This window comes from Pseudomonas sp. P110(2024) (assembly GCF_057480795.1).
The window spans coordinates 57,672-114,027 of record NZ_JBLIYT010000015.1; the positions used below are offsets into that span (position 1 = coordinate 57,672).

The 56,356-nt window shown below is 64.5% G+C and carries 55 protein-coding genes and 1 pseudogene (2 of these 56 only partly in view); 26 read left to right on the plus strand and 30 right to left on the minus strand.

The features are described 5' to 3' along the window. A protein-coding gene (locus AC25ND_RS22070; RefSeq protein ID WP_028690846.1) for an osmoprotectant NAGGN system M42 family peptidase crosses the window boundary here: on the plus strand, positions 1-44 show its 3' portion. Its footprint begins 1,141 nt before the window's first position; only the last 44 of its 1,185 coding nucleotides appear in the window; its start codon lies beyond the left edge, outside the window; the stop codon is at positions 42-44. A 75-nt stretch (positions 45-119) separates the two neighbouring features. After that, positions 120-347: a YheU family protein gene (locus AC25ND_RS22075; RefSeq protein ID WP_028690847.1), complete on the plus strand. Its 228-nt coding sequence runs from the start codon at positions 120-122 to the stop codon at positions 345-347. Positions 348-354: 7 nt separating this feature from the next. Here the strand turns inward: AC25ND_RS22075 and csrA are convergent, their stop codons facing one another. Beyond that, positions 355-540 carry a carbon storage regulator CsrA gene (csrA, locus tag AC25ND_RS22080; RefSeq protein ID WP_028690848.1) on the minus strand — a complete coding sequence of 62 codons (186 nt, stop codon included), beginning with the start codon at positions 538-540 and terminating at the stop codon, positions 355-357. Between the two features lie 124 nt (positions 541-664). Further along, the gene (locus tag AC25ND_RS22085; RefSeq protein WP_062361488.1) at positions 665-1,480 is read right to left on the minus strand and encodes an SDR family oxidoreductase; all 816 of its coding nucleotides are present in this window, start codon (positions 1,478-1,480) and stop codon (positions 665-667) included. A 211-nt stretch (positions 1,481-1,691) separates the two neighbouring features. Between AC25ND_RS22085 and AC25ND_RS22090 the strand changes: the two genes are divergently transcribed. After that, entirely contained in the window at positions 1,692-1,844 is a 153-nt protein-coding gene (locus AC25ND_RS22090) for a DUF3309 family protein (RefSeq protein ID WP_023630061.1), read from the plus strand. Between the two features lie 19 nt (positions 1,845-1,863). On the opposite strand, the gene AC25ND_RS22095 is transcribed toward AC25ND_RS22090, so the two are convergent. The 9 genes from AC25ND_RS22095 to AC25ND_RS22135 form a co-directional block, all read right to left on the minus strand. Continuing rightward, entirely contained in the window at positions 1,864-5,064 is a 3,201-nt protein-coding gene (locus tag AC25ND_RS22095) for an ATP-binding protein (RefSeq protein WP_486976591.1), read from the minus strand. Positions 5,065-5,077: 13 nt separating this feature from the next. Then, on the minus strand, positions 5,078-5,704 hold the full coding sequence (locus AC25ND_RS22100) for a response regulator transcription factor (RefSeq protein ID WP_028690850.1): 627 nt from the start codon (positions 5,702-5,704) through the stop codon (positions 5,078-5,080). A 30-nt stretch (positions 5,705-5,734) separates the two neighbouring features. Further along, positions 5,735-6,727, minus strand: a complete 993-nt coding sequence (locus tag AC25ND_RS22105; RefSeq protein WP_178080953.1) for a hypothetical protein — start codon at positions 6,725-6,727, stop codon at positions 5,735-5,737. Between the two features lie 212 nt (positions 6,728-6,939). Continuing rightward, positions 6,940-7,674 carry a fimbrial biogenesis chaperone gene (locus tag AC25ND_RS22110; RefSeq protein ID WP_028690852.1) on the minus strand — a complete coding sequence of 245 codons (735 nt, stop codon included), beginning with the start codon at positions 7,672-7,674 and terminating at the stop codon, positions 6,940-6,942. A 166-nt stretch (positions 7,675-7,840) separates the two neighbouring features. After that, complete coding sequence (locus AC25ND_RS22115) at positions 7,841-10,348, minus strand: TcfC E-set like domain-containing protein (protein WP_486976592.1); 2,508 nt, start codon at positions 10,346-10,348, stop codon at positions 7,841-7,843. A gap of 86 nt (positions 10,349-10,434) precedes the next feature. Next, positions 10,435-10,914, minus strand: a complete 480-nt coding sequence (locus AC25ND_RS22120; protein ID WP_028690854.1) for a CS1 type fimbrial major subunit — start codon at positions 10,912-10,914, stop codon at positions 10,435-10,437. A gap of 199 nt (positions 10,915-11,113) precedes the next feature. After that, positions 11,114-12,778: a cation acetate symporter gene (locus tag AC25ND_RS22125; protein WP_028690855.1), complete on the minus strand. Its 1,665-nt coding sequence runs from the start codon at positions 12,776-12,778 to the stop codon at positions 11,114-11,116. Continuing rightward, positions 12,775-13,086, minus strand: coding sequence for a DUF485 domain-containing protein (locus tag AC25ND_RS22130; RefSeq protein ID WP_028690856.1), 312 nt, complete (start codon positions 13,084-13,086; stop codon positions 12,775-12,777). The genes AC25ND_RS22125 and AC25ND_RS22130 overlap by 4 nt, the downstream gene beginning before the upstream one ends. Before the next feature lie 239 nt (positions 13,087-13,325). Next, positions 13,326-14,186 carry a glycine betaine ABC transporter substrate-binding protein gene (locus AC25ND_RS22135; protein ID WP_028690858.1) on the minus strand — a complete coding sequence of 287 codons (861 nt, stop codon included), beginning with the start codon at positions 14,184-14,186 and terminating at the stop codon, positions 13,326-13,328. Positions 14,187-14,402: 216 nt separating this feature from the next. On the opposite strand from AC25ND_RS22135, the gene AC25ND_RS22140 reads away from it, so the two are divergent. Next, the gene (locus AC25ND_RS22140) at positions 14,403-15,956 is read left to right on the plus strand and encodes a glycoside hydrolase family 17 protein (protein ID WP_069017453.1); all 1,554 of its coding nucleotides are present in this window, start codon (positions 14,403-14,405) and stop codon (positions 15,954-15,956) included. A 59-nt stretch (positions 15,957-16,015) separates the two neighbouring features. On the opposite strand, the gene AC25ND_RS22145 is transcribed toward AC25ND_RS22140, so the two are convergent. Further along, positions 16,016-16,390, minus strand: coding sequence for a hypothetical protein (locus tag AC25ND_RS22145; protein WP_028690860.1), 375 nt, complete (start codon positions 16,388-16,390; stop codon positions 16,016-16,018). Positions 16,391-16,606: 216 nt separating this feature from the next. On the opposite strand from AC25ND_RS22145, the gene AC25ND_RS22150 reads away from it, so the two are divergent. Together AC25ND_RS22150 and AC25ND_RS22155 are read left to right on the plus strand one after the other, a co-directional pair. Continuing rightward, a complete protein-coding gene (locus tag AC25ND_RS22150) occupies positions 16,607-17,905 on the plus strand; it encodes an alpha/beta fold hydrolase family protein (RefSeq protein WP_028690861.1) in 1,299 nt (432 codons plus the stop codon). Then, positions 17,898-18,713, plus strand: coding sequence for an MlaA family lipoprotein (locus tag AC25ND_RS22155; RefSeq protein ID WP_028690862.1), 816 nt, complete (start codon positions 17,898-17,900; stop codon positions 18,711-18,713). The genes AC25ND_RS22150 and AC25ND_RS22155 overlap by 8 nt, the downstream gene beginning before the upstream one ends. A gap of 140 nt (positions 18,714-18,853) precedes the next feature. Here the strand turns inward: AC25ND_RS22155 and AC25ND_RS22160 are convergent, their stop codons facing one another. Then, entirely contained in the window at positions 18,854-20,002 is a 1,149-nt protein-coding gene (locus AC25ND_RS22160; protein ID WP_028690863.1) for a patatin-like phospholipase family protein, read from the minus strand. Between the two features lie 75 nt (positions 20,003-20,077). After that, complete coding sequence (locus tag AC25ND_RS22165) at positions 20,078-21,013, minus strand: lipid A biosynthesis lauroyl acyltransferase (RefSeq protein WP_062573171.1); 936 nt, start codon at positions 21,011-21,013, stop codon at positions 20,078-20,080. A 100-nt stretch (positions 21,014-21,113) separates the two neighbouring features. Here AC25ND_RS22165 and minC point away from each other — a divergent pair, with 100 nt between their 5' ends. The 7 genes from minC (at position 21,114) to AC25ND_RS22200 (ending at position 27,682) form a co-directional block, all read left to right on the plus strand. Then, a complete protein-coding gene (minC, locus tag AC25ND_RS22170) occupies positions 21,114-21,875 on the plus strand; it encodes a septum site-determining protein MinC (RefSeq protein ID WP_028690865.1) in 762 nt (253 codons plus the stop codon). A gap of 96 nt (positions 21,876-21,971) precedes the next feature. Then, a complete protein-coding gene (gene minD / locus AC25ND_RS22175; RefSeq protein WP_028690866.1) occupies positions 21,972-22,784 on the plus strand; it encodes a septum site-determining protein MinD in 813 nt (270 codons plus the stop codon). A gap of 3 nt (positions 22,785-22,787) precedes the next feature. Further along, complete coding sequence (minE, locus tag AC25ND_RS22180) at positions 22,788-23,042, plus strand: cell division topological specificity factor MinE (RefSeq protein WP_011532731.1); 255 nt, start codon at positions 22,788-22,790, stop codon at positions 23,040-23,042. Positions 23,043-23,154: 112 nt separating this feature from the next. Then, positions 23,155-23,790 (plus strand): RluA family pseudouridine synthase, encoded by a 636-nt coding sequence (locus AC25ND_RS22185; protein WP_028690867.1) that lies wholly within the window; start codon positions 23,155-23,157, stop codon positions 23,788-23,790. A 90-nt stretch (positions 23,791-23,880) separates the two neighbouring features. Beyond that, positions 23,881-25,170: a M18 family aminopeptidase gene (locus tag AC25ND_RS22190; protein WP_028690868.1), complete on the plus strand. Its 1,290-nt coding sequence runs from the start codon at positions 23,881-23,883 to the stop codon at positions 25,168-25,170. Positions 25,171-25,310: 140 nt separating this feature from the next. Continuing rightward, a complete protein-coding gene (locus tag AC25ND_RS22195) occupies positions 25,311-25,481 on the plus strand; it encodes a hypothetical protein (RefSeq protein ID WP_167388396.1) in 171 nt (56 codons plus the stop codon). A 44-nt stretch (positions 25,482-25,525) separates the two neighbouring features. Next, a complete protein-coding gene (locus AC25ND_RS22200; RefSeq protein WP_186596694.1) occupies positions 25,526-27,682 on the plus strand; it encodes a mechanosensitive ion channel family protein in 2,157 nt (718 codons plus the stop codon). Positions 27,683-27,697: 15 nt separating this feature from the next. On the opposite strand, the gene AC25ND_RS22205 is transcribed toward AC25ND_RS22200, so the two are convergent. Further along, positions 27,698-28,411: a UTRA domain-containing protein gene (locus AC25ND_RS22205; RefSeq protein WP_069017451.1), complete on the minus strand. Its 714-nt coding sequence runs from the start codon at positions 28,409-28,411 to the stop codon at positions 27,698-27,700. Between the two features lie 327 nt (positions 28,412-28,738). On the opposite strand from AC25ND_RS22205, the gene AC25ND_RS22210 reads away from it, so the two are divergent. From AC25ND_RS22210 to sugE, 7 genes are all read left to right on the plus strand, one after another. After that, on the plus strand, positions 28,739-29,797 hold the full coding sequence (locus tag AC25ND_RS22210; protein WP_062361452.1) for an ABC transporter substrate-binding protein: 1,059 nt from the start codon (positions 28,739-28,741) through the stop codon (positions 29,795-29,797). 154 nt (positions 29,798-29,951) lie between these two features. After that, a complete protein-coding gene (locus tag AC25ND_RS22215) occupies positions 29,952-30,758 on the plus strand; it encodes an alkaline phosphatase family protein (protein ID WP_028690873.1) in 807 nt (268 codons plus the stop codon). Further along, positions 30,755-31,594 (plus strand): ABC transporter permease, encoded by an 840-nt coding sequence (locus AC25ND_RS22220; RefSeq protein ID WP_062573165.1) that lies wholly within the window; start codon positions 30,755-30,757, stop codon positions 31,592-31,594. Before AC25ND_RS22215 ends, AC25ND_RS22220 begins: the two co-directional genes overlap by 4 nt. Next, positions 31,584-32,378 (plus strand): ABC transporter permease, encoded by a 795-nt coding sequence (locus AC25ND_RS22225; protein WP_062361447.1) that lies wholly within the window; start codon positions 31,584-31,586, stop codon positions 32,376-32,378. Before AC25ND_RS22220 ends, AC25ND_RS22225 begins: the two co-directional genes overlap by 11 nt. A 1-nt stretch (position 32,379) precedes the next feature. Then, positions 32,380-33,369: an ABC transporter ATP-binding protein gene (locus AC25ND_RS22230; protein WP_186596696.1), complete on the plus strand. Its 990-nt coding sequence runs from the start codon at positions 32,380-32,382 to the stop codon at positions 33,367-33,369. 13 nt (positions 33,370-33,382) lie between these two features. Next, on the plus strand, positions 33,383-34,036 hold the full coding sequence (locus AC25ND_RS22235; RefSeq protein WP_028690877.1) for an HAD family hydrolase: 654 nt from the start codon (positions 33,383-33,385) through the stop codon (positions 34,034-34,036). Between the two features lie 181 nt (positions 34,037-34,217). Next, complete coding sequence (gene sugE, locus AC25ND_RS22240) at positions 34,218-34,535, plus strand: quaternary ammonium compound efflux SMR transporter SugE (protein WP_028690878.1); 318 nt, start codon at positions 34,218-34,220, stop codon at positions 34,533-34,535. A 16-nt stretch (positions 34,536-34,551) separates the two neighbouring features. Here the strand turns inward: sugE and AC25ND_RS22245 are convergent, their stop codons facing one another. After that, entirely contained in the window at positions 34,552-36,426 is a 1,875-nt protein-coding gene (locus AC25ND_RS22245) for an MFS transporter (protein WP_186596700.1), read from the minus strand. A gap of 129 nt (positions 36,427-36,555) precedes the next feature. Then, a complete protein-coding gene (locus AC25ND_RS22250) occupies positions 36,556-37,695 on the minus strand; it encodes a TDT family transporter (RefSeq protein ID WP_186596702.1) in 1,140 nt (379 codons plus the stop codon). 159 nt (positions 37,696-37,854) lie between these two features. Between AC25ND_RS22250 and AC25ND_RS22255 the strand changes: the two genes are divergently transcribed. Continuing rightward, the gene (locus AC25ND_RS22255; RefSeq protein ID WP_186596704.1) at positions 37,855-39,045 is read left to right on the plus strand and encodes an MFS transporter; all 1,191 of its coding nucleotides are present in this window, start codon (positions 37,855-37,857) and stop codon (positions 39,043-39,045) included. 131 nt (positions 39,046-39,176) lie between these two features. After that, the gene (locus AC25ND_RS22260; RefSeq protein ID WP_186596706.1) at positions 39,177-42,653 is read left to right on the plus strand and encodes a hybrid sensor histidine kinase/response regulator; all 3,477 of its coding nucleotides are present in this window, start codon (positions 39,177-39,179) and stop codon (positions 42,651-42,653) included. Here AC25ND_RS22260 and AC25ND_RS22265 read toward each other — a convergent pair. Both AC25ND_RS22265 and AC25ND_RS22270 read right to left on the minus strand, forming a co-directional pair. After that, a complete protein-coding gene (locus tag AC25ND_RS22265) occupies positions 42,625-43,983 on the minus strand; it encodes a DNA recombination protein RmuC (RefSeq protein ID WP_175406197.1) in 1,359 nt (452 codons plus the stop codon). The genes AC25ND_RS22260 and AC25ND_RS22265 overlap by 29 nt on opposite strands. A gap of 247 nt (positions 43,984-44,230) precedes the next feature. Beyond that, positions 44,231-44,650 carry a tetratricopeptide repeat protein gene (locus AC25ND_RS22270; RefSeq protein ID WP_069017446.1) on the minus strand — a complete coding sequence of 140 codons (420 nt, stop codon included), beginning with the start codon at positions 44,648-44,650 and terminating at the stop codon, positions 44,231-44,233. 942 nt (positions 44,651-45,592) lie between these two features. Here AC25ND_RS22270 and AC25ND_RS22275 point away from each other — a divergent pair. The 3 genes from AC25ND_RS22275 (at position 45,593) to AC25ND_RS22285 (ending at position 47,950) form a co-directional block, all read left to right on the plus strand. Beyond that, positions 45,593-45,817, plus strand: coding sequence for a hypothetical protein (locus tag AC25ND_RS22275; protein WP_028690885.1), 225 nt, complete (start codon positions 45,593-45,595; stop codon positions 45,815-45,817). 244 nt (positions 45,818-46,061) lie between these two features. Further along, positions 46,062-46,544, plus strand: a complete 483-nt coding sequence (locus tag AC25ND_RS22280; protein WP_186596709.1) for a hypothetical protein — start codon at positions 46,062-46,064, stop codon at positions 46,542-46,544. Between the two features lie 143 nt (positions 46,545-46,687). Then, positions 46,688-47,950 (plus strand): OmpP1/FadL family transporter, encoded by a 1,263-nt coding sequence (locus AC25ND_RS22285; protein WP_028690887.1) that lies wholly within the window; start codon positions 46,688-46,690, stop codon positions 47,948-47,950. Positions 47,951-47,992: 42 nt separating this feature from the next. Here AC25ND_RS22285 and AC25ND_RS22290 read toward each other — a convergent pair whose 3' ends face one another. Further along, on the minus strand, positions 47,993-48,922 hold the full coding sequence (locus AC25ND_RS22290) for a LysR family transcriptional regulator (protein ID WP_062361425.1): 930 nt from the start codon (positions 48,920-48,922) through the stop codon (positions 47,993-47,995). A gap of 116 nt (positions 48,923-49,038) precedes the next feature. On the opposite strand from AC25ND_RS22290, the gene AC25ND_RS22295 reads away from it, so the two are divergent. Beyond that, complete coding sequence (locus AC25ND_RS22295; RefSeq protein WP_186596711.1) at positions 49,039-49,299, plus strand: DUF2798 domain-containing protein; 261 nt, start codon at positions 49,039-49,041, stop codon at positions 49,297-49,299. Positions 49,300-49,479: 180 nt separating this feature from the next. Here AC25ND_RS22295 and AC25ND_RS22300 read toward each other — a convergent pair whose 3' ends face one another. From AC25ND_RS22300 to AC25ND_RS22345, 10 genes and pseudogenes are all read right to left on the minus strand, one after another. Then, positions 49,480-50,031, minus strand: coding sequence for a glutathione peroxidase (locus AC25ND_RS22300; RefSeq protein ID WP_028690890.1), 552 nt, complete (start codon positions 50,029-50,031; stop codon positions 49,480-49,482). A 46-nt stretch (positions 50,032-50,077) separates the two neighbouring features. Next, positions 50,078-50,200, minus strand: coding sequence for a hypothetical protein (locus tag AC25ND_RS22305; protein WP_256582037.1), 123 nt, complete (start codon positions 50,198-50,200; stop codon positions 50,078-50,080). After that, a complete protein-coding gene (locus AC25ND_RS22310) occupies positions 50,197-51,399 on the minus strand; it encodes an MFS transporter (RefSeq protein WP_028690891.1) in 1,203 nt (400 codons plus the stop codon). Before AC25ND_RS22310 ends, AC25ND_RS22305 begins: the two co-directional genes overlap by 4 nt. 64 nt (positions 51,400-51,463) lie before the next feature. Next, positions 51,464-51,868 carry a MarR family winged helix-turn-helix transcriptional regulator gene (locus AC25ND_RS22315; RefSeq protein ID WP_186596713.1) on the minus strand — a complete coding sequence of 135 codons (405 nt, stop codon included), beginning with the start codon at positions 51,866-51,868 and terminating at the stop codon, positions 51,464-51,466. A 42-nt stretch (positions 51,869-51,910) separates the two neighbouring features. After that, positions 51,911-52,102 (minus strand): annotated as a pseudogene (locus AC25ND_RS22320) (glycosyl hydrolase); the annotation flags it as partial. 160 nt (positions 52,103-52,262) lie between these two features. Further along, positions 52,263-52,997 (minus strand): adenosylcobinamide-GDP ribazoletransferase, encoded by a 735-nt coding sequence (locus tag AC25ND_RS22325; RefSeq protein WP_186596715.1) that lies wholly within the window; start codon positions 52,995-52,997, stop codon positions 52,263-52,265. A gap of 1 nt (position 52,998) precedes the next feature. Continuing rightward, complete coding sequence (cobC, locus tag AC25ND_RS22330; protein WP_028690895.1) at positions 52,999-53,568, minus strand: alpha-ribazole phosphatase family protein; 570 nt, start codon at positions 53,566-53,568, stop codon at positions 52,999-53,001. Beyond that, entirely contained in the window at positions 53,565-54,620 is a 1,056-nt protein-coding gene (gene cobT / locus AC25ND_RS22335; protein ID WP_028690896.1) for a nicotinate-nucleotide--dimethylbenzimidazole phosphoribosyltransferase, read from the minus strand. Before cobT ends, cobC begins: the two co-directional genes overlap by 4 nt. Next, entirely contained in the window at positions 54,617-55,138 is a 522-nt protein-coding gene (gene cobU / locus AC25ND_RS22340) for a bifunctional adenosylcobinamide kinase/adenosylcobinamide-phosphate guanylyltransferase (protein WP_028690897.1), read from the minus strand. The genes cobT and cobU overlap by 4 nt, the downstream gene beginning before the upstream one ends. Position 55,139: 1 nt before the next feature. After that, positions 55,140-56,356, minus strand: partial view of a cobyric acid synthase gene (locus AC25ND_RS22345; RefSeq protein ID WP_186596717.1) — the 3' portion only. Its footprint extends 238 nt past the window's final position; the window shows 1,217 of its 1,455 coding nt (coding positions 239-1,455); its start codon lies beyond the right edge, outside the window; the stop codon is at positions 55,140-55,142.

Consider the following 56,356-nt stretch of genomic DNA (forward strand, 5'->3'; position numbering starts at 1 on the left):
CCCGGGTGCCGGCGGTGGACAGTCTGGTGGGCAACAAAGGGTGATCGAGCGGGAATGGGGCGCACCAGGCCCCCAAATTCACGTAGCATGCCTCCATTCCCACAACCACCGCCCAGACCATGCTGATCCCCTACGAGCAACTTGAAGCCGAAACACTGACCCGCCTGATCGAGGACTTCGTCACCCGCGACGGTACCGACAACGGCGACGACACGCCGCTGGAAACCCGCGTGTTGCGGGTACGCCAGGCCTTGGCCAAAGGTCAGGCCTTCATCCTGTTCGACATGGACAGCCAGCAGTGCCAGTTGCTGGCCAAGCATGAAGTTGCGCGTGAGCTGTTCGAGTAGCGGGCCCTCAAGCCTGCTGCTTCTCGAGCTCAAGTGCCTTGATGCGCTTGTACACCTCGGTCCTGTGCACCTCCACGTCCCGCGGCGCGCAGATACCGAAGCGGACCTGGCCGTTCTCGACGGACATCACCTGGATCTTGATGTTTTCGGAAATGACGATGACTTCGCCCACTTCTCGTCCAATTACCAGCATGTTCCGATCCTCCAGCTCAAGGGAAAATCGGAGACTGCCCCGCCAGCTTTGGCCTACTCAATCCTTCTCAGGACAAATAGACGCAACCTACTGGCAAAGGTAAAAAAACCTACAGAAATCTCTCTCAATGCGCGGTTTTGCGCGCCTTCGCCCGCATTTTTACCGCCATGTCCGCCATTTCGTCGTAAAGCCGCTGAGGCGCCTGGCACTTGAGCTGCCAGGCGTGGCGCCCGGCCTCATGGGGCAGGATCAGGAACTCGCCAGCGGCGACCCGCTGGTGGATATGTTCGGCGATATCCGCAGCATTGATCGACGAACCTTCCAGCAGTTTGCCCACCTGCGCCTTCATCGCCGGATCTGGTCCGCGGAACGAGTCGAGCAGGTTGGTCTGGAAGAACGACGGGCACACCACATGCACCGCCACCTCGACCTGGCGCAACTCCACCAGCAGGCTCTCGGACAAGGCCAGCACCCCAGCCTTGGCCACGTTGTAGTTGCTCATGCCCGGCCCCTGCATCAGGGCGGCCATGGAGGCAATGTTGATGATCCGCCCACGGCTGCGCTCGAGCAGCGGCAGGAACGCCTTGCAGCCCTTGACCACGCCCATCAGGTTGACCGCGATCTGCCAGTCCCAGTCCTCCAGGGACAAATCGGCGAAGAATCCACCCGACGCAACCCCGGCATTGTTGACGATCACGTCGATGCCGCCGAGCTTTTCCTCGCAGGCCTGGGCCAGGGCGGTGAGCTGGCTGTAATCGCGCACGTCGCAGCGCTGGGAGAAGCCGTCACCACCGGCTTGGCGCACCAAGGCCAGGGTTTCGCGCAAGCCCGCCTCATTGACGTCTGCCAGAGCCAGCTGCCAGCCCTCGCGAGCCCAGCGCAGGGCAATCTCGCGGCCAAGGCCGGAGCCGGCGCCAGTGATCATCATTCGGTTGTGCATGGTGGAGCGCCTTGAACAGTGGGAATGGCTGGAGTCTAGCCACAACACCACGGCTGCCGGTACGGCATCAAACTGCTGAATACGGCGCCATTGGGCGGCAGGCCATTCAATCGTCAGGCAGGTGGATTGAATTTTTATACAAGGGCACCAGTCGGAAACATTAAGCGGCTACCGCTATGCCCCAGCCCTTCCATAACGCAAGGACTTCGCCATGACCACCATCCTCATTATCATCCTGATCTTACTGCTGATCGGCGGCTTACCGGTCTTCCCTCACTCCCGCGCATGGGGTTACGGCCCGTCCGGCATAATCGGGGTGGTACTGGTGGTCTTGTTGATCCTCTTGTTGCTGGGCAGGATATGAACCTGGCCTGGCATGACGCTCAGCCTTGAGTCCGGCTGCCCAGATAGTGCTCCAGGTCTTGCATCACCGCATGCAAGGCCTGAGCATCACGGCGAAGTCGTTCAAGATCCAAGGGGGCGCTGGCGCAACTGCCCTCCAGGCGCTCGCAGGCATTGATCAGATCGCCAGCGCGCAAGATGCGTGCGCCGCCCTTGACCCGGTGCGCCAAGGCAGCCAGAGCCTTTGGATCGTCTCCTGAATCTGCCAGGCGGGTGAGATCATCACGATTGCTGCGACGCAGATCGGCAAGCAACGCTTCCAGTGCGCCCTGATCATTGTCCGCCAACTGTCGTAGATGATCGAAATCGAATATCGACGTGCGCGCGCCCTCATCCCCCAGACATTTGCCCTGCTGCGCAACACTGCCGCCCAGGGCACCGATCAGCGCCTGCAAACCGAGGGGTTTGAATAGGCAATCATCCATGACTGCCGCTAGGCAGCGTCGGCGTTCGTCCGCCAGCGCGCTGGCGGTGAGCCCGACTAGTCGACACGCCGTCCCTCCATTGCGACGCTCATGCAGACGAATCGCCCTGGCCAGACCATAGCCGTCGAGGCGCGGCATGCTGCAATCGCTGATGACGACATCGAAGTGCTCGTTCAACCACAGCCGTAGGGCCTGCGCTCCATCCTCGGCAACCCGGGCGTGATGCCCCAGGTAATCAAGTTGCTGAGCCAACAGCAATCGATTGGCCGGATAGTCGTCCGCCACCAGCACGCGCAGCGGTACTGCGTCCGACGGGACATCACTGCGTGGTGCCACCACGGGCTCTGACGGAAACTGCGGATGAATTGGCAGCTCCAGGTAGATTTGCGCCTGGGTGCCCTTGCCCAGCTCGCTGCTCAACTGCAAGTTGCCGCCCATCATCTGGCACAAGCTGCGGCAGATGCCCAATCCAAGCCCCGTGCTGCTGCGCGGCGACTGGGACTGATTGCTGGCTTGGCGAAAGGGCTGGCCCAGCTCGGCCAATTCGGCCTTGGCAATGCCGATACCGGTGTCCTCGACGATCAGGCGTACCACCAGGCAATCGCCGCGGGACTGAGCACAGACGCTCACCTGTACCCGCCCCTGCTGGGTGAACTTGATCGCATTGCTCAACAGATTTGCCAATACCTGCCGCAAGCGCACCGGGTCAAGCAATACCGGGCGGTCAACTTCGCCCTCAACGGTGAGATCGAGCCGCAATCCCTTGACACGAGCCTGATGGTCGAACAACTGGATAACCTGCGACACCTGTTCGCGCAGGCATGCCACCGCTGGCGTCAACTGTAACTCGCCCGCCTCGATACGGGTGACATCGAGGATATCGCCGATCAGTTCCTGCAGTCCCCGGGCAGCGTCAGCGGCCACCTCGATGGCCAAGTGATCGAGCACGCCCCATCCGGCCTTGCGTTGGGCGAGCTCCAGCATGCCCAAAAGGGCATGCAACGGCGTGCGGATCTCATGGCTCATGGCTGCCAGGAAATGAGTCTTGGCATGGCTTGCTGCCTCGGCCCCTTGCTTGGCCCGCCGCAGCTGCACCTGCAGACGGCGTAGGTAGCGGATCCACAGCAGCGCTACCAGCAGTGCGGCAAAAGCAGCGAGAAATCCCAGCAGCAGGGGAGTCCGGTACCGCTGCCAGGTACTGGCGGCAACGATCAGCGGACTGCGCCAGCGCCGGACCAGCACATCGATTTCGCGTGGTGCCAGATCGAGCAATGCCTTGTCGAGGATGCTCTGGAGATGAACCGCACCCGGACTGCTGGCGAACGCGAAATGCTCCGCTGGCAAGGCCAGGCTGCTGATCCGCAGCCGCCCCGGGTACCAGCGCGCAACCAGTAACCGGGCCTGGACGAGTGGCAGCACGGCTGCCGCGACTCTCCCGGCGGCCACCGCGTGCACCGCCTCCAACGCACCATTGACCGGTGACTGCACGACCCTCGGATATGCCTGGGCCAGCAACGCCTGTGCCACGCTGCCTTCCTCCAGTGCCAGCCGCCGCCCGTTCAGCTGGGCGAGATCACCTGGTCGCTCGGCGTGCCCCTGCATCACCAGCACATACGCAGAACTCAGAAAGCCACGAGTGAATCGCAGGCGCTCTCCACGCGCCGGGCTGTAGGGCAGGCCCGCGATCAATTGTGCCTTTCCCATGCGTACCTGCTCGACCATCTGTGCCGTAGTGCCACCCGCCTCGATGTCAAACTCCAAGCCCGTTCGCCGGCCAAGCAATTGCAACAGATCGAAGCTCAACCCTTGCAGTTGGCCTTTACCATCGCGATAGCTCAGCGGCATTGCCTGTTCATTCACCAGCACCATGATGCGTGGGTTTTCGGCCAGCCAGTGCCGCTCGACATCGCTCAGCGGGATGCCTGGCGACCTGTGCACGGCAGCAGGTCGGGCATGCCAACGCTCGTGAATATCCGCATGCTGATCGCCAAGGCCGTCCAATACTCGATCAACCAGGCCGATCAACGCCTTGTTGTCGCGGGCCATGGCAAAACCGACAGCTTGGCTGGTCAGGGCCGCATGGCCAATTTCCTCGGCACCGTTCCATTGGTTGCGGCCCAGGAGATAACGGCTTCCGAGCGTGCTGCCCAGATAAAGGTCGGCGTCACCCAGCGCGAGTGCCGCCAAGGCGCTGAACGGCGAGGGATGAAGCTGGATTTCGGCCAAGGGGTATAACGCCTGTACCTGTTGGCGCGGACGATATCCGTCGACCAGCGCCAACCTGAAGCTGGCGCCGCTGCGGGCCCGTTCCCGCGCATGCTCCTGCGGGGCGATCAGCAAGGGACGATCCTGGGCATAGGGCGCAGACAGATGCAGACCTGCCTCGAGCGCCTGCTGCGGGCTGACGGACCCGAGCAGGTCGATACGGCCTTGGCGCAGGGCAGCTGCCGTCTCGGCGAACGATGCAAACACCTGCAACTGCACTTCGAGGCGCAGTTGACTCGCCAGCAGCCCGACGTAATCGGCGGTGATGCCCTCGTAGGCCTGCCCCGTGGTAAGCATGTCGAACGGTGGGTTGTCACGGGCGATCACGCCCAGGCGTAACACGCGGTGCTCCCACAGCCAACGCAGTTCCTCGTTATCCAGAACCGGCGGCGGTGTCTGCGGGGCGGGGCGTGCATGCAATTGCACGGCCGCGCAAGTTGGCAGGTAGCCAAGCCCCCCCAGTATCCCTATCAGCAAGGCACGCAGGAACACGGGACTACAGCGCTCAGATGAGCGCGTTGCGACGGGCGAAATCCGCCAGGTCGATCAACGAGCTGAGTCGCAGCTTTTCCAGTAGGCGAATCTTGTAGGTACTGATGGTCTTGTTGCTCAACAACATGGCCTCGCCGATGGCTTTGTTACTATAGCCACGCGCCAAGTGCTGGAGGACCATCAACTCGCGATCGGTCAAACTGGCGATGCACTGTGCCTCGGTTGCCTGCAGGTCACGGCGGTTGACCGAGCTGAGCGCCACTTCGGGAAAGTAGCTATAGCCAGACAGCACAGCGCGCACCGCTTTGCCGAGTTCATCGAGATCATCGGTTTTAGACACATACCCAACGGCCCCAGCCTGCATGCAGCGCAATGAGTAGGACTCGGCCAGTTGCGAGGTCAGCACCACTATACGCGTGGGCGTCCCCAGGGCCTTGATCCGGGCGATCACTTCCAGCCCATCCAGGCCCGGCATGGCGATATCGAGAATTACCAGGTCCGGCGCATGCTCACGGGCCAGGCGCACCGCGTCGATGCCATTGTCGGCCTGGCCGATTATCTCCAGGCGTTGCTGGCGCAGCAGCATACAGACGGTGCTGCGGATGAAAGGGTGGTCGTCAACCACAAGTGCTCTGTGCATAGCGTTTACCTCGTGCGCTACCTCAGCCGGTTAAAGCTCGGCGTCGAAGACCACGGTGACCTGGCCGGCATAAGTACTGCCAGGGTGCTTGAGCATCGCTTGGACATCACTGCGTCCCACCTCAAAATGCAACTGGCCTGGTCGATTCAACGTTGGCATGGCCGCCTCGAACTGAAGCGCCGCGAAGCGGCCAGTAGGCAACTGCAGGCGTTCCACCGCCTGGCCCCGGTGCTGGATACCCGCAGGCAGACTCATGGCGACCTCCACAGCCACCTGTTCCCCTTCGTCACTGCGGATCGCGCAGTGCGCGCCCATGTCGTGCTGGCAAAGCTTATAGACCTTGAACGGGCCGGTGGACCACACCCTGAACGGCAGGTCGCGATAGATGCGCTGCGGCGCCTTGCCACCGGCCAACCAGGCCTGCCAGCCGTTCCTGGGCTCCAGCACAGCCCGGTCGGAACCAGGCGGAAACTCGAACATGAAGGCGTGCTGCACATCGAGTTCGAAATTGATGGTGAGGCTGTCACCACTCAGGTTGCTGACATCGTTGCCAAAGTCGAAATCACCACCCGGGCCGATGCGAAAGGTGGTCGAGCCCCGGTACTTGCCGGCCTTGAGCCGGTAAGGTGGCGGTATGTTCAGGTTGAAACCCACACTGAGTTCTTCAACGTCAGCCTGCATCACGGTGCCTGCGGGAGCATAGATGCTACGCGACCAGCAAGCGCCAGGCGTGAGCGAATCACTTAGACGCCAAAGCACCCGCGCCCTGCCGTCTCCCCAACTGCCGGACGATCCACCACCGGAAACACATCCTCCGAGTATCCGGTTATAAGTTGGATTGCGATCGAGCCTTGCGCTCTTCGCAACCACGCTGAACAACGTCCACTCGAAGGCCATTCGCCGTGGCTCACCGGTTTCATCGTGGTAGACGTCCACCTCACGCCGCCCGGGAAGCTGCAGGAAGAACTCGTCGCGCGGATCCGCCGCCTCCTGTACCGCTTTTTTCGTGAAGGTAATCGGCAAGTCGACCGTCGTGGCCCCTCGGCACGTGGCGGGCCAGTACCTGCACACCCCACCCGGAGGCGTTGTGTTTTCGAAGCGACCTGATCCGCCACCCCGGTACTCTGCGCTGATAGTCACGTCCAATGCGCTGGCCACTGGCATGACCCCGCACAGTACTATCGCGCAGCCCCAGCGTGCCCACCCTCGCTGTCTGGTGGATGAAAAAAACACGATCATCCCTCCACCACCATTGCCTTGGTATTACCGCCCTCAATTAACTCGAGCTGATGCACCTTGCCGGTCTCCCCGTCGAACTGCCGGGTGCGACCCGGCAGGACGTGGTGTTTGGTGGCGGGCGCACATCCCTGCCCTGCGGCTTGGCACAGGCGAAAATGATCGAGCACAACCGTGGCGTTACCCTGGTTCACGACAGTCAGTTGCCCGCCTGCGCGCCGTACGTGGGTCTGGTAGCGTGTCTCGGCAGGCCGGACGAACAACAGCGAGCCATATCCGGCCAGCAGATTGACCCCGGCCTTGAGGCTGTCACGGTACTTTTCCGCCTCCTGGTCATCCACCATGAAACCATCGCCCGACTCCGGAAGCACCGGTACGAAGCGCAGACGGAAATAGCGCTCCTGCTCCCGTGAGCCACGATAAAGCAGGCGTACCGCCTGCATGCCTTGGGCGGGGATGATCAGCCGCGCCGGGCTGGCGATCAAGCCGCGCTGTTCCAGTGGCAGCCCATCGGTGGCAATTTCACGGGCAACACCAGTTGCGTCATACACCAGTTCAGCGACGCTGACCTTGACGAACGCAGTGGTGTCGCCGCTGTTGCGTACCCGCTTGAGCAAGGTGCTCTTGTCACCGTCGACGTAGTCATAAAGCGCGCCGACATTGAGCTCGGGAGCGGCACTGGCGACCAGAGGCAGCGCCAGCAGTGTCGAGGCCAGCAGGCGGAAAATATTCATGATGCGAACTCCGTGCGTCATTGACGGGAAAGTATTGATGGGGAGTGGCTGCGTGGCCATGGCCGAACCTGCGGGAACCTTCCCGCATGGCAATCTGAAACGCCCTAAACGGCTGTAGGCCTTTGCCCTGAGCAGGGATCATCCGAGCTGCACCTTACTGAACGGCTTAACCCTGCCCGTTGCGTGCAACCGCCTCGACCTGCGCCACCCCAGGCACACAGCGTTGGTCGCCAGCCAGCAGCACATCGTCCTCCCGCGCCAACGTGCTCACGTCCAGACTCAGCAGGCATACCGCCTGCCCCTGCTGGCGAATCTCCAAGGTAGGGTTCAACTCGCTCATCTCGACCGCAAAGAAGCCATCGGTTTCGGTGACACTGCGGCTGGCGTGGTTGATCAACTGGGCGCCGCGCATCGGCTTGCCATGCTCGTCAAACAGGCGCCCAAGCACGGTAACAGTGCGAAACACCCGCAGTTCACGGTATTCGATGCCGCCACGGTTGAGGTGATAGTCCAGGCTCGCGGGCTGGATAACGGCTGCGGTGACCGCGCTGCCCTCAAAATCGAACTGCACATGCCCGGCCTTGTAGGCTGCAACCGGGATCAGGTTGCGCCCAGGCTGCAGGTTGGCGGAACCGCCATGGCGGTCGTCGGCGCGCAGCTTCAACCCCTCGATATCGGTCTCGACATCAACGATCAGCCCGGCCTGGTGCGGCAGGTACTGACCACTCATGGCCGCCTTGCCTGCTCCCACGGCCAACATGCTCTGCAGATTCAGGCCACCGGTGAAGTCGCCGCTGTAGGACGAACGCTGGACATAGGCATCGCCGTGCACGACCTGACTCTCGAACTGGGTATCGCCGCCAAGCCCTGCGCCGTAGCGGTCCGCACTGAGCGTTGCGCCGACGCTGCGCAGCGGGCCGATATCGACATCTTGCTGGTAGGCCAGCGAGGCGTTGAGATCGCGCCCGCCGTCGCGCGAGGTGCGGCTACCGACACTGGCGGACACACGCCGACCACTGCCGCCACCCAGACTCATGCTCAGGCTCAAGTTGACGCCGCGGCTGCGAGATTCGCCGGTGGCTGCCGTTCCTGGACGATCGAACAGCGACAACCGCCAGTTGGCATCGGAGCCCAGCAGCCGACCATAGTAAGCCCACCCCAGGTCGAGACCGGTGCCGGCATTGACGTCTTCAGACTGCGAAAGCCGCATGCTGACGGTATTGCGCGGGTCGAGGCGATGGTTCAGCGACAGGGACGACTGTGTCTGGCGCGCCTGGAATGGCCGCCGCGCTCTATCATCGAGGCGGCGCCAGTCAGGGCGCGCCAGCCAGGTTCGGCTGTGGCTGGCAACCAACGAACCGCTGTCATAGGCATGGATCAGCTGGATGTCGTAGCCGTTGCCCTGCCCTTGCGTCTGGAACAGGTTGGCGTACAGCTTGAAACGCTCACGCATATCCCAGTCCAGCGAGGTGCCATACTGCATGGCGTCATCAACCCGTTGCGCCGACATACCCAGGATCGCCCGCGGATGCAACATGTAGTTGGCCAGCACGCCAGCGGCGAGGCTGTCGTCGGTATCACGCTCCCAGTTGCTCAGTAATGTGCTCTGGCGCCCCAGGTAAAGGTTGTAGCGCCAGGGCGCATCGGTGCTGCGCCAGTTACTGGGTTTGTAGATGAACTCCTGACTGCGCGAGGTTTCCTGGCCGTCTTCGACCAGCCGTACCTCGACTTCGTAGATGCCCCCGGGCAGGACCTTGGTGTCGAGGGTCTGCAAACCAGGCTGCACCGGTTGACTGTTGATCAGCACGCCATTGCGATAGACCTCGGCGACGGCGGGACGATTAGGGGTAACGTAGATCGGCGTGGTGCTGGGTGCGCCAGTATCGATGGCCAGGCTGTCGCTGCTCCCCAGCATCAAGCCGAAGGTGGTATCGGCCGTGCTTCCCATCAACCGCGGCTGGCGGGTCAACCCCTGGGCGCTTGGGGTGAAGTAGCCCAGCCGATAAAACTGGTTTTCTACCAGGCGCTCGGCATACAGCTGGTCGACCCGGTGGCGCGTGCCCTGGCGGCTGTCGCTACCCCGGTCAAGCTGGCCATCGGCCAAGGTGGTCCAATTGCCGACGCTGCCCTGGCCCTGCAATGCATAACGACCACTGGTGGCATGGCCGTCATTGACCAGGTTGAGCTGGTTGCGTAGTAGCAGCCCATAGCTGCCCTGCTCCGGCTGGCGGTGAAAACGTTCACTGACCTCAGCGATCTCGGCCTGGTCGGTCAATAGTGACAGCTGCGAGTTCACTAGGCTGTAGTGCACCGCGCGCAGGCCGTCGGGGCAATCACCGCGGCAGTCCCCCAAAGGACGGCCGTCAAACAGGCGCTCGTGCCAGCGGCGGCGCAGGCTTTCCGGTTCACGGCTGTCGAGGGTATCGGTGAACTCCAGCAGCTGCACGCGCTGATCGCGACTGAGCACCACCATGGCATCACCCAGGTAGCGCCCATCAAGGTCGACCCGGACCGCCAGCGGCACATCAAAAAAATGCGCTTCGAACTCGCGCGGCAGGCCATCGACGGCACCAAGTGCATTGCCGGCGGCCTGGCTAGCGGGCGCGTGGACGGCCAGCCAGGCCGGCAACAGCAAGCAGCGGCCCATGGCCGCCAGGATGGAATGATTGGTCATGAGGTGTCGCTTGCAGGCAATACCCACCCGTCCCTCGGCGGGAGCCGAGGGTCAGGGGGAACAACGGATGAACGAAGAGAGAAGGCTCAGGGTGCGGCGGTTTCGAAGATCATGCTCACCAGGCCCTGGTAATTGCCAGGCACATAACCGCTCGCCGGCGCGGGCTGGGCCGCCACCTCGAAGCCGATGATCGCGCCCGGTGCCGCCTGGGTGGCGCTGACGACTTCGGCCGGGGTGGTCTGCAGCACGGTGTCGCCGACCTTGACGTCGAGGCCGATGTTTTCGGTGCCGCTGGCGATGACCGCCGGCGAAACCAGATAGGCGGTGATCGGGCCCACAGTGCTCTTGACCTGCAATTGTTTGCGGATCGGATCGAGCTTGGCCTGATACGAGTTCCAGGCCATTTCCTGCGGGTCGTTCATCCAGTTGCCGCCTACCGGCTCGACGAAGAAAGCGTCGGTCGGCACCTGGGCGGTCACCTGTACCTGCTTCTCGATCGGGTCCACCGCAAAAGCGGAGCCTGCGAAGAACATGGCCAGGGGAAGGGCGAGTAACGTGCGGTTCACGAATCTGATCTCCTTAAATTGGTCAATGCCTGCCGGCGCGCGGCCAGCGGGTGAGGAGAAGTATTGGCGAACACGTCGCGGCGATGACTAAGACCGTTCCGAGCGGGCCTAAGAAATTTCCTAGCGGCAGGTAATGCGACAACTCTGAAAGCACAATGCCCCGGCATAGGCCGGGGCATTGTGTGTTCAGCTCAAGGTATCAGTGCGATACCGCGCCACTGGCTCCCAGGCCGGTCTGCGAGCGGACGAACTGTGGGAAGAACAGCGCGCGCTCGTTCTCGGCAGCCTTGGACTTGTCGGTAACCGAGAAGAACCAGATGCCGGCGAAAGCGATGATCATCGAGAACAGCGCCGGGTACTCGTACGGGTAGATGGCTTTCTCGTGACCGAGGATCTGCACCCAGATGGTCGGGCCGAGAATCATCAGGCCCACCGCGCTGATCAGGCCCATCCAGCCACCGATCATGGCGCCGCGGGTGGTCAGCTTCTTCCAATACATCGAGAGCAGCAGCACCGGGAAGTTGCAGCTGGCGGCGATGGAGAAGGCCAGGCCGACCATGAAGGCGATGTTCTGCTTCTCGAACAGGATGCCCAGACCAATCGCCAGCACGCCCAGGGCGATGGTGGTGATCTTCGACACGCGGATCTCGTCTTTGTCGTTGGCCTTGCCCTTGCGCCAGACACTGGCGTACAGGTCATGGGACACCGCCGAGGCACCGGCCAGGGTCAGGCCGGCGACCACCGCCAGGATGGTGGCGAAGGCCACTGCCGAGATGAAGCCGAGGAACACGCTGCCACCCACGGCATCGGCCAAGTGCACCGCCGCCATGTTGTTGCCGCCGATCAGGGCGCCGGCGGCGTCCTTGAAGTCGGGATTGGTGCTGACGAGCAGGATCGCGCCGAAGCCGATGATGAAGGTCAGGATGTAGAAGTAGCCGATGAAACCGGTGGCGTAGAGCACCGACTTGCGCGCTTCCTTGGCGTCGCTGACGGTGAAGAAGCGCATCAGGATGTGCGGCAGGCCCGCGGTGCCGAACATCAGCGCCAAGCCCAGCGAGAACGCCGAGATCGGATCCTTGACCAGGCCGCCCGGGCTCATGATCGCCTCGCCCTTGGCATGCACCTTGATCGCTTCGGAGAACAGGGTGTTGAAGTCGAAGCCCACGTGTTTCATCACCATCAGCGCCATGAAGCTGGCACCGGACAGCAGCAGCACCGCCTTGATGATCTGCACCCAGGTGGTGGCGAGCATGCCGCCGAACAGCACGTACAGGCACATCAGGATGCCCACCAGGATCACCGCCACGTGGTAGTCCAGGCCGAACAGCAGCTCGATGAGCTTGCCGGCACCGACCATCTGCGCGATCAGGTAGAACGCCACCACCACCAGCGAGCCCGAGGCCGACAGGGTGCGGATTTCCTTCTGCCCGAGACGATACGAGGCCACGTCGGCAAAGGTGTACTTGCCCAGGTTGCGCAGGCGCTCGGCGATCAGGAACAGGATGATCGGCCAGCCGACGAGGAAGCCGATGGAGTAGATCAGACCGTCGTAGCCCGAGGTGAACACCAGCGCGGAAATACCCAGGAACGAGGCCGCCGACATATAGTCGCCGGCGATCGCCAGGCCGTTCTGGAAGCCAGTGATCTTGCCGCCGGCGGCGTAATAGTCGGCCGCCGACTTGTTGCGTTTGGAGGCCCAGTAGGTAATGCCCAGGGTGAAGGCGACGAAAGCCACGAACATGGCGATCGCCGAGACGTTCAGCGGCTGTTTCTGCACCTCGCCGGTCAGGGCATCGGCGGCCCACACGGCGGGTGCGAAGGCACCGCAGGCCAGGACGGCCAGGGCTTTGGCGTGACGGATCATTGCTTGGCCTCCTCGAGAATGGCCTTGTTCAGTTCATCGAACTCGCCGTTGGCGCGACGCACGTAGAGCGCGGTGAGCACGAAGGCCGAGACAATCAGGCCGACGCCCAGGGGAATGCCCCAGGTGATGGACGAATCGGGGCTGAGCTTGGCGCCCAGCACGTGCGGGCCATAGGCGATGAGGAGGATGAAGGCGCAGTACAGGCCGAGCATGATCGCCGAGAGAATCCAGGCGAAGCGCTCACGCTTGGTGACCAGTTCCTTGAAGCGCGGACTGTTCTGTATCGATTGGTAAATGCTGTCGTTCATTGTTTTTGTCCTAGCAGCACAGAGTAGGGAGAACCCGACTCCAACTTTATGCTGCCGCTGGACGCCAACCAGACGACCTTAGTCTTAGATGCAACGGTGTTTTGCAAGATCGGTAACAAATCCTGGGGACGCTGCGCGCCCTTTTCGCCGGCAAGCCGGCTCCGACAGGGGATCTGCGCCGACACTGCGGGAGCCGGCTTGCCGGCGAAAGGGCTGCACGGCAGCCCCATCTCAAGCCATCACTTGCCGGTCCACTCCTTGACCCGCTCCGGATGCTTGGCCAGCCAGTCCTTGGCGGCGGCCTCCGGCTTGGCGCCTTCCTGAATCGCCAACATCACTTCGCCGATCTCGTCCTTGGACTGCCACTGGAACCTTTTCAGGAACTCGGCCACTTCCGGCGCCTTGCTCGCCAGCTCCTTGCTGCCGATGCTGTTGACCGTCTCGGCGGCGCCGTACACGCCCTTGGGATCCTCGAGGAACTTGAGCTTCCACTTGGCGAACATCCAGTGCGGCACCCAGCCGGTCACGGCGATGGACTGCTGCTTGGCGTAGGAGCGGCCCAGCTCGGCGGTCATCGCCGCGCCGGAACTGGCCGTCAGTTTGTAGCCGGTCAGGTCGTAGTCCTTGATGGCCTGCTCGGTCTTGAGCATGACCCCGGAGCCGGCATCGATGCCGACGATCTTGTTCTTGAAGCTGGCATCGGTCTTGAGGTCGGCGATGCTGTTGGCCTTGACGTACTCGGGGACGATCAGGCCGATCTTGGCATCCTTGAAGTTCGGTCCGTAGTCGACGACGTTGTCCTTGTTCTTGGCCCAGTACTCGCCATGGGTCACCGGCAGCCAGGCCGAAAGCATGGCATCGAGCTTGCCGGTGGCCACGCCCTGCCACATGATCCCGGTGGCCACGGCCTGCAGCTTCACGTCATAGCCGAGTTTCTGCCTGATCACTTCGGCGGCCACGTTGGTCGTGGCCACGCTGTCCGACCAGCCATCCACGTAACCGATGCTCACTTCCTTGGCCATGGCCTGCGCAGTGCTCATGGTCAATACCAGGGCGGCGCCCACACTCAGGAAACGTCGTACTCTTGTAAAAGTCGCCATCAAAGCATCCCTCGTCAGGTCTTGGAGAGAGCATCATCGACCTGCCCCCGCGCACGACCTGCTCTGTCAGCGACCTCCAGCGAACGATCAGCGACAGCACTGTGCCATTAACGCCATGACACTCGATCGACCTGCGCGATCCTTGCATGCCAAAGGCTTGGCGCCGGTCATTTGCGGCTATCATCTAGCCCTTTGTGCTTGACGACGGACTGCCCGATGCCCAGTAACACCCGACTGCTCCTGCCTGCGTACCTGCTCGCCTGCCTGCTCGCCCTTGGCGGCCTGTGGGCGCTCTGGTACGGCCTCGGCAAGCCGGTGCACCTGCCTGATGCGGCGAGCCCGACGCACAAGCTGCAGTGCGCGTCCTACACCCCCTTCGACAAGGACCAGTCGCCGTTCGACCAGCCGTTTCGCCTACGCCCGGCGCGCATGGACGCCGACCTGGCGTTGCTGAGCGAGCGATTCCAGTGCATCCGCACCTATTCGATGACCGGCCTTGAGGCAATCCCGGCGCTGGCCCGCAAGCATGGCCTGAAGGTGATGCTCGGCGCCTGGGTCAACGCCAACCCGGTGGACACCGACAAGGAAGTCGAACGGCTTATCGCCGCGGCCAATGCCAACCCCGACGTGGTCAGCGCGGTGATCGTCGGCAACGAGGCGCTGCTGCGCAAGGAAGTCACCGGCGAGCGCCTGGCCGGGCTGATCGAGAAAGTGAAAAGCCAGGTCAAGGTGCCGGTGACCTACGCCGACGTCTGGGAATTCTGGCTGCAACACCCGCAGATCGCACCGGCGGTGGACTTCCTCACCATCCACCTGTTGCCCTACTGGGAAGACGACCCGCGTGGCATCGATGCGGCGCTGGCCCATGTGGCCGAGGTGCGCCAGGTATTCGGCAACCGCTTCGCGCCCAAGGACGTCCTGATCGGCGAGACCGGCTGGCCCAGCGAAGGACGCCAGCGCGAAACCGCCGAGCCGAGCCGGGTCAACGAGGCGCGTTTCATCCGCGGCTTCGTCGCCTTGGCCGAAGCCAACGGCTGGCGCTACAACCTGATCGAGGCATTCGACCAGCCCTGGAAACGTGCCAGCGAAGGCGCCGTGGGCGGCTACTGGGGGCTATACGATGCCGACCGCCAGGACAAGGGCGTGCTCGAAGGGCCGGTGAGCAACCTGGCGTTGTGGCCGCAGTGGTTGCTGGCCAGCGTGTTGCTGATGCTGGCGACCCTAACCCTGGCCGGGCGCCCGGCAAGCCGCCGTGCCGCCCTGCTGCTGCCGTTGCTGGCGGCCCTGGGTGCCGGCAGCCTGGGGCTGTGGGGGGAACTGATGCGCACCAATGCCCGCTTTGTCGGGGAGTGGCTGTGGGCGGGTGCCCTGGCTGGCTTGAACCTGTTGGTGCTGGCCCACGGCGCACTGGCCCTGGCTCGTCCAGACGGCTGGCGCCAGCGGCTGTTCACCTGGCTCGAGGCGCACGCGGGCACCTGGTTGCTGGCGGCGGGATTCGCCGCGGCAGTGAGCATGCTGGCGATGGTGTTCGACCCGCGTTATCGCAGCTTTCCCAGCGCGGCGTTGCTGTTGCCGGCGGTGGTCTATCTGCTGCGACCGGTGCCGGCGCGGCGGGCGGAGGTGGCGTTGCTGGCCTTTATCGTGGGCGCTGGAGTGGCACCGCAGTTGTTCCAGGAAGGGTTGGCGAATCGACAGGCATGGGGCTGGGCGGTGGTCAGCGTGTTGATGGCTGGCGCGTTATGGCGAAGCCTCAAACTGCGCTTGGCGTGAACCGATTGCGAGGACTTCGTCCTCGATTCGCCGGCATGCCGGCTCCCACAGGCCAGGCGTCATGCTCTGTGAGAGCCGGCTTGCCGGACCAGCCGCAATCCCGCCAATACCACGGCAAACACCGCGATGCTCGCGGTATAGAGCACCAGTGCCGGAATCCCGAACAGCAGCGCCAGCGCCGCCAGCCACCACCCGCCTCGGCCAGGCGTCAGTTGGCTGAGCAACGCCAACCCCAATGCCCCCCAGGCAATGGCCTGGAAATGTATCCCCAAGCCCAGCAGCGAACGCGCCTGGCATTGCCAGACCTCTCCCGGCACGCTGCACAGCCCGACCCACCGGGCATCCTCCATCAGCCCATAACGCACGCCATAACTGGCGGCCAGCCACAAGGGCAGGAACAGCAACAGGGCAACGACTGGCCACCAACGCGCCATGCGGATCTCCAATAGCGGTAATCTAAGCATTGCATGATCGCCCACGGGCCGCGACAAGGCAAAATCATGGCCCTGCAGCTATGTTGCACAAGACAAATGTTGTCCGGCGCGGCAACATCTTGTGCGACGAACGACAGGGCAACGGGCAACTTTGTCCAACACGCCGTGGTCCTAGCCTGCGTAATGCACGACCTTGCGTTTTCCTTGGGGGACTACATGCTTCGATCTTTGCGCCTCGCCGCCCTGCTCGGCGGCCTGCTCCTGGCTGCGGCCGCATCGGCGCGGGATATCGACGCGGCGAGCTACGGCTATCCGTTGACCAACCCGTTCGAGGCGACCATCGCCACCACGCCGCCTGAACAGCGCCCGACGCTGCCCAGCGACGACGATATCGACCAGGCCGACTACAGCCTTACCCTGCGCCCGGAGCGCGAGTTCACCCTGCCCGACAACTTCTGGTCGGTGAAGAAACTGCGCTACCGCCTGGCCAAGCAAGACCACGAGGCGCCGTTGATCTTCTTGATCGCCGGTACCGGCGCGCCCTACTCCAGCAGCATCAACGAGTACCTGAAGAAACTGTTCTACCAGGCCGGCTACCACGTGGTGCAGCTGTCATCGCCGACCAGCTGGGACTTCATGAGCGCCGCTTCGCGCTTCGCCACTCCCGGGGTAACCAGCGAGGACGCCAAGGACCTGTACCGGGTCATGCAGGCGGTGCGCGCCCAGCAGGCACGCCTGCCGGTCAGCGAGTACTACCTCACCGGCTACAGCCTCGGGGCGCTGGACGCGGCGTTCGTCAGCAAGCTCGACGAAACCCGCCAGAGCTTCAACTTCAAGCGCGTGCTGCTGCTCAACCCGCCGGTCAACCTGTACACCTCGATCACCAACCTGGACAAGCTGGTGCAGACCCGGGTCAAGGGCATCGACCGTAGCACCACCTTCTATGAGTTGATGCTGGAGAAACTGACCCGTTACTTCCAGGACAAGGGCTACATCGACCTCAACGAAGCGCTGCTGTATGACTTCCAGAAGTCGCGCCAACACCTGTCCAATGAACAGATGGCCATGCTCATCGGCACTTCGTTCCGCTTCTCGGCCGCCGACATTGCCTTCACCTCCGACCTGATCAACCGCCGTGGCCTGATCATTCCGCCTAAGTTCCCGATTACCGAGGGCAGCAGCCTGGAGCCGTTCTTCAAACGGGCGCTGCAATGCGACTTCGACTGCTATCTGACCGAGCAGGTGATCCCCATGTGGCGGGCGCGCACCGACGGCAACAGCCTGCTGCAACTGGTCGACCAGGTAAGCCTGTACGCGCTGGAGGACTACCTGCGCGCCAGCCCCAAGATCGCCGTGATGCATAACGCCGACGACGTGATCCTCGGCCCCGGCGACATCGGTTTCCTGCGCCGGGTGTTCGGCGAACGGCTGACGCTCTACCCCCATGGCGGCCATTGCGGCAACCTCAACTACCGCGTCAACAGCGACGCCATGCTGGAGTTCTTCCGTGGTTAACAGACTGCTGCTCGTCACCGCCCTGCTCGCCAGCGGCTGCGCCCTGGCCGAGGAAGTCGCGCCGCGTGCCAGCGTGGTCGAGGCCGACAAGACCGAAACCCTGACCGTGGAGGCCGACGGTTTCGTCGATCCGCTGCGCGAACTCAAGTTCAACCCCGGCCTGGACCAGCGCGAGTTCGAACGCTCGACCCTGGCCGCGCTGAACATCTACGACCCGCTGGAGTCGCTGAACCGGCGCATCTACCACTTCAACTACCGCTTCGACCAGTGGGTGTTCCTGCCGGTGGTCGATGGCTACCGCTACGTCACCCCCAGCTTCGTGCGCACCGGGGTGAGCAACTTCTTCAACAACCTGGGCGACGTGCCCAACCTGTTCAACAGCGTGCTGCAGCTCAAGCCCAAGCGTTCAGCGGAAATCACCGCGCGGCTGATGTTCAACACCATCATCGGTGTCGGCGGCCTGTGGGACCCGGCGACCAAGATGGGGCTGCCCCGGCAGAGCGAGGACTTCGGCCAAACCCTGGGCTTCTACGGGGTACCGGACGGGCCATACCTGATGCTGCCGATCCTCGGGCCATCGAACCTGCGCGATACCACCGGACTGGTGGTCGACTACGTGGGGGAGAAGGAGATCAACTACCTGAACGTGCCCGACACCGCCAGCGACCACCCGGAGCTCACCGTGCTGCGGGCGGTGGACAAGCGCTACAGCACCAACTTCCGCTACGGGCAGACCAACTCGCCGTTCGAATACGAGAAGCTACGGTATGTGTATACCCAGGCGCGCAAGTTGCAGATCGCCGAATAAGCGCTGTGGGAGCGGCCTTGCCGAGGCGTCGGACCGGTCGGAAAGGGCCGCAAAGCGGCCCCGGCAATCTTGAACCGGGCACACATCCTGGGGCTGCTTCGCAGCCCTATCGCGACGCAAGGCCGCTCCCACATGAGTGTTCAGCCAGGCAGTCCGAGGAACTGACACAGCTCCCGTTTCTTGGCCAACGCATCCTTGCGCCCCAACTCGATCAGTTCGCTGCAATAGCTCGCCTCGAACAGCAGGTAGCTCAGCACCCCCGCACCGCTGGTCTTGGTAGCGCCAGGCCCACGCAGGAAAAGCCTCAGCGCCGCTGGCAGCTCGCGCCGATGACGGGCGGCGATCTCGTCCAGCGGCTGGCTGGGCGCCACCACCAGCACCTCGATCGGCGCCAGCCCCAGGCGCCGGGCGTCCAGGTGCGCCGGCATCAGGTGGCTGAGATGGTTGAGCCGCTGCAGCAACTCGATATCGTCCTCGAGACTGTCGATGAACGTGCTGTTGAGCATATGCCCGCCGATCTGCGCCAGGCTCGGCTGCTGGCCGCTGAACACGCGCTGGGTGGGCAAGGGCGGCGCCGGGCGCTGGGGGTTGCCACTGACGCCGACCACCAGCACGCGGCTGGCGCCCAGGTGCAGCGCCGGGCTGATCGGCGCCGACTGGCGCACCGCGCCATCTCCGAAGAACTCATCGCCCAGGCGCACCGGCGCAAACAACAGCGGAATCGCCGAGCTGGCCAGCAGGTGGTCGATGGTCAACGGCGTGGGCATGCCGATGCGCCGGTGGCGGAGCCAGGGCTCGATGGTGTCGCGCCCCTGGTAGAAGGTCACCGCCTGGCCGGACTCGTAGCCAAAGGCGGTCACGGCAATGGCGCGCAACTGATTGGCCGCCAGGGAGTGGGCGATGCCGTCCAGGTCCAGGTGCTCATGCAGCAGGCGGCGCAGCGGGCGACTGTCGAGCAGCGCCACCGGCACCTGGCCGCCGAGCCCCAGCAGGCTGTGGCCGACGAAGCGGCTGGCCTGGCGGATCACCCCGGGCCAGTCGCTGCGCAGCACCAGGTGGCTGCGAAAGTTCTGCCAGAAGGCGGTCAGGTGCTGCACCGATTCGGCGAAGCGGGTAGCCCCGCTGGCCAGCTTGACGGCATTGATCGCGCCAGCGGAGGTGCCGACGATCACCGGGAAGGGATTGGCCGCCCCAGGGGGCAGCAGCTCGGCGATACCGGCCAGCACGCCGACCTGGTAGGCCGCGCGGGCACCGCCGCCGGAGAGGATCAGGCCGGTGGTTGAGGTCATTGCTCCTCCCTGGAATCAGTGCTTGCCAGTGACCGCCCTATCGCGGGGCCAGCCCGCTACCACGCGGCCCCAGTGTCATTTTTTCTTCTTGTCGTACAGCCGTGGCTCGCCCTCGGGCCGCGACTTGAAGCGCCGGTGCGCCCACAGGTACTGCTCCGGGCACTCGCGCAGCACGCCCTCTACCCACTGGTTGATGCGCAGGCAGTCGGCCTCCTCGGTTTCGCCGGGGAAGTCAGCGAGCGGCGGATGCACCACCAGACGATAGCCGCTGCCGTCCTCCAGGCGCCGCTGGGTGAACGGAATCACCCGGGCCTTGCCCAGCCGGGCGAACTTGGTGGTGGCGGTGACGGTGGCCGCGGGAATGCCGAACAGCGGCACGAAGATACTCTGCTTGATGCCATAGTCCTGGTCCGGCGCGTACCAGATCGCCCGGCCCTTGCGCAGCAGCTTGAGCATCCCGCGCACGTCGTCGCGCTCCACGGCCAGTGAATCGAGGTTGTGGCGCTCGCGACCGCGGCGCTGGACGAAGTCGAACACCGGGTTGCCGTGCTCGCGGTACATGCCGTCGATGGTGTGGGCCTGCCCCAGCAGCGCGGCGCCGATCTCCAGGGTGGTAAAGTGCACGGCCATGAGGATGGCGCCCTCGCCTTCGCGCTGGGCGGCCTGCAGGTGCTCGATGCCCTCGATGTGGGCCAGGCGCGCCAGCCGGGCCTTTGGCCACCACCAGCTCATGGCCATCTCGAAGAAGGCGATGCCGGTGGAGGCGAAGTTTTCCTTGAGCAGATATTGCCGTTCGTCGCCGGACAGTTCGGGGAAACACAGCTCGAGGTTGCGCGCGGCAATGCGCCGGCGCTCGCCGGCTACCCGGTACATCACCGCGCCCAGGGCGCGGCCCAGGCCCAGCAGGGCACGGTACGGCAGTTGGGCGACCAGCCACAGCAGGCCCAGGCCCAGCCACAGCCCCCAGAATCGCGGGTGGAGGAAAGAGGATCGAAAACGCGGGCGTTCCATTGAAGCTTCCGGCAAGACATGAGCCCGGCATTCTACATCGGTTGCGGGCAATCGGTCTTATCGCTATAAGTCAGGGCACTTTTTTCGCAACAAGCCGTCTATGCAGACCATGAGCCCCAACCAGACACCCGACAACGCCCCCGTGTTCCAGCTCAAGGGCAGCATGCTTGCCATCACCGTGCTGGAACTGGCGCGCAACGACCTCGAATCCCTCGACCGCCAGCTGGCGGCGAAGGTGGCGCAGGCGCCGAATTTCTTCAGCAACACCCCGCTGGTGCTGGCCCTGGACAAGCTGCCCCATGACTCGGGCGCCATCGACCTGCCCGGGCTGATGCGCGTGTGCCGTCACCATGGCCTGCGCACCCTGGCGATCCGCGCCAGCCGCATCGAGGACATCGCCGCGGCGATCGCCATCGACCTGCCGGTGCTGCCGCCGTCGGGTGCCCGTGAACGCCCGCTCGAGCCCGAACCGGAAGCGAAGAAGCCCGAACCCGCGCCAGCTCCGCCACCGGCGCCGGCCGAACCCGAGGTCCGCCCGACCCGCATCATCACCTCGCCGGTGCGCGGCGGCCAGCAGATCTACGCCCAGGGCGGCGACCTGGTGGTGACAGGCTCGGTCAGCCCCGGCGCGGAACTTCTCGCCGATGGCAACATCCATGTGTACGGCGCCATGCGCGGCCGCGCCCTGGCCGGTATCAAGGGCAACACCAAGGCGCGCATCTTCTGCCAGCAGATGACCGCGGAAATGGTCTCCATCGCCGGCCAGTACAAAGTGTGCGAAGACCTGCGCCGCGACCCGCTGTGGGGCTCGGGCGTGCAGGTCAGCCTGTCCGGCGACGTGTTGAACATCACCCGTCTTTAACGGATACTTGCCGGCATTTTTAGCGCAACTTTTTTCCCGTTGCCGTTTTTTGTATTTGCAGGGACACGCGTCCCGTTTATTTAGGGGTGAAACACCTTGGCCAAGATTCTCGTCGTCACTTCCGGCAAGGGGGGTGTGGGCAAGACCACCACCAGCGCCGCCATCGGTACCGGCCTCGCACTGCGCGGCTACAAGACTGTCATCGTCGACTTCGACGTCGGCCTGCGTAACCTCGACCTGATCATGGGCTGCGAGCGCCGCGTGGTGTACGACTTCGTCAACGTGGTCAACGGCGAGGCCAACCTGCAGCAGGCCCTGATCAAGGACAAGCGCCTGGAGAACCTGTTCGTGCTGGCCGCCAGCCAGACCCGCGACAAGGACGCCCTGACCCAGGAAGGCGTGGAAAAGGTCCTGATGGAGCTGAAGGAAACCTTCGACTACGTCATCTGCGACTCGCCGGCCGGTATCGAGAAAGGCGCGCACCTGGCAATGTACTTCGCCGACGAAGCCATCGTCGTGACCAACCCTGAGGTGTCCTCGGTACGCGACTCCGACCGCATGCTGGGCATCCTGTCGAGCAAGTCGCGCCGCTCCGAGAACGGCGAGGAGCCGATCAAGGAACACCTGCTGATCACCCGTTACCACCCTGAGCGCGTCGAGAAGGGCGAAATGCTCAGCATCGCCGACGTCGAAGAGATCCTGGCGATCAAGCTCAAGGGTGTGATTCCCGAGTCGCAAGCCGTTCTCAAGGCCTCCAACCAGGGCATCCCGGTCATCCTTGACGACCAGAGCGATGCCGGCCAGGCGTACAGTGACACCGTCGACCGTCTGCTGGGCAAAGAGAAGCCCCTGCGGTTCATCGACGTGCAGAAGCAAGGATTCTTCGCGCGTCTGTTTGGAGGCAAGTAAACCATGAACCTTTTTGACTTCTTTCGTGGCAGACAGAAACAGACCAGCGCGTCGGTAGCGAAAGAGCGTCTACAGATCATCGTGGCGCACGAGCGCGGCCAGCGCAGCACCCCGGACTACCTGCCCGCCCTGCAGAAGGAGCTGGTCGAGGTGATCCGCAAGTACGTCAACATCGGCAACGACGATGTGCAGGTGGCGCTGGAGAACCAGGGCAGCTGCTCGATCCTGGAGCTGAACATCACCCTGCCCGAGCGCTGATCTTTCAGTAGCTCAGGGTTACCTTGTGGGAGCGGGCTTGCCCCGCGATTGCCTCCAATGGCCGTCGCGGTGCAAGCCCGCTCCCACAATGCTTTGCAGAGAACACCTGAACATGCCGCTGTCGAACATCCAGATCCTTCACGAAGACGCCGCCATCCTGGTGATCAACAAGCCGACCCTGCTGTTGTCGGTGCCGGGCCGCGCCGAGGACAACAAGGACTGCCTGATCACCCGCCTGCAGGAAAACGGCTACCCGGATGCCCTGATCGTCCACCGCCTGGACTGGGAAACCTCGGGGATCATCCTGCTCGCCCGCGACGCCGACAGCCACCGCGAGCTGTCGCGCCAGTTCCACGACCGCGAGACCGAAAAGGCCTATACCGCGCTGTGCTGGGGCCAACCGACCCTGGACAGCGGCAGCATCGACCTGCCGCTGCGCTATGACCCGCCGACCAAGCCGCGCCATGTGGTCGACCATGAACAGGGCAAGCACGCCCTGACCTTCTGGCGCATCGTCGAACGCTGCGCCGATCATTGCCGGGTCGAGCTGACACCGATCACCGGGCGCTCGCACCAGTTGCGCGTGCACATGCTGTCGATCGGCCACCCGCTGCTGGGCGACCGGTTGTACGCCAACCCCGAGGCGCTGGCGGCCCATGAGCGGCTGTGCCTGCATGCGTCGATGCTGAGCTTCACCCACCCGGTATCTGGCGAACGCCTGAAGTTCGAGTGTCCGGCGCCGTTCTGATTACTCAAGCCGTATAGTGCCAGCAACAGGGCCGGCACAAATTTTCGAGCAATTACGCTAAACTCGCGCCACTGCTGTCTGGAGTGACTTATGCGCGATGCCCTGAATGCCGGCCTGATCGAATTCCTCAAGGCCTCCCCGACGCCGTTCCATGCCACCGCCAGCCTCGCGCAGCGCCTCGAGGCCGCCGGCTACCAGCGTCTGGACGAACGCGACAGCTGGGCCACCGTGCCCGGTGGTCGCTACTACGTGACCCGCAACGATTCCTCGATCATCGCCATCAAGCTCGGCAAGCTCTCGCCGCTGCTGGGCGGCATCCGCATGGTCGGCGCCCACACCGACAGCCCATGCCTGCGGGTCAAGCCGCAGCCCGAGCTGCAACGCCAGGGCTTCCTGCAACTGGGCGTGGAAGTGTACGGCGGCGCCCTGCTTGCCCCTTGGTTCGACCGCGACCTGTCGCTGGCCGGCCGGGTCACCTTCCGCCGTGATGGCAAGGTGGAAAGCCAGCTGATCGACTTCAAGCTGCCGATCGCCGTAATCCCCAACCTGGCGATCCACCTCAATCGCACCGCCAACGAAGGCTGGCAGATCAACCCGCAGACCGAGCTGCCACCGATCCTGGCCCAGGTGGCCGGCGACGAGCGCGTCGACTTCCGCGCCCTGCTCACCGAGCAACTGGCCCGCGAGCACGACCTCAACGCCGACGTGGTGCTCGACTACGAGCTGAGCTTCTACGACACCCAGGACGCCGCGTTGATCGGCCTGAACGGCGACTTCATCGCCGCCGCCCGCCTGGACAACCTGCTGTCGTGCTATGCCGGCCTGCAGGCCTTGCTGGGTGCCGACAGCGACGAGACCTGCGTGCTGGTGTGCAACGACCACGAGGAAGTCGGCTCCTGCTCGGCCTGCGGCGCCGACGGCCCCATGCTCGAGCAGACCCTGCAACGCCTGCTGCCCGAAGGCGACGACTACGTGCGCACCATCCAGCGCTCGCTGATGGTCTCGGCCGACAACGCCCACGGCGTGCACCCCAACTACGCCGACAAGCACGACGGCAACCACGGGCCCAAGCTCAACGCCGGCCCGGTGATCAAGGTCAACAACAACCAGCGCTACGCCACCAACAGCGAAACCGCTGGGTTCTTCCGCCACCTGTGCATGGCCGAGGAAGTGCCGGTGCAGAGCTTCGTGGTGCGCAGTGACATGGGCTGCGGCTCGACCATCGGCCCGATCACCGCCAGCCACCTGGGCGTGCGCACGGTCGACATCGGCCTGCCGACCTTCGCCATGCACTCGATTCGCGAACTGTGCGGCAGCCATGACCTGGCGCACCTGGTGAAGGTGCTCAGCGCCTTCTACCGCAGCCGCGAACTACCCTGACGGCCAACCCGCTCCCACGCGGACCTGTGGGAGCGGCGGTGTGCCGATGCGACTTGCCCACCGCCTGCCCCCGGTCAATCCGCCTCGCTTGCAAAGCGCTATGCTTGATACATGGCCCCCAAAACAGAAGGATGCTGTTCATGTCATCGCCGTTCCTGTCCCTGTTCGTGCCGGTGTTCCTGTTCCTGATGCTGCTGACCATCGGCTTCAGCCTGCGCGAGCGCAATGTCGGCGTGTTGATGATGTGGATCGGCACCCTCGGCATTTTCGGCCTCACCTGCTGGAAGATCCTCGAGAAACTGCCGTCGTAAACCACTACACTCGGGCAAACGTTTGACCTGAGGTAGAGTTTCCGGTGCCAGCCCTCCTGCGTTGCATCACGCTGCTATTCCTGCTGTTCATCACCCCGGTGCACGCCGCCGGCCTGCCGGGCCTGCTCGGTTCCAGCACACCCGCCCAGCCCGAAGCCAGCGAACCGCTGGGCAAGTCGCTGGACGAGGTGATCAACAGCCTGGAGAACGACCAGCAACGGGCCAAGCTGCTGGCCGATCTGAAGAAGCTGCGCGACGCCAGCAAACAAGCGCAACCCACGGTCGAACAGGGCGTGCTCGGCCTGATCGGTGGCGCCCTGCACGATTTCGAGCAGCAGTTCAGCGGCGATGCCAGTCCGTTCAAGCGCTGGTCGCTGGAAATCGACCAGGCGCAGGATGAGTTGGCCGCGCTGGTGGTGCCGGTGCACCAGTGGCCGGCGATCCTGTTCGGCTTTGCCGGGGTGATCCTGGTCTGGAGCCTGCTGGCCTACACCTTCAACTGGATCGGCCACCGCGTGCGCCTGCGCTTCGGCCTGACCGAGGAACTGCCCCAGCACCCGCGTACCTGGGACCTGGTGCGCTTCGCCCTGCGCAAGCTGGGACCGTGGCTGGTGGCGCTGGTGTTCACCGTGTACCTGAGCTTCGCCCTGCCCTCCTCGCTGGGCAAGTCGATGGCCATGGTGCTGGCCTACGCACTGGTGGTCGGCACACTGTTCTCGGCGATCTGCGTGATCGCTTTCTCGCTGCTCGACGGCCCGCATCGCCACCGCGCCCTGCATATCCTGCGGCACCAGGCGTTCCGCCCGCTGTGGCTGATCGGCAGCTTCGCCGCGTTCGGCGAGGCGATGAGCGACCCACGCCTGACCACTGCCCTGGGCAGCCACCTGGCCCACGCCCTGGCCACCCTGGCCAATGTCGTCGCGGCGCTGTGCACTGGGCTGTTCATCCTGCGCTTTCGCCGCCCGATCGCCCACCTGATCCGCAACCAGCCCCTGTCCCGACGCCTGACCCGGCGCACCCTGAGCGACACCATCGAGCTGCTCGGCAGTTTCTGGTACCTCCCGGCGCTGATCCTGGTGGCGATCTCGCTGTTCGCCACCTTCGTTTCCGCCGGCGACACCAGCACTGCCCTGCGCCAGTCGCTGATGTGCACGGTGCTGGTAGTGGTGTGCATGGTGCTCAACGGTCTGGTGCGGCGCCACGCCGCCAAACCCCGGCGCGCCAACAAGCGCCAGGCGGTCTACACCGAACGCCTGCGCAACTTCGGCTACGTGCTGGTGCACCTGTTCATCTGGCTGGTGTTCATCGAGCTGGGCCTGCGCGTCTGGGGCCGCTCGATGATCAGCTTCGCCGAGGGCGACGGCCATGAAGTGAGCCTGCGCCTGCTGGGCCTGGCCGGCACGCTGATCGTCGCCTGGCTGGTGTGGATCCTCGCCGACACCGCCGTGCACCATGCCCTGGTGCGCTCGCGCCGCGGACTGGCCAACGCCCGGGCACAGACCATGATGCCCTTGATCCGCAACGTGATGTTCGTGGTGATCTTCATCATCGCGGTGATCGTCGCCCTGGCCAACATGGGCATGAACGTCACCCCGCTGCTGGCCGGTGCCGGCGTCATCGGCCTGGCCATCGGTTTCGGCGCCCAGTCGCTGGTGGCCGACCTGATCACCGGGCTGTTCATCATCATCGAGGACTCGCTGGCCATCGACGACTACGTCGACGTCGGCGGCCACCTGGGCACGGTCGAAGGCCTGACCATCCGTACCGTGCGCCTGCGGGACATCGACGGCATCGTGCACACCATCCCGTTCAGCGAGATCAAGAGCATCAAGAACTACTCGCGGGAGTTCGGCTACGCGATCTTCCGCGTGGCCATCCCGCACAGCATGAACATCGACCAGGCCATCACGCTGATCCGCGAAGTGGGCCAGAAGCTGCGCAACGACCCGCTGATGCGCCGCAACATCTGGTCGCCGCTGGAATTGCAGGGGGTGGAGAGCTTCGAGTCGGGCTCGGCGATCCTGCGGGCGCGGTTCAAGACCGCGCCGATCAAGCAGTGGGAGGTGTCGCGGGCGTTCAACCTGGCCTTGAAGCGGCAGCTCGATGAAGCCGGTCTGGACCTGGCGACGCCACGGCTGTCAGTGCAGGTGGTGACGGCTGGCGGTGGCGGCATGGCTGAGACCGGAGGCGCTAGCAGTTAGGGCCGCTTCGCGCCCCTAACCCGCCTCGGCGCGGATGCGGATCGCATCGTGCCGCCAGTATTCCAGGTCACAGTCGATCAGATGCCCATGCTGGTCGCTGTTGACCCGGGTGATGTGCAAGCCCGGGCTGCCCGTCGAGACCTTCAGCGCCCCTGCCGCCGCCACTGGCAACGCGGTCGGCAGGATCTCGAAGCACACCTGCCCATAGTGAATGGCGTACTCCCGCGCATAGATCTCGGTCAGCGACCGGGCCAGGTCCAGCTCGAGGATCCCCGGGAAGTAGCGCGGGTTGAGATAGTGCTCGGCGTACAGCACCGCCCGCCCATCGATGCGCCGCAAACGGCAGATCCGCACCACGCTGGACAACGCCGGCAGGCGCAGGCGCGCGCAGATCGCCGCCGAGGCCGGTTGCAGGCGTGCCGACAGCAACTCGGTGCTCGGCACCCGCCCCTGGTCGCGCACCATCGCATGGAAGTGGCTGCGCTCGATCAGGTCGTAGGTCAGACGCTCGGGCGCGACGAACCAGCCACGGCGCTCCTCGCGGTAGATCAGCCCTTGGGCCTCCAGCTGCACCAGTGCCTCGCGCAGGGTGATGCGCGTGGTGTCGAACACTTCGCTGAGCCGACGCTCGGCCGGCAGCTTGCCGCCGGGGGCCAGCAGGCCGTGTTCGATCTGCTCCTGCAGGGCATGGCAGATGGCTGTTACCGCGCGCGGTGGCGTCGCTTGCATCAAAGGTTACCTATCTGGACTAGTCCAGCCCCATAAAGGGGCATGTGGCGATGGCTACAAGCCTAGGCAAGGCTGATGAACATCCTGTGACAAAGCCTCGCCCAGGGACTTGCCAGATCCGGGCCAGGCCACGCGATTCAAGGCTTTCGATGTGGTCTACGCTGTATCCCGAGAGCCATCGGCCTGCCACCCACTCCTTCTTCTTACATCAAACTGTCACGCAACAGGCCTACCTTGGCTCAAGGTTTGCTGACCTAGACCAGGGGTTCGCAAGCACCGCTTCTGTTCATAACAACGAATGCAAGGCACCCACCAAAGGAGCTTCGGATGAAAAAGTTGTTCATGGCGTCACTGCTCGGTTCGGCCATCGCTTTTTGCACCTCGGCCATGGCCCAGGACCTCAAGGCCCTTGAAGACGCCGCCCGCAAGGAAGGCACCGTCAACAGCGTGGGCATGCCCGATGCCTGGGCCAACTGGAAAGGCACCTGGGACGACCTGGCGAAAAAATACGGCCTCAAGCACAGCGACACCGACATGAGCTCAGCCCAGGAGATCGCCAAGTTCGACGCCGAGAAGGACAACGCCAGCGCCGACATCGGCGACGTCGGCGCCGCCTTCGGTCCGATCGCGGTCGCCAAGGGCGTCACCCAGCCCTACAAGCCGAGCACCTGGGACCAGGTGCCGGCGTGGGCCAAGGATCAGGACGGCCACTGGGCGCTGGCCTACACCGGCACCATCGCCTTCATCATCAACAAGGACCTGGTCAAGGAAGGCGAACGCCCGACCACCTGGCACGACCTGGAAAAGGGCAAGTACAAGGTCGCCATCGGTGACGTCGGCACCGCCGCCCAGGCCGCCAACGGCGTGCTCGCCGCCGCCATCGCCTACAAGGGCGACGAGAGCAACATCGAGCCGGGCCTGCAGCTGTTCACCAAGCTGGCCCAGCAGAAGCGCCTGTCGCTGGCCAACCCGACCATCCAGACCCTCGAGAAGGGCGAGGTGGAAGTCGGCGTGGTATGGGACTTCAACGGCCTGAGCTACCGCGACCAGATCGACCCGAAACGCTTCGAGGTGCTGATCCCATCGGACGGCTCGATCACCTCCGGCTACACCACCATCATCAACAAATACGCCAAGCACCCGAACGCGGCCAAGCTTGCCCGTGAGTACATCTTCAGCGATGCCGGGCAGACCAACCTGGCCATCGGTCACGCCCGGCCAATCCGCGCCGAGCACCTGAAGCTGCCAGCGGACGTGCAGGCCAAGCTGCTGCCCAACGAGCAGTACAAGGCCGCCCAGCCGATCAAGAACGCCGAAGCCTGGGAAGCGACCTCCAAGGCCCTGCCGCAGAAGTGGCAGGAGCAGGTGATCATCGAGATGGAGTAAGGCTGGGCCAACCCGGGGCAGCTGCGCAGCCCATCGCGACGCAAGGCCGCTCCCACAGGGCCCACGTCGCCCCAGAGGTTTGCACTACCTCTGTGGGAGCGGCCTTGCGTCGCGAAAGGAGGGCAAAGCCCTCCCCGCTTTTTCGGAGTCATAAATGAACCACAACGTCATCCTGGTCCTGCTCGACGGCCTCAACCACCAGGTCGCGCACCATGCCATGGGCCACCTGCACGCCTACGTCGAGGCCGACCGCGCCGCGCTGTACCGGGTGGAGTGCGAGCTGCCGTCACTGTCGCGACCGCTGTACGAATGCATCCTCACCGGCGTGCCGCCGATCGACAGCGGCATCGTCCATAACAACGTCAACCGCCTGTCCAACCAGCGCAGCGTGTTCCACTACGCCCGCGAGGCCGGCCTGGGCACTGCCGCCGCGGCCTATCACTGGATGAGCGAGCTGTACAACCGCTCACCCTTCGACCCCCTGCGCGACCGCCATACCCACGCGCCGAAGCTGCCGATCCAGCACGGCCTGTTCTACTACGCAGACCACTACCCCGACTCGCACCTGCTGGCCGACGCCGAATACCTGCGCCGCCGCCATGCGCCGAACTTCCTGCTGGTGCACCCGATGAACATCGACGACGCCGGCCACCGCCACGGCCTGGACAGCAGCCAGTACCGCAACGCCGCCCGCAGCGCCGACATCCTGCTGGCCGACTACCTGCCGCGCTGGCTCGAAGAGGGCTACCAGGTGCTGGTCACCGCCGACCACGGCATGAACAACGACCGCTCGCACAACGGCCTGCTGGCCGAGGAACGCGAAGTGCCGCTGTTCGTGTTCGGCGAGGCGTTCAGCCTCGATCCCGCGGCCAAGCCGTTGCAGACCGAGCTGTGCGGCACGATCTGCGAGCTGCTCGGCGCCGCCCACGACAAACCGGTCTGCCGGGAGCTGCTCAAGTGAATGCAAGCCATCGCGGCCGCTACCTGGCCCTGCTCTGCCTGCTGCCGTTCGCCGTGTTCTTCATCATCTTCCAGGTCGCGCCGCTGGCCTGGGTCGCCCTAAACAGTCTGCAGGGCGAAAGCGGCTGGGGCCTGGCCAACTTCAGCAAGGTCTTCGCCTCGAAGTTCTACCTGCAGGCGTTGCAACGCAGCCTGGAGATCAGCTTCTGGTCGAGCCTGTTCGGCATCGTCATCGCCACCCTGGGCGCCTATTCACTGCGCCAGGTCGACTCGAAACTGCGCGACTTCGTCAGCGCCTTCGCCAACATGACCAGCAATTTCGCCGGCGTGCCCCTGGCGTTCGCCTTCATCATCCTGCTCGGTTTCAATGGCGCACTGACGCTGCTGCTCAAGCAGATGGGCCTGCTCGGCGACTTCAGCATCTACTCCAAGACCGGCCTGATCCTGGTGTACACCTACTTCCAGATCCCCCTGGGCGTGCTGCTGCTCTACCCGGCCTTCGACGCCCTGCGCGAGGACTGGCGCGAGTCCGCCGCACTGCTCGGCGCCAGCCACTGGCAGTTCTGGCGGCATATCGGCCTGCCGGTGCTGACCCCGGCGCTGCTCGGCACCTTCGTCATCCTGCTGGCCAACGCCCTCGGCGCCTACGCCACTGTCTACGCCCTGACCACCGGCAACTTCAACGTGCTGCCGATCCGCATCGCGGGCCTGGTGGCCGGCGACATCAGCCTCGACCCGAACCTGGCCAGCGCCCTGGCGATGGTGCTGGTGGGCCTGATGACCGTGGTCACGGTGGTCCATCAATGGCTGCTCAAGAGGAGCTACCATGCGCGCTGAAAACAACGCTGGCGGGCTCTACCACCGCGTGGTGGTGTACCTGCTGTTCCTGATCCTGCTGCTGCCGCTGGCCGGCACCCTGCTCTACTCGTTGGCCACCAGTTGGTCGGCGACCCTGCTGCCCAGCGGGCTGACCTTCAAGTGGTACGTCGCACTGTGGAGCGAGCCGCGCTTTCTCGCCGCCTTCGGCCAGTCGCTGCTGGTATGCGTCGGCGCGCTGCTGCTGTCGGTGCTGCTGATCCTGCCGTTGCTGTTCGTGGTGCACTACCACTTCCCCAAGCTCGACGCGCTGATGAACGTCCTCATCCTGCTGCCGTTCGCCGTGCCGCCGGTGGTGTCGTCGGTGGGCCTGCTGCAGCTGTACGGCAGCGGGCCGATGGCCATGGTCGGCACGCCATGGATCCTGATCGGCTGCTACTTCACCATCGCCCTGCCGTTCATGTATCGAGCCATCACCAACAACCTGCAGGCCATCAACCTGCGCGACCTGATGGACGCTGCCCAGCTGCTCGGCGCCAGCACCTGGCAGGCGGCGTTCCTGGTGGTGCTGCCCAACCTGCGCAAGGGCCTGATGGTGGCGCTGCTGCTGTCGTTCTCGTTCCTGTTCGGCGAGTTCGTGTTCGCCAACCTGCTGGTGGGCACCCGCTACGAGACCCTGCAGGTGTACCTGAACAACATGCGCAACAGCAGCGGCCACTTCAACAGCGCGCTGGTCATCTCCTACTTCGCCTTCGTGCTGGTGCTGACCTGGGTCGCCAACCGCCTGAACAAGGACAAGACCTGACATGAGCTTCGTCAGCGTACAGAAACTGCAAAAGAGCTACGCCGGCAGCCCGGTGTTCGAGAACATCGACTGCCAGATCGAGCGCGGCGAGTTCGTCACCCTGCTCGGCCCCTCCGGCTGCGGCAAGTCCACGCTGCTGCGCTGCATCGCCGGGCTGACCCCGGTGGACAGCGGGCGGATCCTGCTCGACGGCCAGGACATCGTGCCGTTGAGCCCGCAGAAGCGTGGCATCGGCATGGTGTTCCAGAGCTACGCGCTGTTCCCCAACATGACCGTGGAACAGAACGTCGCCTTCGGCCTGCGCATGCAGAAGGTCAAGGCCGACGAGAGCCAGGCGCGGGTGCGCGAAGTACTCGACCTGGTGGAGCTGGGCAGCTTCGCCGGGCGCTACCCGCACCAGCTGTCCGGCGGCCAGTGCCAACGCGTGGCCCTGGCCCGCTCGCTGGTCACCCGCCCGCGCCTGCTGCTGCTCGACGAGCCGCTGTCGGCGCTGGATGCGCGCATCCGCAAGCACCTGCGCGAGCAGATCCGCGCCATCCAGCGCGAGCTGGGGCTGACCACCATCTTCGTCACCCACGACCAGGAAGAGGCGCTGACCATGTCGGACCGCATCGTCCTGATGAACCAGGGCCGCATCGTCCAGAGCGGCGATGCCGAGACCCTCTACACCGCGCCCGTGGACCTGTTCGCCGCGGGCTTCATCGGCAACTACAACCTGCTCGACGCCGACAGCGCCAGCCGCCTGCTGCAACGCCCGGTCAGCGGACGCCTGGCAATCCGCCCGGAATCCATCACCCTGGGCCTGAACGGCGAACTGGACGGCGAGATCCTCAGCCACAGCCTGCTGGGCAACGTCATCCGTTATCGGGTGCGGGTGCGCGACGTCGAGCTGGTGGTCGACGTGCTCAACCGCTGCGCGGCCGACCTGCACGCGGACGGGCAGCGGGTATCCTTGTCGATCGACCCCACGGCGCTACGGGAAGTGGCCTAAGGAGCATCAACGCATGGCACTGGCAATCTTCGATCTGGACGAAACCCTGATCCACGGCGACTGCGCGTCGCTTTGGAGCGAGCAGATGGCCCGGCTGGGCTGGGTGGACGGCAAGGCTTTCCTCAAGCGCGACCATGAGCTGATGGAAGCCTACGGCAAGGGCCACCTGGCGATGGAGGACTACATGGCCTTCAGCCTGGAGCCCATCGCCGGGCGTACCCTGGAAGAGGTCGAGCACCTGGTCGAGCCCTGGGTGGAAGATGTGATCGAGCCGATCATCTACGGCGACGCCTGCCGTTGCATCGCCGAACACCGCAAGCGCGGCGACCGGATCCTGATCATTTCGGCCAGCGGCACCCACCTGGTCGGACCGATCGCGGCGCGCCTGGGCGTCGACGAGTACCTGGCCATCGAGCTGGAGGCGGTCAACGGCGTGTTCACCGGCAAGACCCACGGCGTGCTCACCTACCGCGAAGGCAAGATCACCCGCCTGCTGGAGTGGCTGGACCAGGAACAGGAAAACCTGGAGGGCGCGAGTTTCTACTCGGATTCACGCAACGACCTGCCGCTGCTGCTGAAGGTCGATCACCCGCACGTGGTGAACCCGGACCCGGTGCTGCGCGAGCATGCGCAGACCAATGGCTGGCCCATCCTGAGCTGGTCTTGACGTAGGTGTACATGCGTACCGGCCAGCCAGTGACGATGGCCGGTACAAGCACCATTGATCCGTCACGCTTGCCTCGCCCGCGGCAAATGTGCAGTATAGTGCGCACTGTGAGGACGGCCTCACGACGCTGTGCGTGAACATACCGGGGACGGCCCCATCATTGAATCGATGGAGACTTACCATGTCCTGGATCATCCTGTTCTTCGCCGGCCTGTTCGAAGTCGGCTGGGCTGTCGGCCTCAAGTACACCGACGGCTTCACCCGCCCCCTGCCGACCATTCTCACCGTCGGCGCCATGGTCATCAGCCTCGGCCTGCTGGGCCTGGCCATGAAGGAACTGCCGCTGGGCACCGCCTATGCCATCTGGACCGGTGTCGGCGCGGTCGGCACGGTGATCGCCGGGATCATCCTGTTCGGCGAATCCATGGCGCTCATCCGCCTGGCCAGTGTCGCCCTGATCATCACCGGCCTGGTCGGCCTGAAGGTCAGCGCCAGCTGACCTCCCTCCGTTTCCATTAGCGAACGTCGCCGCGCAGCAGGCTCACCTGCTCGCGCAGCGCCTCGGGCTGCGCCGCCTCCACCGGGATGGCGGCGCCGGCCACCAGGGTCACCCGCGACCACAGGCGCTTGAAGAAACCCTTGTTCGGGTCACGACTGAAGAAACTGCCCCACAGCCCCTGCAACGCCAGCGGAATCACCGGCACCGGCGTCTCCTGCAGGATGCGGTTCACCCCGCCCTTGAACACATCGATCTCACCGTCCGAACTCAGCTTGCCTTCGGGGAAGATACACACCAGCTCGCCGTCGGCCAGGTACTGGGCGATACGGGCGAAGGCACGCTCGTAGGTGGCCTCGTCCTCGCCACGCCCGGCGATGGGGATGGCGCCAGCGGTGCGGAACACGAAATTGAGCACCGGCAAATTGTAGATCTTGTAGTACATGACGAAACGGATCGGCCGACGGATCGCCCCACCGATCAACAGCGCATCGACGAACGACACATGGTTGCACACCAGCAGCGCCGCGCCCTCATCGGGAATGCGCTGCAGCTCGCGGTGCTCGACCCGGTACATCGAGTGGCTGAGCAGCCAGATCAGGAAGCGCATGGTGAATTCCGGCACGATGCGGAAGATGTAGGCGTTGACCGCGATATTGAGCAAAGACACCACCAGGAACAGCTGCGGGATGCTCAGCTTGGCCAGGCTCAGCAGGACGATGGTGATGATCGCCGACACCACCATGAACAGCGCGTTGAGGATGTTGTTGGCGGCAATCACCCGGGCCCGCTGGTCTTCCGGCGTGCGTGCCTGGATCAGCGCGTACAGTGGCACGATGTAGAAGCCGCCGAAGATGCCCAGGCCAACGATCGACAGCATGATCCACCAGGCCTGGCCCATGCCCAGCAACGCCAGCCAGTCATGGGGCACGACGCCGACCGGCACATCCCCCGAATGCCACCACCAGAGCAGGCCGAACAGGGTCAGGCCGAACGAGCCGAACGGCACCAGGCCGATCTCCACCTTGCGTCCGCTCAGGCGCTCGCACAGCAGCGAACCGACGGCGATGCCCACCGAGAACAGGGTCAGCACCAGAGTCACCACGGTCTCGTCGCCGTGCAGCCAGTCCTTGGCGTAGGCCGGGATCTGCGTGAGGTAGATGGCACCGACGAACCAGAACCACGAGTTGCCGACAATCGAGCGCGACACCGCCGGGGTCTGGCCAAGGCCCAGGCGCAGGGTCAGCCAGGACTGCTTGAAGAGGTTCCAGTCCAGCTTCATCTGCGGCGCGGCGGCGGCGGCGCGGGGGATCCAGCGACTGGCCAGGTAGCCCAGCACTGCAGTGCCCACCACCCCGGCGGCGGCCAGCACCGCGTACTGGCTGGAGGACATCAGCATCCCGGCGCCGATGGTCCCGGCCAGGATCGCCAGGAAAGTGCCCATCTCCACCAGGCCGTTGCCGCCCACCAGTTCCTCCTCGCGCAGGGCCTGGGGCAGGATCGAGTACTTCACCGGGCCGAACAGCGCCGAGTGGGTGCCCATGGCGAACAGCGCCACCAGCATCAACTCCAGATGATGGGTGACGAAACCGGTCGCGCCGATGGCCATGATGACGATCTCGGCCAGCTTGATCGCGCGGATCAACCGGTCCTTGGCGAACTTCTCGCCGAACTGCCCGGCCAGCGCGGAGAACAGGAAGAACGGCAGGATGAACAGCAAGGCGCAGAGGTTGACCCAGATCGAGCGGTCGCCTTCCAGGCTCAGCTTGTAGAGGATCGCCAGGATCAGCGACTGCTTGAACAGGTTGTCGTTGAAGGCGCCCAGCGACTGGGTGATGAAGAACGGCAGGAAGCGCCGCTTGCCGAGCAGGGTGAATTGCGAGGGGTGACTCATCGTCCTTGTACCTGGTTGGGCTTTGTCATTGGAGGCACGTTCAGCGTGATAAGCCACAAATCTGCACGGGAATGTCCATAGGCACAAGGAACTTGTAGGAGCGGGCAAGCCGCCCCTACTGGATCACCCTCAAGACTGCGCGATGCATGGCGACACAAACAGCTCGCCGCGCCAGGCCCCGCGCAGGGTCCGGCTGGCCACCAGCAGCCAGAGCAGCGCCAGCGCCACCACCAGCACCTGGCCGAACACAGTGAAGAAGCCCAACTCCAGCCAGGCAGCCAGTTTCAACGTGGCCAGGCAGTACACCCCCAGCGGGAAGGTGAACCCCCACCAGCCCAGGTTGAACGGCATGCCCTGGCGCATGTAGCGCAAGGTGATCAGCACCGCTGTCAGCAACCACCACAACCCCGCGCCCCACAGCACGATGCCGGCCACCAGGCCCAACCCGTGTGCCACCTCGCCGAGGCCGCCAAGGCCATTGGCGGCGAACACTGCAGGGGCATCGCCGCCGAGCACCAGCATGCCCAGCGCGCCGGTACCGATCGGGCCTAGCGCCAGCCAACTGGAAGCGGCCATGTTCGCCGGCGGCAGTTTGTGCAGGGCCATGCGCAACATGAGGATGGTGAGGATGCTGAACGCCACCGGCAGCGACACCGCCCACATCACATAGCTGGTGATGACCACCAGGAACTGCTGGTGGGCGTCGGCCAGGTGCGGAGCCAGCAGACCACCGCTGGCCGCCGCGACCTCCGCCGCCACCACCGGCAGCAGCCAGACTGCGGTCATCTGGTCGATGCTGTGCTCCTGGCGGGTGAACATCAGGTAGGGAATTGCCACGCCGCATAGCAGCGCCAGGCCCACGTCCAGCCACCAAAGCATTTCAACCCACGGCACCACGGCCTCACCCCAGCGCGCCATGCCGAACACCAGGGCGCCGTTGAGGATGGTGGCCAGCCCCATGGGGATGGTGCCGAAGAACATCGACACGGTGGAGTGCGCGAAAATCCGCCGCGCCTCATCGAAGAACATTACCCAACGGGCGCCGTACAGGACGCAGAACAGGGTAAACAGGCCGATGGTCAGCCACCAAAGGCCCTCGGCCACGCTGTCCAACCCCGGCACCTGGACTTGATGAAAGGCCAGGGCCAGCACGCCGGTACCCATGGTCGCGGCGAACCAGTTGGGGGTGAACTGGCGGATCACTTCGCGGGGGTGGGCCAATTGGCTGAACGGGCGCCAGGAAGGCGCGCGGGTCTGGGTGCATGGCATAAGGTATCTCCTGGCCTTGTGTAAGGTAGAGATATCTTATGCCTGCAAAGAATATCTATATAACGGGTAATTTCTCTATCTGTTATCGATTTTAAAGATATAGCAGCCAGGCCGGCACCTGGCATATGCTTGACCGCTGACAATGACAAGGATCTGTCGATGCTCCGCGCCCTTAAAGGCTACCCCGCTGCGGTTCGCCTGCTGTTGTTCACCACCTTCACCTTGACCATGGCCCGGGCGATCACCCTGCCCTATCTGGTGGTGTACCTGTCAACGCACCTGGGCCTGTCGGTCGGCCAGACCGGCCTGCTGGTCGGCGGCGCGATGCTCCTGGCATCAATGCTCAGCCTCTATGGCGGACACCTGGTCGACACCCTGCGCAGTCATACGCTGATCGTCGCCTGCACCTCGGTGTTCGCCCTGGCCTTCGTCGGCATCGTGGCCAGCACTTCGGCTGCGCTGTTCTTCTGCTTCCTGGTGGTGGCCTACCTGGCCCAGACCGTGGTCGACATTGCCGCCAAGGCCGGGTTCTGCGCCTTGCTGGCAGAGAACCGACGCGGCGAAGTATTCGCCATCAAGTACACCTTCAACAACATCGCCTGGGCCGCGGGGCCGATGCTTGGGGTGCTGCTGATCGAGGCGGACGACCACCTGCCGTTCGTGGTTTCGGCCCTGATCGGCCTCGGCCTGAGCCTGGTCTATTACCGCCTTGGCGAACGCAGCTTGCTGAGCCTGCGCGATGACCGGCCGGCAGCGGGCTTCGCCCAGGTCGCCCTGGGCATGCTGCGCGACCGGCGCCTGGTGTGCTTCACCCTGGGCGGCGTGCTCAGTGCCGTGGTGTTCGGCCAGTTCACCGCCTACCTTTCGCAGTACCTGGTGGTGACCCTGAACGATCCCGCCGAGGTGGCGCGCCTGGCCGGCTACCTGGTAACCACCAATGCCCTGGGAGTGATCGGCCTGCAATACCTGATCGGCCGACGCATCACCCGTCAGCACCTGATGCCCTGGCTGATGGCTGGCATGGCCATGTTCGCTGCCGGGTTGCTGGGGTTCTCCGTGGCTGCTTCGGCGCCGGCGTGGTGCCTGGCCATGCTGGTGTTCACCCTGGGCGAGATCATCGTGATTCCGGCCGAGTTCATGTTCATCGACCTGATTGCGCCGGAGCATCTGCGCGGGGTTTATTATGGCGCGCAGAACCTCTCCAACCTGGGCGCTGGGCTCGGGCCGATCCTGGTAGGCCTGGCACTGGGGCATGTGGTGCCGGTGACGGTGTTCTATCTGTTGATCGGGTCGGTGATGCTGGCGGCGGTGTTCTACTGGCTGGGAACACGCACCGCCCGCCAGCCTTAGTTGGCAATACCGGCCGATCGCGGGCCCTGCGACGTCCTGCCACTGCGACCATCGTCGGCGCTGACGAACCGCGCCCTGCGTGCCAGACTGATTGATCGGGACCGCGTTTTCTTTTTTGCTCCGGAGTTTGCATGTCGTTGTCCAGCGGGCTGATCGCCGTGGTCGCCCTGGCCTACATGGCCATCATGTTCGCCATCGCCTTCTATGGCGACCGCCGCAGCACGCCGTTGCCGCCGCGCCTGCGCGCCTGGGTGTACAGCCTGTCGCTGGCGGTGTACTGCACCAGTTGGACCTTCTTCGGCGCGGTCGGCCAGGCCGCCGAGCAGCTCTGGGCGTTCCTGCCCATCTACCTGGGGCCGGTGCTGTTGCTGATCTTCGCCCCCTGGGTACTGCAGAAGATGGTGCTGATCAGCAAGCAGCAGAACATCACCTCGATCGCCGACTTCATCGCCGCCCGCTATGGCAAGTCGCAGACCCTGGCGGTGGTGGTGGCACTGATCTGCCTGGTCGGGGTGCTGCCGTACATCGCCCTGCAGCTCAAGGGCATCGTGCTGGGGGTGAACCTGTTGATCGGCGCCAACGCCGATGCCACCGGCAGCCGGGTGCAGGACACCGCGCTGGTGGTATCGCTGGTGCTGGCGCTGTTCGCCATTGTCTTCGGCACCCGTAGCCTGGACGTCACCGAACACCACCGCGGCATGGTCCTGGCGATTGCCTTCGAATCGCTCGTCAAGCTGCTGGCCTTCCTTGCCGTGGGCGTCTTCGTGGTGTTCAACCTGTATGACGGCTTCGACGACCTGTTCACCCAGGCGCGGCAGTCGGTGCACCTGAGCGACTACTGGGAAGAGACCATCAACTGGCCGTCGATGGTGGTGCAGACCGCCGTGGCGATGATGGCGATCATCTGCCTGCCCCGGCAGTTCCACGTCACCGTGGTGGAAAACATCGAGCCCCAGGACATGCGCCTGGCCCGCTGGGTGTTCCCGCTGTACCTGGCCCTGGCCGCGCTGTTCGTGGTGCCCATCGCCCTGGCCGGGCAGATGCTGCTGCCGGGCACGGTGATTTCCGATTCGTTCGTGATCAGCCTGCCGCTGGCCGAGGCCCACCCGAGCCTGGCTCTGCTGGCGTTCATCGGCGGCGCCTCGGCGGCCACCGGCATGGTCATCGTCGAGGCCGTGGCGCTGTCGACCATGGTCTCCAACGACATGCTGCTGCCCTGGCTGCTGCGGCGCAACAACGCCGAGCGGCCGTTCGAGGTGTTCCGCCACTGGATGCTCTCGGTGCGCCGGGTGACCATCGTCGTCATCCTGCTGCTGGCCTACGTCAGCTACCGGCTGCTTGGCTCCACCGCGAGCCTGGCGACCATCGGCCAGATCGCCTTCGCCGCGGTGACCCAGCTGACCCCGGCGATGCTCGGCGCGCTGTACTGGAAGCAGGCCAACCGCCGCGGCGTGTTCGCGGGCCTGGCCGCCGGCATCTTCCTGTGGTTCTACACCCTGGTGCTGCCGATCGCCGCCCACAGCCTGGGCTGGTCGCTGCAGCTGTTCCCGGGGCTGGCCTGGCTGCACGGCAACCCGCTCAACCTGCCGATCACCCCGCTCACCCAGGGCGTGGTGCTGTCGCTGGCGGGCAACTTCACCCTGTTCGCCTGGGTTTCGATCCTGTCCCGCACACGGGTTTCCGAGCACTGGCAGGCTGGGCGCTTCATCGGCCAGCAGACCAGCGCCCGCCCCTCCAGCAAACCCCTGCTGGCGGTGCAGATCGACGACCTGCTCAAGCTCGCCGCGCGCTTCGTCGGCGAGGAGCGCGCCCGGCAAAGCTTCATCCGCTTCGCCTACCGCCAGGGCAAGGGCTTCAACCCCAATCAGAACGCCGATGGTGACTGGATCGAGCACACCGAACGGCTGCTGGCCGGCGTGCTCGGCACCTCCTCGACCCGCGCCGTGGTCAAGGCCGCCATCGAAGGCCGCGACATGCAGCTTGAGGATGTGGTGCGCATCGCCGACGAAGCCAGCGAGGTGCTGCAGTTCAACCGCGCGCTGCTGCAGGGCGCCATCGAGAACATCAATCAGGGTATCAGCGTGGTCGACCAGAACCTGCGCCTGGTGGCCTGGAACCGCCGCTACCTGGAGCTGTTCAACTACCCCGACGGGTTGATCAGCGTCGGCCGGCCGATCGCCGACATCATCCGCTACAACGCCGAGCGCGGTCTGTGCGGGCCGGGCGAGGCCCAGGTGCATGTGGCGCGGCGCCTGCACTGGATGCGCCAGGGCCGGGCCCACTCCTCCGAGCGGCTGTTCCCCAATGGCCGGGTGATCGAGCTGATCGGCAACCCGATGCCTGGCGGCGGCTTCGTCATGAGCTTTACCGACATCACCCCGTTCCGCGAGGCCGAACAGGCCCTGCGCGACTCCAACGAGGGCCTGGAGCAACGCGTCGCCGAGCGCACCCACGAGCTGTCGCAGCTCAACCAGGCGTTGACCGAGGCCAAGAGCCGCGCCGAGGCGGTCAGCCAGTCCAAGACCCGCTTCCTCGCCGCCGTCAGCCACGACCTGATGCAGCCGCTCAACGCTGCCCGGCTGTTCTCCGCCGCTCTGTCGCAGCAAGCCGAGGCCATGAACGACGAGGCCCGGCAACTGGTGCAGCACATGGACAGCTCGCTGCGCTCGGCCGAGGAACTGATCAGCGACCTGCTCGATATCTCGCGACTGGAGAACGGCAAGGTCACCCCCGACATCAAGCCCTTCGCCCTCAACGAGCTGTTTGACACCCTCGGCGCCGAGTTCAAGGTGCTGGCCGCCGAGAAGGGCCTGGAGTTCCGCCTGCGCGGCAGCCGCCTGCGGGTGGACAGCGACATGAAACTGCTGCGCCGGGTGCTGCAGAACTTCCTCACCAACGCCCTGCGCTACGGCAAGAGCCCGCTGCTGCTGGGTGCGCGGCGACAAAGTGGACGCCTGTGGCTGGAGGTGTGGGACCGTGGCCCGGGCATCGCCGACGACAAGCTGCAGGTGATCTTCCAGGAGTTCAAGCGCCTGGACAGCCACCAGACCCGCGCCGAGAAAGGCCTGGGCCTGGGCCTGGCGATCGCCGACGGCCTGTGCCGGGTGCTCGGGCATCCGCTGGAGGTACGCTCCTGGCCGGGCAAGGGCAGCGTGTTCCGCGTCAGCGTGCCCATCGCCCACAGCCCAGCGCCCGCGACGCCCGCCCCCGTGGAGCAGGCCGGGCAGCCGCTGGCCGGGCTGCAGGTATTGTGCGTGGACAACGAGGACAGCATCCTGATCGGCATGAACAGCCTGCTCAGCCGTTGGGGTTGTCAGGTGTGGACCGCGCGCAACCAGGCCGAATGCGAGGCCCTGCTCGGCAAGGGCCTGCGCCCGCACCTGGCGCTGGTGGACTACCACCTGGATGACGGCGAGACCGGTACCGGGCTGATGGGCTGGCTACGAACACGCCTGGGCGAGCCGGTGCCCGGGGTGGTGATCAGCGCCGACGGGCGCAACGAGACCATCGCCATGGTGCATGCCGCAGGCCTCGACTACCTGGCCAAGCCGGTCAAGCCGGCAGCCCTGCGCGCCCTGCTCAATCGGCATCTGAGCCTGGTTCAGTAAGCGCCTCATCGTTTAGGGCGCGCTCAATCAACTCAGCCGGCAGGCTCTTGCTGGCCCGGGCGCCGAGCAGCTTGAGCTGCTCGCTGCGGCTGACCAGGTTGCCGCGCCCCTCGCACAGCTTGTTGCGTGCCGCGGCGTAGGCCTTGTCCACCTGGGCAAGGCGTGCGCCGAGCTCGTCCAGGTCCTGAATGAAGAGCACAAACTTGTCGTACAGCCAGCCGGCGCGCTCGGCGATCTCGCGGGCGTTCTGCCCCTGGCGTTCCTGCTTCCACAGGCTGTCGATCACCCGCAGGGTGGCGAGCAAGGTGGTCGGGCTGACGATCACGATCTGTCGGTCAAAGGCCTCCTGGAACAGGTTGGGCTCGGCCTGCAGCGCCGCCGAGAAAGCCGCCTCGATGGGCACGAACAGCAGCACGAAGTCGAGGCTGTGCAAGCCCTCAAGGCGGCTGTAATCCTTGCTGGACAAGCCCTTGACGTGATTGCGCAGCGACTGTACGTGCTGTTTGAGCGCGGCTTCGTCGTTGTTGCCGACGAACTGCTGGTAGGCCGTCAGGCTGACCTTGGCATCCACCACCACCTGCTTGTCGCCCGGCAGCATGATCAGCACATCGGGCTGGAAGCGCTCGCCATCGGCGCTGCGCAGGCTGACCTGGGTCTGGTATTCGCGGCCCTTTTCGAGGCCCGCGTGCTCCAGCACCCGCTCCAGGATCAGTTCGCCCCAGTTGCCCTGGGTCTTCTGGCCCTTGAGCGCCTGGGTAAGGTTGGTGGCCTCGTCGGACAGGCGCAGGTTGAGCTGCTGCAGGCGCTCGAGTTCCTTGCCCAGGGAGAAGCGCTCGCGGGCCTCCTGCTGGTAGCTTTCCTCGACGCGCTTCTCGAACGCCTGGATACGCTCCTTGAGCGGGTCGAGCAACTGGCCCAGGTGCTGCTGGCTGGTCTGGGCGAAGCGTTGCTCGCGCTCGTCGAAGATCTTGGTGGCAAGGTCGGCGAACTGCGCGCGCAGGGTGTCGCGGGCTTCCTGCAGGTCTTCGAGGCGTTGCTGGTGGCTCTCCTGCTGTTCACGCAGCTCGGCTTCCAGGCGTGCAGCCTGGGCCTCGAGACGGCGCAGCTCGGCCTCGCGGTTGGCGCGCTCCAGGTGCCAGGCATGGGCGGCATCACGGGCGTTGTCGCGGTCGATCTGCAGCAGCTCCAGTTCCCTGCCCTGGGCGGCCAGCTGGGTCTGCTTGATGGTGTTGGCCTCGCTGAGGTCGCTGATCTCGTCGCGACTGGCCTCCAGCTGGGCCAGCAGGCCGGCCTGGGTCAACTGGGCGGCATTCAGGCGCTCTTCGAGCAAGGCCTGCTCGGCCTTGCGCGCCCCCTGTCCGCGCTGAACCTGCATGACCCAGCCCAGGCAGGGCACGGCGCCCGCCACCAAGCCCAGCAAAATGCTGGTCAGATCCACTGTCATGCCTACCCCGATCGAACATTGACGAATGCTGCGCAGCTTATCAGCCTGGTGACAGGGTTGGGTGGTCAGTACCCAGCAAGAGAGCACCTCAGCCATGCGCCCCCCAACAAATGGTTTTACACAGCTGCTCCGGTTAACTACCGAACCACTGGCGCAACAACCGCCGCGCCTCCTGCGAGCCCTGCCCCGCCGCCAGCTCCAGCCAATAGCGGGACTGCTCCGGCTCCTGGGCCTGGCACAACCGGCCATACTCCAGTTGGGCCCGGCGATCACCGGCGCGGGCCGCCTGGCGCAGCAGTTCATGACCGATGCGCCGGTCGCGGGCATTGCCGCAGTCGCGGCAGAGCATCTGCCCCAGGCGGCTCTGGGCCACCACCACGCCCTGACGCGCCGGCTGCTTGAGCATGCGCCCGGCCAGGTGCTTGACGCTGGGCTTATCCCCCAGGCGCGGACTGTCGAGCAGCCACAGGGCCACTTTCAGGGAAAAACGCTTGGAGGAGGGCAGCGATGGCGAGGCATCAGGACTGGCGAGGTGTTTACCGCGAAGCTTCATGACCTACAGCAAGGGTGATTCGAGAGGCGCGCCACTCTACTCCTTTTTTTGTGGACTGACCTGGGCGACTTTCGGCTGATCGCCATTTTTTTCCACGATTTTTTCTTGACGTTTTCCCAAGGAAAATGCCGATGCCACCACTACCCACCGATTGTCGGACAATGGATGAAACAGCTGGCACGCCCGTCCTAGAGCAAGCGCCCGGGACAATCCACAGAACCTGTGGATAACTCGGTGGACAACCCCTTGAGGTAGCTCGCAAACCCCTGTGAAATGGGGCTTTCAGTCAAACTGACGATTTTTTCACCAGCAAAAATTAGTGTTTTTTTTCATTGACTTAAGCCCCCAGTCAAGTCATTGGCGAGCCGTCCACAGGACGTTGCAAGAGGGTTACAACTGTTCAACCGAGTGTGTACAACCGCACCAACAAATGGCATCGCGGTGCACGGAATCAGTACAGGAGGGTGGTTGGCTGAACATTTCACCCTCTTCACACCAGGTGCGATTGACGACATAATTATCGGCTTACCGCTAGAAAAGCCAAAAACTTGCCAACCCCGAAAAGTTCGTGTAGGGTTGCGCCCCGTTAGTACCCAGCTGAAGTCATTCTGGCCACTCAGTCCCTGCAGCCCAAGTGCTCGGTAACGAGCAAGCACTGCCCCATCGGGACCGGCCCATTCGATGATTCACTCGGCAAACCTTGCCCAGCACGAATCACGTTTCAGATTGATCAGGATCTTCCCCGACGCCCAGAACCCTGGTGTCGGTGTGCTGCCTGCCTTCTGTCGTACCTACCAGTCAGCCCAGCGCCCACTTATTGCATGCGCCCCTCTGGCTGCCCTGTTCCAGTCAGGTTCTGCGTCTCCTTAATAAAGACGTCACTGGAACGTTTCTATTGTGCACGGATCAAACACCGTGTCTTACGCAGGAACATCCAACAATATGAGTAACCATCAACAAATCCAGGTTGCCTTCGGCACCCTTTCCCAGGCCTTCGCCCCATTGAAGTGCCTCATCGTTGCCCCACGCAAGGGCAGCTTCAGCTTCACCCTGGTCGACGAGCATGGCATCGCCTGCCACAGCGAGCGCCTCTATCCGGAGCAGTACAACCGGGCAGAACCGCTGCAAGCGGTGATCGAGCGCACCCGCCAGTCGCTGACCGCATGAATGAATGGCGGGTAATTCACGCCATGAATACGCGATGCAAAACCCAGCCTGAAGGTAATTGGCCTAATCGCCAATGGGCATATGCCCTGCGCCTTCGGGCTGCAATCGATTTAAAAACAGCCTTTTACACCACTGTTATCACACTACACTTCAACTCGAGCGGCCTCTGCCGCTTCCGGCGGGCCTGACCACTCACCAGCTGCCAAGCTCCAGCGCCCGTCGGCCCTTTTCAGCAGAGGGCATCATGGGCATCGCTGCGAACGAGTTGAGTCGATATGTGATTCGGCCGACCCTGATCTACCTGGGTCGCCACAGCGACAGCGCCGAAGCTTTGTTACTGGGCGTTGCCGCGAGCCAGTCTGCGCTGGGGGCCGCCCTGCATGACCGACGTGGCCATGGGCTTTACCGGATCGGTGGGAATCGTCACCGTTGCCTGTGGGACGAATACCTTGCCCGCGACCCCGAACTGGCCAGCCTGGTGCGCGGCCTGGCCAGCCAGCACGCCTTCCTCGGCGGCCCGCACCTCGAACTCACCGTCAACCTGCGCTACGCCACCGCCATCGCCTGGATGCTGATCGAAGAGCAAGCCCTGCCCTTGCCGGCGGCCGACGATCTGCTGGGCCTGGCACGGATTTGGCGGCAGACCTTCCAGCCCCAAGGGCGCCTGCGGGACTTCACCCAGGCCTGGCACCACTGTATCGAGCCAATGCTCACCCCAGTCTCCTGAGCCAATGCGTCCTACACCCAAAAAAACGGAATTTTGGTCGGATTGTCCTACAAAACCGCTCTATCTCCTGCGTTCTAGGCTATAGCGTGGAGTGGAATTTATTGGTAGCTTTCCGCCTCGGAGATCCCAAGGAGTTTCTAATAATGAAAAAAGTATTGCTCAAAACCTCTCTCGGTATTGCCGTTGCCTTCGCTTCCAGCCACTTGCTCGCCAGCGGTTTCGCGCTGAACGAACAAAGTGTCAGCGGCATGGGAACAGGTTTTGCGGGGCGTTCTTCCTCTGCCGATGATGCCAGCACCGTTTACGGAAACCCGGCAGGCATGTCACGCCTCAAACGTCAGGAAGTCACCGTGGGTGGCGCAGCCATCTTCGCCAAGTCCGATATTTCAGGCCGTGGCAGCAACTTCGGGGGGGAAACCGACGGCGACATGGTCCCGACCGTCGGCGTGCCGATGGGCTACTACGTCAAGCCGATCGATGACCACTGGGCTCTCGGTTTCGGCGTCTATGTACCCTTTGGCCTGGTGACCGACTACGGCAGCGGCGATGCCGCACGCTACTGGGGCAAGAAGAGCCATGTCGAAGTGGTGACCTTCCAGCCCACCATCAGCTATGCATTCAACGACAAGGTGTCGATAGGCTTCGGCCCGACAATCAACCGTATCAAGGGCGAGCTGGGTTCGAACATCGTCAACCGCTTCACCCCTGGCCGTAACGATGGCGAAGTGAAAATCAAGGGCGACGATACCGCGGTCGGCTACAACATCGGCATCCTGGTCCAGGCCACCGACCACACCCGCCTCGGCCTGACCTACCACTCGATGGTGGACTACAAGCTCGAAGGCAACACCAAGGTCAACAGCGTCCTGATCGGCCCGTACAGTGGCAGTAAGTTCGATGCCGAGTTGAAGATCAAGACCCCTGAGTCGGTGGACTTCTCGGTCACCCATGAGCTCGACGACCAGTGGACCCTGTACGCAGGTACCACCTTCACGCGCTGGAGCCGCCTGAAGGACATCACCGTCGACAACGAAGTCCCAGCGGCGCTGCGTGGGCAATTCGGCACCATCACCGAGGAACAAAACTGGCATGACACCTGGGCAGGCGCGGTTGGTGCGTCCTACAAGGTGAACAAGCAGTGGACACTGCGTACCGGCTTCTCGGTCGACCAGTCGCCAACCAACAACCAGGACCGTTCGCCGCGCATCCCCACGGGCGATCGCAAGATCTTCAGCCTGGGTGCCGGCTGGAGCCCCAACGACGACATGACCATCGACGTGGCCTACTCCTACTTGTGGGAGGAAGACACCAAGGTCAACCTGGCAAGCCCGACCAAGGGTACTTACCAGGCCAAGTACGAAAACAGCGCTCACGGCGTCGGTGCTTCGCTGACCTATCGCTTCTGAGTCACTGTCGCAGCATGAAGAACCGCCCTCGTGGCGGTTTTTTCATGCCTGTGCGCACCACTGCTGGCCCAGGCACTGCTGCAGGTATTCCATGAACACTCGCACCTTGGTCGTCAGTGCAAAGCGGTCAGCCAGGCACAGGTATATATCCATCGGCTCGGTCTGGGCATAGGCCTGCCCGCTGTCGCCGAATTCAAACAGCGGCACCAGCCGGCCGGCATCCAGGTGCGGGCGCACGACGAACTCGGCCAGGCGGGTAATACCACCATCATTCAGCGCCATCTGGGTTAATGCGTCGATATCATCACTGATCAGCACCCGACCGAAGCGGGCCTCGAAGCGCATACCGTCACGCATGAATCCCCAGGGCAGGAATCGGCCATCCACCGGGTAGCGGAACACTAAACAACTGTGATCGTGCAAAGCCTCTGGTGTGGCCGGCAAACCGGCCCTGGCCAGGTAGCCGGGTGCTGCGCAGCAGATGAAAGGAATACGGGCTATATGCCTAGCCAACAAGTGGTCTTCCAGCTGCGGCGTGATGCGCAGGCTCACATCCACGTCTTCGCGGGCGTGATTGACCTTGCGATCAGCCATCACCAACTCTATCGAAAGCAGCGGATAACGGGCGCTAAATGCCGGGATGAGCGGCGCCAGCACGTGCCGTCCGAAGGCCGATGTCGAGGCAATGCACAAGCGCCCCTGAGGCTCGCTGTCCGGCGTGGTGACCGCAAGCTCGGCCTGGGCAAGATCACGCTCGATATGCCGTACGCGCTCGTAGTACAGGCTGCCGGGCGGCGTCAGGGCCATGCTGCGAGTGGTGCGGGTCAGCAAGCGCACCTGCAGATGCGTCTCCAGCCGCGCCAGGTTCTGGCTAACGGCTGCGGGGCTGAGACCCAGATTGCGAGCACCGCCGGCAATGCTGCCGGCTTCGACGACCTTGATGAAACTGCGGATGGCGTTGAGCAGGTCCATGGGATGCCTGGCTGATTCGTAAGTTTCTCTTTATAAAGAACTCAGTGAACAGCGTCTACAGCGTCGCGTACAGCCCTTGTTAACCTGCACGCTCATTCATTCGAACAGAGGCCCCCATGAACGAATTGTCCTCGATCCGGAATCGTCGCAAATTGCGCGCAGGCGCCACACCCTATGTGTTCGCGTTCTACATGTCAGCGATCATGGCATTGTTGATGTGCTTCGTGATTACCGCCGCCAATGGCGGGGTCTCTGCCGACTACCTGCACAACGTACTCAAGGCGTACCAGCTGGCGATGCCCGTAGCGTTCTTCTGTGTATTGATGGTGCGACCAGTAGTCATTCGACTGGTTGCGCTGACTGTGCACCCTGAGTAAGCGAGGCGCTTATCTACTAGCTAGACAATGTCACTTCGTAGCTGGGCAAAAATAATTGCAGCTTCACCAGTTGGCTAACCAGCAGGCGCGTATCCGGGCAATTACTGGCTCAGTGAAGCCATCAACATCCTCCTGCCGAAACTGGCCTATATACCAGTTCGGATAGGCCGCTCATGGTCCTCAAGGCTGCGAAGCAATCGCCTTGTCGATCGCCGCCCTGAACGCCGGATCATCAGGCTTGGTCAGGCTGGAAAAGTTGCCGATCACCTTGCCCTTGCGGTCCACCACATACTTGTAGAAGTTCCACTTCGGCGCGCTGCTCTGCCGGGCCAGCTCGACGAACAGCGGGATCGCGTCCTTGCCGCGCACCGGCTGGGCCTTGGTCATGGTGAAGGTCACGCCGTAGTTGGCATAGCAGACCTTGGCGGTCTTGTCGCTGTCGGCGTCTTCCTGCTTGAAGTCGTTGGACGGCACGCCGAGCATTTCCAGGCCCTGTTCGCGGTAGTCCTTATAGGTAGCTTCGAGGCCTTCGAACTGCGGGGCGAAGCCGCAGTAGCTGGCGGTGTTGATCACCACCAGCGGCTTGCCGGCGAAACGCTGGCACAGGTCAATCTGCTCCTTGCCGCGCAGCTCCGGCAGGCTGCCCTGGAGCAACGCCGGACAATCGGCTGCCCAGCTCGAAGTGGCTGCGGCCAGGGCCAGCAAAGGGAGGGTTAGCCAGCGGGCATGCATGATAGCGGTCTCCTGCACATGATTCCTTGATTGTGCAGGGTAGCGCTTAACACAGGCTCATGCCCAACTGCATCAACGCCAGCCCGCCCTTGTGCCAGCCCCACCACACCAGCGCCAGCACCAGTATCGCGGCGATCAGCAGCAAGCCACGCCCGAGCAGGCCGTTCACGCGGCCTGGGCCTGCAGGCGGGCGACCGGGCGCTCGCGCACCGGCCAGTTAAGGGCCGCGGCCAGCAGGCTGAGCAGGATCGAGATCTGCCACACCAGGTCATAGCTGCCGGTCTGGTCATAGACCACCCCACCCAGCCAGCCGCCGAGGAACGCGCCCAGCTGGTGGAACAGGAACACGATACCGCCGAGCATCGACAGGTTGCGCACGCCGAACAGCGTGGCAACGGTGCCGTTGGTCAGCGGCACCGTGGACAGCCACAGCAGGCCCATGGCAATACCGAACAGGTAGGCACTGAACTGGGTCACCGGCGCCCAGAGGAACAGCACGATGACCACGGCGCGCAGCAGGTACAAGCCGGTCAGCAGGCGCGGCTTGGACATGCGCCCGCCGAGCCAGCCGGCGGTATAGGTGCCGACGATATTGAACAGGCCGACCAGCGCCAGCACGGTGGTGCCGGTGATCGCCGGCAAGTGCTGGTCGACCAGGTAGGCCGGCAGGTGCACGCCGATGAACACTACCTGGAAGCCGCAGACGAAGAAGCCTAGCGCCAGCAACCAGAAGCCGGAGTGCGAGCAAGCTTCGCGCAGCGCCTGGCCAAGGCTCTGTTCGGCGCCATGGCTAGGCAGCGGGTTATCACGCAACAGGCCTACGAACGGCACGATCAACGCCACCATCAGGCCCAGCACCAGCAAGGCCGCCGACCAACCCAGCCACTGGATAAGGCCCAAGGTGCCGGGAAGCATGGCGAACTGGCCAAAGGAGCCGGCGGCGCTGGCGATACCCATGGCCATGCTGCGCTTTTCCGGCGGCACGGCGCGCCCGACCACCCCAAGGATCACCGAGAACGAGGTGCCGGACAGGCCGATGCCGATCAGCAGGCCGGCGCTCAGCGACAGCGACCAGGCCGAGTCGGCCATGCCCATCATCACCAGGCCAGCGGTGTAGAGGATGCCGCCGATCACCACCACTTTGGCCGCGCCCAGGCGGTCGGCCAGGGCGCCGGTAAACGGCTGGGCCAGGCCCCAGATCAGGTTCTGCAAGGCGATGGCGAAGGCGAACACCTCACGACCCCAGCCGAACTCGGCGCTCATCGGCGCCAGGAACAGGCCGAAACCATGTCGCACCCCCAGCGACAGCGCCAGGATCAGCGCCGCCCCCAGAAGTACCCAACCGCTGCTCCGCCAAAGGGAAGTCATTGTCGTTGTCTCCAGCCCATCGCAAGGTTTATGCGGGTATATACCCGCTTTCTATCGTAGTCGTTCAGGCAAGCTGCTCCAGCAAGCGCACCAACTCGTCACGCTGGCTTTCGCCCAGCCGTTCCACCAACTGCCTCTGGGCCTGCTGCCAAGCCGGGTAGGCGGCGTCCAGGCACGCCTTGCCCGCTTCGCTCAGCAGCACCACGCGATTGCGCTGGTCGTCGCCGCCGGCAAGACGCACCAGGCCGTCGGCCTCGAGCACCTTGAGATTGCGGCCCAAGGTACTGCGCTCCAGGCCCATGGCCTCGGCCAGGCAGGTGATGCTGGGGCGGTCGAGGCGCTGCACCTGGCGCAGCAGGGAAAACTGGGCGACATTGATGCCGAAGCCGGCAAGGGCCTCGTCGTAATGTCGGCTCACCCCACGGGCGGCGCGACGCAAATGGGTACAGATGCATTCACTGGTCAGCATGGATACGTGTATATACCCGCATTATGGATGTTGCAAGAAACTTCACGGTGTCGGTTTGGGTAGCAGGCGCTGGCGGATCGGCTCGAACTCAGCCGTGGCCTTGCGCGGCAAGGGGTCCGGCGCGGCGTTCTCGATGGCTTGCCAATAGCGCCACGGCACCTTGGCCGAACCCAGCTCGTAATCCATGCCATCCCAACTGCCCTCACGGAAGCTGTAGAAGGCCCAATGCAGTTGCTGGTGGCCAGCAGACTGGCGAGCATCCAGGGGTGCATGGCAGGGGCTCTTGGTGGTTTTGAGGAGCAAACGAGGATAAGCGCAATACGTGGAATTGGTTTCCGAGATCCATGCAGGGCACATCCTGCCCCCTGTGGAAGCGACACAAACCCAAGGGCTGCTAGACTAACAGCGCCAGGGTAACCACCACCGTCAGTTCCAGCAGTTCCAGCAACGCCCCAGCCGTATCCCCTGTGGTTCCCCCCAGCCGACGGCACATCAGCAGACGCAGCCACACGAATACGAGCAACGCCGCCAGCAGCGGCCACAACACCGCCCAGCCTCCCAGCGCCAGGCCGACCAGCGCACAGCCCAGCAATACCCAGCCCGCACCGCGCCGGGGCAGGTGTTCGGCCAAGGCCGCGCCCAGCCCGCCCGCGCGCACGTAGGGCGTGCCGAGAAACAACCCGAGCATCGCCGCCCGCCCCACCACCGGAGCCAACACCAACAGGCCGTCAGCGCCCCGCTCGACCAGCACCCAGAGGGCGCAGAACTTCAGCAGCAATACCAGCACCAGCGTGACCACGGCAATCGGCCCGCTACGCGGGTCCTTCATGATCTGCAAGGTGCGTTCGCGATCACCGAAGCCCCCCAGCCACGCATCGGCGCTGTCGGCCAGGCCGTCCAGGTGCAGCCCGCCGCTGAGCAGCACCCACAGCGCCAGCAACAAGGCCGCGTGCAAGGGCGCCGCAGTGCCTTGCAGCAGATGGCTGGCCAGCCACAGCAACAGGCCAAACAGCAGCCCCACCAGCGGATAGCACAGCAGCGAGCGCCCCATCTCGCGGGGCTCCGGCATGCCCGGCAAGCGGACCGGCAAGCTACTGAGGAACTGCAGGGCGATCCAGAACGGCAGCATCTCAACCCACCTCGCGCATTTGCCCGTCGTGATCCAGCATCAGTCGCACCAGCGCGCCGTGCCCGACCTCGACCTGCAGCAATTGCTCACGCGGCAAGCCACGTGCCCGTGCCAGGAGAAGACGCATCACCCCACCATGGGTGACCAGCAGCACGCGCTTGCCTGCATGCACACGGCGCAAACCCTCGACCGCCGCCAGCACCCGTTCGGCAAAGGCCAGCACCGGTTCGCCGCCCGGCGGGGTGAAGGCATACGGATCATTCCAGAACTGCCCCAGGGCATCGGCGTCGACCTGCATGATCTGCGCGGCGCTTTGCCCTTCCCACTCACCGAAGTGCAGCTCGCGCACACCAGCCTCGCGCAACACCGGCAGGTTCAGGCGCGCGCCCAGCTCATCGGCGAACGCCGCGCAGCGCTGCAGCGGCGAACTGACCAGCACGTCCCAGGGGCCGACGTCGGTGACGGCCTGGCGCATCTGCGCCCAGCCAGTCTCGGTCAAGGCGTCGTCGAGGCTGCCGCGCAAGCCGCCCCCTTTTTCCGTCTCGCCGTGGCGCAGCAGGTCGAGGATCATGCCGGGCGATCCGCCACCGCCGCCTCGGCGAAGGTCGCCATTTGCCCATGCAGCGCGCAGGCCAGGCGGATCAGCGGCACCGCCAGCGCCGCACCGCTGCCCTCGCCCAGGCGCAAGCCCAGGGTCAGCAGCGGCTCGGCTTCCAGGGCCGCCAGCAAGGCCTTGTGCCCCGGCTCGGCGCCCTGGTGGGCGAACAGCAGCCAGGGGCGGCACTGTGGATTGAGGCGTACCGCCACCAGGGCGGCGACACTGCAGATGAAACCATCGACCAGTACCGCCACGCCATGCTGTGCGCACGCCAAGTAGGCGCCGGCCAGCGCGGCGATCTCGAAGCCGCCGACACAGGCCAGCGCCTGCAACGGCTGGTCGGCGCGCAGACCGTGCAGCACCAGGGCGCGCTCGATCACTTCGGCCTTGTGCCGCACGCCGGCGCTGTCCAGGCCGGTGCCCGGGCCGCTCAGCTCACGCGCCGGGCAGCCCAGCAACGTGCTGGCCAGCGCCGCCGCCGCGGTGGTGTTGCCGATGCCCATTTCCCCGCCGATGAACAGCTGGGCGCCGTTGTCGAGTGCACGCAGGGCGCTGTCGCGTCCGGCCTGCAGCGCCGCAGCCAGTTGCGCATCGCTCATCGCCGGCTGACAGGCGAAATTGGCCGTGCCAGGCCCAAGACTCAGGTGATGGACACCGGGCAGTTGCAGCGTCGGGTCGATGGTACCGAGGTCGACCACCTCAAGGTCTGCGTCCAGCTGGCGCGCCAGCACGCTGATCGCCGCGCCACCGCCGACGAAATTGCGCAGCATCTGTCCGGTCACCGCCTGCGGGTAGGCAGAGATGCCCTCCTCCACCACGCCATGGTCGCCGGCGAAGATCGTGATGGCGATCCGCTCCAGGCTGGGACGCTCGCGCCCTTGCAGGCCGGCCAGGCGTATCGCCAGGCCTTCGAGTTGGCCGAGGGAGCCGGCCGGTTTGGTCAGCTGCTGCTGACGAGCGCGGGCCTGGTCCATGGCGGCGGTGTCGAGGGGTTGGCAGGCGTCACGCCACCACATCTGGGTCATAGGGCAGGTCCTTTGAGCATGAGAGGGAGACCAGCGACAGTCAGCACCACGCGTTGGCAGCGCTCGGCCACGGCCTGGTGCAGCGTGCCCGCCAGGTCGACGTAGCGACGGGTCAGTTCGCCCATGGGCACCACGCCCAGGCCGGTTTCGTTGCTGACCAGGACAAGGGTGCCCGGCAGCTGTTCCAGGCAATCGAGCAGCGCATCGCGCTCCTGCGCCAGGCGCAGGTCATCCTCGAGCATCAGCAGGTTGGTCAGCCACAGGGTCAGGCAGTCCACCAGCAGGCAGCGCCCTTCGGCGGCTTCGGCGTACAGCACATCAGCCAGCGCCAGGGGTTCCTCCACCAGCCCCCAATGGGCCGGACGGCGCTCGCGGTGCAGACGCACGCGTTCATTCATCTCGCCATCCAGCGGCTGGCTGGTGGCGATATAGGTCACCGGCAGGCCGCTGGTCTCGGCCAGTTGCTCGGCCAGGCGGCTCTTGCCCGAACGGGCGCCGCCGAGGATCAGGCTGCGCATGTCAGACGACTCCACACAGTTGGCGCAGGCGCGCGGTGTCCAGGTGCTGCTCGACCAGGTCGGCCAGGCGTTCGATATCGCGTTCGCGCAGGGCTTCGTAGTCGATGGGCTGCACCTCGGCCAGACCCGCCCAGCGCAGCAGCGCGGCGCACGACTGGCTGCCCTCGAACAGGCCATGCAGGTAGGTGGCGAGGATCTGCCCGTCGGCGCTGATGGCCCCGTCGGCGCGGCCATCGGTTAGTAGCACCGCCGGACGCTCCAGCGCCGGACCGTGGGTAACCCCGGCATGGATCTCGTAACCCGACACCGGAACCTGCTCGAGATCGAGCGTGCCGGCCACGTTGCGCAGCTGCTTCTCGGCCTCCAGCACGGTGCTGTAGGCCAGCAGGCCGAGGCCCGCACTGGAGCCGGCGGGCCCTTCCAGGCCCAGTGGATCATGCACCTGCTCGCCGAGCATCTGCAGGCCACCGCAGATGCCGATGAGCTTGCCGCCGTAGCGCAGGTGCCGGGCGATGGCGGTATCCCAGCCACGCTCGCGCAGTTGCGCCAGGTCGCCGCGCACGCTCTTGGAGCCGGGCAGGATGATCAGGTCGGCGGCTGGGATCGGCTGGCCCGGGCCGATGAACTGCAGGTCCACCTGCGGATGCAGGCGCAGCGGGTCGAAGTCGGTGTGGTTGCTGATTCGCGGCAGCACCGGGACGATCACCTTGAGCACGCGCTCGCCCTTCGCCCCCTGGCGGGTATCGATCCCGTCCTCGGCCTCCAGGTGCAGGTCGGTGACATAGGGCAACACGCCCAGCACCGGCTTGCCGGTGCGCTGCTCCAGCCAGTCCAGGCCCGGTTGCAGCAAGGCAATGTCGCCACGGAAACGGTTGATGACAAAGCCCTTGACCCGCGCCTGCTCGCTCGCCGACAGCAGTTCCAGGGTGCCGACCAGGTGGGCGAACACGCCGCCGCGGTTGATGTCGGCCACCAGGATCACCGGGCAGTCGACCGCCTCGGCGAAGCCCATGTTGGCGATGTCGCCGGCACGCAGGTTGATCTCCGCCGGGGAGCCGGCGCCTTCGACCATCACCACCGGGTAGGCTTCGCTCAGGCGCTCGTGGGACGCCAGCACCGCCTGCATGGCGATGGCCTTGTAGTCGTGGTAGGCGACGGCGTTCATGCTGGTCACCGCGCGGCCATGGACGATCACCTGGGCGCCGGTGTCGCTGTTGG

Bases quoted from the DNA above. Each gene is read 5' to 3' on its own strand.
- AC25ND_RS22075 (WP_028690847.1), top strand. From the start codon at position 120: ATGCTGATCCCCTACGAGCAACTTGAAGCCGAAACACTGACCCGCCTG.
- csrA (WP_028690848.1), bottom strand. From the start codon at position 540: ATGCTGGTAATTGGACGAGAAGTGGGCGAAGTCATCGTCATTTCCGAA.
- AC25ND_RS22085 (WP_062361488.1), bottom strand. From the start codon at position 1,480: ATGCACAACCGAATGATGATCACTGGCGCCGGCTCCGGCCTTGGCCGC.
- AC25ND_RS22090 (WP_023630061.1), top strand. From the start codon at position 1,692: ATGACCACCATCCTCATTATCATCCTGATCTTACTGCTGATCGGCGGC.
- AC25ND_RS22100 (WP_028690850.1), bottom strand. From the start codon at position 5,704: ATGCACAGAGCACTTGTGGTTGACGACCACCCTTTCATCCGCAGCACC.
- AC25ND_RS22110 (WP_028690852.1), bottom strand. From the start codon at position 7,674: ATGAATATTTTCCGCCTGCTGGCCTCGACACTGCTGGCGCTGCCTCTG.
- AC25ND_RS22115 (WP_486976592.1), bottom strand. From the start codon at position 10,348: ATGACCAATCATTCCATCCTGGCGGCCATGGGCCGCTGCTTGCTGTTG.
- AC25ND_RS22125 (WP_028690855.1), bottom strand. From the start codon at position 12,778: ATGATCCGTCACGCCAAAGCCCTGGCCGTCCTGGCCTGCGGTGCCTTC.
- AC25ND_RS22130 (WP_028690856.1), bottom strand. From the start codon at position 13,086: ATGAACGACAGCATTTACCAATCGATACAGAACAGTCCGCGCTTCAAG.
- AC25ND_RS22135 (WP_028690858.1), bottom strand. From the start codon at position 14,186: ATGGCGACTTTTACAAGAGTACGACGTTTCCTGAGTGTGGGCGCCGCC.
- AC25ND_RS22140 (WP_069017453.1), top strand. From the start codon at position 14,403: ATGCCCAGTAACACCCGACTGCTCCTGCCTGCGTACCTGCTCGCCTGC.
- AC25ND_RS22145 (WP_028690860.1), bottom strand. From the start codon at position 16,390: ATGGCGCGTTGGTGGCCAGTCGTTGCCCTGTTGCTGTTCCTGCCCTTG.
- AC25ND_RS22150 (WP_028690861.1), top strand. From the start codon at position 16,607: ATGCTTCGATCTTTGCGCCTCGCCGCCCTGCTCGGCGGCCTGCTCCTG.
- AC25ND_RS22160 (WP_028690863.1), bottom strand. From the start codon at position 20,002: ATGACCTCAACCACCGGCCTGATCCTCTCCGGCGGCGGTGCCCGCGCG.
- AC25ND_RS22165 (WP_062573171.1), bottom strand. From the start codon at position 21,013: ATGGAACGCCCGCGTTTTCGATCCTCTTTCCTCCACCCGCGATTCTGG.
- minC (WP_028690865.1), top strand. From the start codon at position 21,114: ATGCAGACCATGAGCCCCAACCAGACACCCGACAACGCCCCCGTGTTC.
- minE (WP_011532731.1), top strand. From the start codon at position 22,788: ATGAACCTTTTTGACTTCTTTCGTGGCAGACAGAAACAGACCAGCGCG.
- AC25ND_RS22185 (WP_028690867.1), top strand. From the start codon at position 23,155: ATGCCGCTGTCGAACATCCAGATCCTTCACGAAGACGCCGCCATCCTG.
- AC25ND_RS22190 (WP_028690868.1), top strand. From the start codon at position 23,881: ATGCGCGATGCCCTGAATGCCGGCCTGATCGAATTCCTCAAGGCCTCC.
- AC25ND_RS22195 (WP_167388396.1), top strand. From the start codon at position 25,311: ATGTCATCGCCGTTCCTGTCCCTGTTCGTGCCGGTGTTCCTGTTCCTG.
- AC25ND_RS22205 (WP_069017451.1), bottom strand. From the start codon at position 28,411: ATGCAAGCGACGCCACCGCGCGCGGTAACAGCCATCTGCCATGCCCTG.
- AC25ND_RS22210 (WP_062361452.1), top strand. From the start codon at position 28,739: ATGAAAAAGTTGTTCATGGCGTCACTGCTCGGTTCGGCCATCGCTTTT.
- AC25ND_RS22215 (WP_028690873.1), top strand. From the start codon at position 29,952: ATGAACCACAACGTCATCCTGGTCCTGCTCGACGGCCTCAACCACCAG.
- AC25ND_RS22225 (WP_062361447.1), top strand. From the start codon at position 31,584: ATGCGCGCTGAAAACAACGCTGGCGGGCTCTACCACCGCGTGGTGGTG.
- AC25ND_RS22230 (WP_186596696.1), top strand. From the start codon at position 32,380: ATGAGCTTCGTCAGCGTACAGAAACTGCAAAAGAGCTACGCCGGCAGC.
- AC25ND_RS22235 (WP_028690877.1), top strand. From the start codon at position 33,383: ATGGCACTGGCAATCTTCGATCTGGACGAAACCCTGATCCACGGCGAC.
- sugE (WP_028690878.1), top strand. From the start codon at position 34,218: ATGTCCTGGATCATCCTGTTCTTCGCCGGCCTGTTCGAAGTCGGCTGG.
- AC25ND_RS22245 (WP_186596700.1), bottom strand. From the start codon at position 36,426: ATGAGTCACCCCTCGCAATTCACCCTGCTCGGCAAGCGGCGCTTCCTG.
- AC25ND_RS22250 (WP_186596702.1), bottom strand. From the start codon at position 37,695: ATGCCATGCACCCAGACCCGCGCGCCTTCCTGGCGCCCGTTCAGCCAA.
- AC25ND_RS22255 (WP_186596704.1), top strand. From the start codon at position 37,855: ATGCTCCGCGCCCTTAAAGGCTACCCCGCTGCGGTTCGCCTGCTGTTG.
- AC25ND_RS22260 (WP_186596706.1), top strand. From the start codon at position 39,177: ATGTCGTTGTCCAGCGGGCTGATCGCCGTGGTCGCCCTGGCCTACATG.
- AC25ND_RS22270 (WP_069017446.1), bottom strand. From the start codon at position 44,650: ATGAAGCTTCGCGGTAAACACCTCGCCAGTCCTGATGCCTCGCCATCG.
- AC25ND_RS22275 (WP_028690885.1), top strand. From the start codon at position 45,593: ATGAGTAACCATCAACAAATCCAGGTTGCCTTCGGCACCCTTTCCCAG.
- AC25ND_RS22280 (WP_186596709.1), top strand. From the start codon at position 46,062: ATGGGCATCGCTGCGAACGAGTTGAGTCGATATGTGATTCGGCCGACC.
- AC25ND_RS22285 (WP_028690887.1), top strand. From the start codon at position 46,688: ATGAAAAAAGTATTGCTCAAAACCTCTCTCGGTATTGCCGTTGCCTTC.
- AC25ND_RS22290 (WP_062361425.1), bottom strand. From the start codon at position 48,922: ATGGACCTGCTCAACGCCATCCGCAGTTTCATCAAGGTCGTCGAAGCC.
- AC25ND_RS22295 (WP_186596711.1), top strand. From the start codon at position 49,039: ATGAACGAATTGTCCTCGATCCGGAATCGTCGCAAATTGCGCGCAGGC.
- AC25ND_RS22300 (WP_028690890.1), bottom strand. From the start codon at position 50,031: ATGCATGCCCGCTGGCTAACCCTCCCTTTGCTGGCCCTGGCCGCAGCC.
- AC25ND_RS22310 (WP_028690891.1), bottom strand. From the start codon at position 51,399: ATGACTTCCCTTTGGCGGAGCAGCGGTTGGGTACTTCTGGGGGCGGCG.
- AC25ND_RS22315 (WP_186596713.1), bottom strand. From the start codon at position 51,868: ATGCTGACCAGTGAATGCATCTGTACCCATTTGCGTCGCGCCGCCCGT.
- AC25ND_RS22325 (WP_186596715.1), bottom strand. From the start codon at position 52,997: ATGCTGCCGTTCTGGATCGCCCTGCAGTTCCTCAGTAGCTTGCCGGTC.
- cobC (WP_028690895.1), bottom strand. From the start codon at position 53,568: ATGATCCTCGACCTGCTGCGCCACGGCGAGACGGAAAAAGGGGGCGGC.
- cobT (WP_028690896.1), bottom strand. From the start codon at position 54,620: ATGACCCAGATGTGGTGGCGTGACGCCTGCCAACCCCTCGACACCGCC.
- cobU (WP_028690897.1), bottom strand. From the start codon at position 55,138: ATGCGCAGCCTGATCCTCGGCGGCGCCCGTTCGGGCAAGAGCCGCCTG.